Source organism: Streptococcus sp. P25B114, from assembly GCF_053010325.1.
Genome location: NZ_JBRKNW010000009.1, coordinates 1 through 56286, shown reverse-complemented (window position 1 = coordinate 56286; position 56286 = coordinate 1). Strand labels below are relative to the sequence as shown.

Below are 56286 nucleotides of genomic sequence, written 5' to 3'. Positions count from 1 at the left end.
TCAAACTTGCAAGGGCATGTTCCAAGCGCTCCTGAAGAATTGAATAGGCTACCTGAGGATTGTCCAAATCTTCAACACCTTCTGTCACAACAGCATCCAGTGATGTCAAGCGATTTGCCAATTGTTGAATACGAGAAACCTTGCTATCCGCCAAAACGTAGGTAGCTTGAAGAAGGTTAACCTCTTCTGTCAATTTGTCTGAATTGCTGCGGATATGCTCCAAATACTTGGGCAGGGTTTTGCTGATTTTAACTGTCTCTTTGTGAGCATCAATTTCCTTCTGGAATACATCATAGAGATGGTCAATGCGCTCTTGAATGTGGGTATTTTCAGCCTCAGCCACATCCAAATCAAATGACACGATGAGGGCTGAATTTTCACGAATAGCAACACGGATTTCCTGGAAAGTCGACTCAATGTCCGTCTCTGTGAACAGGTAATTCTGCTCAACCAACTTACGGTAACCAGACTCCAAATCTTCCAACTGCTCTGGGAAGTCTACATCCACTTTCTCCACCAAGGCAGGGATTCGATCCATGATTTGATTGAGGGCAATCATGTGCTCCTCTGTCTTGTTCAGAATTTCAGCTGCCTCAAGCGGGTCACCAGAAGAATTGAGCATAACGAATTCTGAAAATTCAACTTCGATATTCTTAACTTGCTTTTCAAGCTCTGGAAGTGTATCGCCGTACTTGCCTGAATTTTTCTGCAGAGTTGCCTGCAATTCTTCAAACATATCCAAGGCGTATTTGACACGACCAGTATTTTTCTCTTCTTGTTCGGAAAGCTCTGCCAAGCCTTGACGGATTGACGTGATATCTTCTTCAATTAGGTCAATCTGGCTCTCAATGCTGTCAATAGCATTCTTTGTGCTGACAAAGCGGAAAGCATTGTTAAACCCTTCTGCTTCAAAAATATGGTTCTCAATATCTGCAAATGAATTGAGGGAAAGGTCCACCCATTTTTGATTCCACTCGCGGAAGGAAATTTGACTCTGACCAATCAAGTGCAAGGTCTTTACCTGCTCCACTTCATCATTCACAGGCAGGTTAAATAGCTCTTCCTTACGATCCTCCAACTGGAGCAACTTCTGCTCGTTTCTCTTACGGATGATGAGGCAGGCTACATAGGCAACAATTAAAATGACAACAATCGCTACGATTAAATAGATTGTTCCTCTAGACATGTAGTTCTCCTTAGATAGTATAGTAATTTACTAGAATATATCGCCTTATTATACCATATATTGCTAGCTAGTGCACAATTTTTTTCAGTGAATATGTTCTAAATATCCAATGTTGAGTAAACCGCATTTTCCTCGATAAACTCGCGACGGGGTTCAACCTTGTCTCCCATCAACATATCAAAGATTTTATCTGCCTCAGCAGCATCATCTACTGAAACTTGTGCCATAAGACGATTTTCAGGATTCATGGTTGTTTCCCAGAGCTGGTGATCGTCCATTTCTCCCAAACCTTTGTACCGCTGAATGGTTGGCTTGGAACGTCCTGTACTATGTCTTTCTAAGGCTGCCTGGAGTTCTTGTTCTTGATTGGCTCCTGGTTGGATGTATTCCTTAATCTCACTTCCGACCTTGACACCATAGATTGGTGGCTGGGCAATATAGACGTAACCCGCTTCGACAATCGGACGCATGTAACGGTAAAAGAGGGTCAAGAGAAGGGTTCGGATATGAGCTCCGTCGACATCGGCATCGGTCATGATGACCAATTTTTGGTAGCGTGCTTTCTCAACATCAAAATCTGCCCCAAAACCAGTCCCCATAGCTGTAAAGAGACTACGGATTTCTTCGTTGGCCAGGATTTTATCCATGCTGGCCTTTTCCACGTTCAAAATCTTACCACGGATAGGCAGAATGGCCTGGAACTCACGGTCACGACCAGATTTAGCCGAACCACCAGCCGAATCCCCTTCGACGATAAAGAGCTCTGTCTTAGTCGCGTCATTTGACGAACAATCAGCCAATTTACCAGGCAGGTTGGAAATCTCCAAACCTGACTTCTTACGGGTGACTTCACGCGCCCGCTTGGCAGCAATACGAGCCTTGCTGGCCAGAATGCCTTTTTCTACAATTCGACGGGCAATTTGTGGATTTTCCAAAAGAAACTCCGCAAAGGCGTCTGAGAAGAGACGGTTGGTGATTTTAACAACTTCGCTGTTGCCCAGCTTGGTCTTGGTCTGACCTTCAAACTGCGGTCCAGGGTGCTTGACAGAGATAACGGCGGTCAGACCCTCACGAACATCCTCACCAGTCAGATTGTCCTCATTTTCCTTGAGGATTTTATTTTTCTTAGCATAGTCATTGATAACACGAGTCAGGGCCGTACGGAAACCTTGCTCATGGGTACCGCCTTCATGGGTATGGATATTGTTGGCAAAGCTGACCACATTTTCATGGTAGCTGGTCGTGTACTGCATGGCCACTTCGACGGTGATGTCATCCATCTCACCGTCTGTGTAAATCGGCGTCTCAAAGATGACATCCTTATTTTCATTGAGATATTCCACGTAAGAGGCAATACCGCCCTCATAGTGGTACTCCTTGGTCTGCTCCTGCCCCTCACGCTTATCGCTGATGGTCAACTGCAAACCACGGTTGAGGAAGGCCAATTCCTGGATACGTTTATTGAGCTTAGCAAAGTCAAACTCGGTCGTTTCCGTGAAGATTTCTGGGTCTGGAATAAAGTGAACGGTAGTACCATTGCGGTCTGTCTCACCAATGACCTTCAAATCATCTACCACTTCACCACGACGGTATTCTTGATAATATACCTGACCATTTTTATAGACATGGACATCCAGCTGGGTAGACAGGGCATTGACGACCGATGAACCTACACCGTGCAAACCACCTGACACCTTGTAGCCGCCACCGCCAAATTTACCACCGGCGTGGAGAACGGTAAAGACTGTCTCAACGGCCGGACGACCTGTTTTTTCCTGAATATCAACCGGGATACCACGGCCATTGTCAACAACCGTAATCGAATTATCTGGCTCAATAAAGACTTCAATCTTGCTGGCAAAGCCTGCCAGTGCCTCGTCAATCGAGTTGTCGACGATTTCCCAAACCAGGTGGTGGAGGCCTTCTTTAGAAGTAGACCCGATATACATACCCGGACGCATGCGAACAGCCTCCAGTCCCTCTAGGACCTGAATTTGACTGGCATCATATTCCTGGGCTTTTTCTTGTAAATCTTTGATTTCTTCTGTCATGTTCATCCCTTATTTTTCTAGTTATACTTAATGAAAATCAATCTAGCCTAGCTTCAACTGTTTGGGGAACAGTTGAAGGCTGGAAATAGAGCGAACTTGTTCGCCTCAAAAACGCCGAAGGTAGAACTCTGTCGTTCTCTCGTTTCAAGGAGACAGGCTGAAAACCTCCCCCGGAGCTTTTCACTCACCAAGGCACTTGACGACGGATATTTTTGATTTTCGAAGAGTATTAAAACATTCCAACGAATACCCTTCATTATACCATATTTTAGCGCCAATTCCTACTAAAAGCAGACGATTCCCCTGAGAAGCAGACCCTAACTCTCACCCCAACAATCAAGACACAGAACCCAAGAAAAAAGCCTCTAGACGGATGCTAAAGACTTCAATAGTTTATGCTATTCTTACAATTCTGTGATATCACCTGTGCGGAGATAGACCATCCACTCACAGATATTTTTCGCGTAATCCCCTACACGCTCCAGGTAGGTCAAGACTTGGAAGTAATCACGTCCGGCAATCAAAGCGTCCGGATTTTTCTTGATTTCTTCAGTGGTCAATTCCTGGATTGTCGCGTAGAAATTATTGATGATTTCATCACGAGCTGCCACTTCGTAGGCTATTTCGATTTCTGATGCATTCAAGTAGAGATCCAGAGCCGCTTCTACCAGATTACGGACTTCTTTACCCATCTTCTTGATTTCATCTTCAACAATCTGGATACGAACTTCACCCTTCATGCGGATAGTCGCCTTGGCGATAGAAACAGCATGGTCTCCCATACGCTCCAAGTCGCTGGTTGCTTTCAAGACAGTGATAACACGGCGCAAGTCTGTTGATACAGGCTGTTGCAAGGCAATGATTTCAAGTGACTTTTTCTCAAGTTTGACTTCAAATTCATTGATTTTGCTATCTGCCTCGATGACTTCCTTAGCCAATTCACGGTCATGAGTTGTAAAGGCACGGACTGCATTGTTGATTTGCGCCTGTACTTCGTTCCCCATGGCATAGAATTGATTATGCAATTTTCCTAATTCTTCTTCAAATTGTGCTCTTAACATATATATCTCTTTTCTATATCTAAATGAAGATTAACCGAATTTACCAGTAATATAGTCTTCGGTTTCCTTGCGAGCTGGATTCAAGAACATTTCCTTGGTCTTATTGTACTCAATCAAGTCGCCATCCAAGAAGAAACCAGTACGGTCTGAGATACGGGACGCCTGCTGCATAGAACGGGTAACCAGAACCATGGTGTACTTTTCTTTCAAGCCATAGAGCGTATCTTCGATCTTACCAGCCGAAATCGGGTCAAGGGCCGAGGTAGGCTCATCCATCAAAATAATCTTAGGACTGGTTGCCAATACACGGGCCACACAAACACGTTGCTGCTGACCACCTGACAAACCCAAGGCCGAGTCATGGAGACGATCCTTGACCTCATCCCAGATAGAAGCACCTTTGAGCGAACGTTCTACTGCCTCATCCAAGACGGCCTTATCCTTGATACCATTGATACGAAGACCATAGACAACATTCTCATAAATGGTCATTGGGAATGGGTTGGGTTGCTGAAAGACCATCCCGATTTCCTTGCGCAAGTCAACAGTATCTGTGCGTGGACTATAAATATTCTTGCCGTTGTAATCAATAGCTCCTGTCAAGGTTACTTCTGGGTTCAAATCGCCCATACGGTTGATAGACCGCAAAAGCGTTGATTTACCAGAACCTGAGGGACCAATCAAGGCTGTAATCTCATTTGGGTAGAAATCAATAGAGACGCTGTTCAAAGCCTTTTTCTTATTGTAGTAAACAGACAAATCTTTTACTTGTAAAATAGGTGTTGTCATGGTGTCTCCTTTCTATCCGAAGTGTCCTGAAACGTAGTCGCTGGTTGACTTGAGTTTGGCATTTTGGAAGACGTTTGATGTCTTATCATACTCAATCAAATCACCCAGGTAGAAGAAGGCTGTATAATCGCTGGCCCGGGCTGCTTGTTGCATGTTGTGAGTCACGATGATAATCGTATAATTCTTCTTGAGTTCAAACATGGTTTCTTCCAACTGCATCGTCGCAATTGGGTCCAGGGCTGAAGCTGGCTCATCCATAAGCAAAATCTGTGGTTTTACAGAGATAGCACGCGCGATACAGAGGCGTTGCTGCTGACCACCTGACAAGGTAAAGGCTGACTTGTGCAAATCGTCTTTGACCTGGTCCCAGAGGGCTGCTTGCTTGAGCGAGGTTTCCACGATTTCATCCAAGACTTGCTTGTCCTTGACACCTGCACGCTCATGGGCAAAGGTAATGTTTTTGTAGATGGACTTAGCAAATGGGTTGGGACGTTGGAAAACCATACCGATGTGCTTACGGATTTCGTAAACGTTCATGTTTGACTTGTTAATGTCAATTCCTTCATAGAGGATTTGGCCGGTTACCTTGGCAATATCAATGGTATCATTCATCCGATTGAGACTGCGAAGGTAAGTCGATTTCCCACAACCTGACGGACCAATCAAGGCTGTGATTTTATTTTTCTCGAACTGCATATCAATGCCCTTGATAGCTTCATTTTTACCGTAGTAAACATGTACATCCTTTGTCGAAAGGGCAATTTTTTCTTCTGGGAAGGTAATGATATGGCGTTCATTCCAGTTATATTCTGCCATTTTTTCTCCTTATAAGTCGACTGCTTATGCTGCAGAAGTCATTTTCGCATGAAGTTTCTTACCGATATAACGGGCAGAAAGGTTGAAAATCAAGATAAATACCAAGAGGATGGCTGCAGAACCTGCAGATACTTGTGTCGCATCAGGAATCGTTCCCTCACTGTTGACCTTCCAGATATGAACCGCTAGGGTTTCTGACTGACGGAAAATCGAAATCGGGCTGGTAACGCTGAGCGGGTTCCAGTTGGACCAATCAAGAGCCGGAGCTGATTGACCAGCGGTATAAATCAGAGCTGCTGCTTCACCGAAGATACGACCGGATGCAAGGACAATACCAGTAACAATACCTGGCAAAGCCTCAGGAATGACCACGTGTAGAACAGTTTCCCAGCGTGACAACCCAAGGGCCAAACCGGCCTCACGTTGTGTATGGTGAACGTGGCGCAGGCTATCCTCAACGTTACGGGTCATCTGTGGCAGGTTGAATACAGTCAGGGCCAAGGCACCTGAGATGATAGAGAAACCATATTCAAACTGGACAACGAAAATCAAGTAACCAAACAAACCAACGACTACCGATGGCAGAGAGGACAAGATTTCAATACAGGTACGGATAAAGTTGGTCAACGGACCTTTCTTAGCATATTCCGCTAGGTAGATACCAGCACCAGTTGACAGAGGAACTGAAATCAAAAGCGTTACAACCAAGAGGAAGAAGGAATTGTAGAGTTGGATACCAACACCACCACCTGCTTTATAGGAAGATGATTTGCTGGTCAAGAAATGCCAGTCTACATGAGGCAACCCTCTTAATAGGATAAAGAGGATAAGGGCTGTCAAAATAACGACGATAACTGTAGCGATAGAGTAAAGAATACCAGTCGCCAGTTTATCCATTTTCTTAGCGTGCATAGTTTTTCTTACCCTCTCTCGTAATAAATTTCATAATCATATTGAAGACCAAGCTCATCAAGAGCAAGACAAGGGCCAGTGACCAGAGGACGTTGTTCTGGACCGTTCCCATTACCGTGTTACCGATACCCATGGTCAAGACAGAGGTCAGGGTCGCAGCAGGTGTTGTCAAGGACGTTGGGATAACCGCTGAGTTACCCACCACCATCTGAATAGCCAAGGCCTCACCAAATGCACGGGCCATACCGAAGATAACAGCTGTGAAAATACCTGGTTTAGCTGCGTTCAGAATAACGCGCCAGATAGTCTGCCAACGCGTCGAACCCATGGCCAAACTTGCCTCACGGTAGTGACGAGGAACGGCCTTCAAGCTGTCCACTGTCATAAAGGTTACAGTTGGCAAAATCATGACGAAGAGTACGAATACACCTGACAAGATACCAAAACCTGTCCCGCCAAAGATGGAGCGGACAAAGGGTACCACCACCTGCAAACCGATGAAACCATAAACTACTGATGGAATACCGACTAGCAATTCGATAACTGGCTGGAGAATCTTAGCACCACGTTTTGGTGAAATCTCTGTCATAAAGACTGCTGCTCCGATAGCAATCGGCGTTGCAATCATTGCTGACAGGATGGTAACGATAAAGGAACCAGAAATCATTGGTAGGGCACCAAAAGTTTTGGATGCCGGTTCCCACTTGTCACCGAACAAGAAATCTACAATGCTAATGCCATCCACAAAGAAGGTCGAAAGTCCGCGTTGGGCCACGAAAATCAAAATCATGGCAACGATGAAGACAATCAAGCTCAAGCAAAGGAAGGTCAAAATTTGACCAAATTTCTCTAAACGAGAGTTCCTGGAAGGGGTTGACAATTCTTTTTCAAGTTGTTGATTTTTCATTTCTACTCCTTCTCTGTGACCACGCCATCAGCTGTCTTTTCAACCTTCATGGCATTCATCGAAATATAGCCCATGCTGACAACGATACCTTCTTGGACTTCTTCTGAATACATGTAGTCCAAGAATTCCTTGGTCAAACCTTCAGGCTCGCCCTTAGTGTACATGTGCTCGTAAGCCCAGATTGGCCAGTCGTTGGTCGCTACATTTTCAGCCGTCGGTTCAAACCCGTTCAATTTAATGGTATGAACTGACTCATCTAGATAGGCAAAGGCCAAATAAGAAATCGCTCCTGGCGTTTGGGCTACAATGGACTTAACCATCCCGTTTGAATCCTGTTCCTGACTTTGAATGGCTTTTTCACCTTGCATGATGATGCCGTCAAAGGTCGCACGAGAACCCGAACTTGCTGCACGGTTGATAATGGAAATTGGAAGGTCTTTACCACCTAGCTCCTTCCAGTTGGTAATCTCACCAGTGAAGATTTTACGCAAGTCCTCTGTCGAGATGTCGTCTACTGTCACCTCTTCGTTGACAATGACCGCTAGACCTGCAACTGCTACCTGATGGTCCACCAGCTGGCTGGCATCAATCCCATCTTTCTCCTCAGCAAATACGTCTGAGTTACCAATTTGGACAGCTCCTGACTGAACCTGTGACAAACCAGTACCCGAACCACCACCTTGGACATTGACAGACTTACCGATGTTGACAGAGCCAAATTCATCCGCTGCCGCCTCAACCAGGGGTTGGAGGGCTGTCGACCCTACTGCTGTAATGGATTCTCCACGATCAATCCATGACGAGCAAGCAGAAAGGGCCAAACTAGAAACTAAAAATAAAGCTGCAATACCTAGCTTATGCTTTTTTTTCATGTCGTTTTTTCCTTTACATTTTTCAGTGGAATCTCCTCTATTTTATGTATTTTTTACATAGAATTTACAAGATTTTTCCACCATTCCACTATAACATATAACCGTGCAAGTTGCAAAAATAATCTGCTTGCATCTCTTAAAAACGAAGGCCTTTGGGAAAGCTGTTTTTCAAGGTCCCATTGACAATTTTTGCAAATCCCAGACCATTTCCAACAACCGCTACCTGATACCAACCATTAGGCAAATCCTTGGACACTTCAAGAGGCTGACCAGCCACATAGGCGGTGAAATCATCCAAGCCAATATCCACTCGTTTTTTCACCTCATGGCTGTTCAGGGCAAGACCAAGGGCAAAACTTGGCTCAAAACGTTTCTTCTTGAAAATGCCCAGATGAAGACCATTTCGGGCAATCTTAACCTTGGATAAGTCTGGCAGACCGGCAGGCAAGAGATAGAGATTGTCGCCAAAGACCTGCAGGAGACCGTCCAACTGAACCCGCAACTGCTGTTCCGCAAACTCCTTCCAGAGCTGGCTTTGTTCCCGGTTGAGATTGGACTTGCCAGACTTGACTTTCTTGCTTCTTCCCTGACCGACATAGCGGAACTTGGCCACAAACTGCCCTTCCCCCTTGAAATGGTGCGGATACATACGAGCCGTCTCAGGATAGCCAATGCCCTCCACCATTCCATTTATTTTAGGAATATCCACCAACTCTAGATGAAATTCTTCTACTAACCAGGCTACAATTTCTTCGTTTTCCTCAGGCGACCAGGTGCAGGTTGAATAAATCAGTTGTCCCTGGGGAGCCAGCATCTCTATTGCAGACTCCAAGATTTCTCTCTGTAGAGCCGCACATTGGGCCGGGTAGTCTGCTGACCAGTACTGAATGGCATCCGAATCCTTGCGGAACATACCCTCACCTGAGCAGGGGGCATCCAGAACAATCATATCGAAATAGGAAGGGAAAACCTTTGCCAAACGGTCGGCCGATTCATTGGTCACGATAACATTTCTGGCACCAAACCGTTCAATATTTTCAGCTAAAATCTTGGAACGCTTGGTCGATATTTCGTTACTGACCAAGAGGCCAGTATTATCCAGATAGGAAAGCAGGTGGGTCGACTTGCCTCCTGGGGCTGCCGCCAAGTCCAGGACTTTCATCCCTTTTGCAGGCGCAGCTACTTGACCGACAATCTGAGCGGCCGGTTCCTGGGAATAGACCAGACCTGTCACGTGCTCAGGGGATTTTCCTGAAACTTTGCCATAGTAAGACCAGGGCATGTCCGGAATGGCATCCACAAATTCCATCTGGGCCTCTTTAAGCGGATTGGTACGAAACCCTGAAACAGCTGGCTGGTCAAAACTCTCAAAAAATGCTTGGGCTTCTGGTCCAAGCAATTCACTATATTTATCAATAAAATCTTGTGGTAAATTCATGATGTCAGATACCTTTTTACTTCTTCAACATTGGCGTCGGCCACCAAGAGAACATACTCCCGTCCCTGGTAAAGTGGCTGGTCATTTTCCAAACTCAGGAGACTGAACCCAAGGGCCTGACCAAGTATGGCTGCTGCCGCATAATCCCAGGGGTAAATATAGGAAGCGTAGGCCAGAAGACGACCCTTCAAAACCTGTAAAAAGCCAATCCCAGCACTTCCTACCGATCGCGTCCCCAGGGTTTGCTGGGCCAAATCCCGCAAACCATAGGCATTTTCTGCATAAATCTTGGCATTGAGCCCCAGCAAACTGTAGGCAAAATCCTTCTTCTGGGGAGCAGGCAAGAGTTGGTCATTGAGCTTGACAGGATAGTTAGCACCACCATGCAAAATCTCATCATTCATGAGATCGTAAATGACCGCAAAAATCCCTTTTCCTTCTTCAAAATAAGCCAGCATAATGGCAAAATCCGCCTTCTGCGCGATAAAATTCGTGGTCCCGTCAATAGGGTCGATGACCCAGACATGACCAGTATCAATGCTGGAAACATCGCCACCTTCTTCACCAAAGATATGGTCGTCAGAATAATGCGATAAAATAGCCTGACTGAGACGCTCCTGGATAGCCATATCCACATGGGTTACCAAGTCCTGGGGATTAGTCTTTGCAGTGATTTCCAACTGGTCGTCCAGATGTTCCAGGAGAAAGTCCCCGGCTTCCTTGACAATCGTCAGGGCAAACTGGTATTTAGCGTCCAAGTCTGACCACCCCCTTCTGCCTTTCTTTGGCAGCCTTGACTACACGGTAGCTAGAGTAGCCAGAAACATCCTCAAAATCACGGTCAATTTGCTTTTCTTGGGCCTTACTGGGAACCACTTCCTTGAAGGCACGGTAGGCTGTCAAAACCTGTCCTGCATCAGCTCCCTTTTCATAGGCCAGCTCCACCTGATTCAAAAAAGAAAGCACGGAGGAAATCTCCTCTGTGCTCCACGAAAAATCAAGTGGATATGAATAATTTTTGTTCATATCAATTTATCCTATTTCTGCTCGCAATGTAGCATTTTTTAATTCTTGTTTACGGTATTTTCTAGGAAGGAAGGCACGGATTTCATCTTCGTTAAACCCAATCTGCATCCGCTTTTCATCCAAGATAATGGGACGACGCAAGAGACTCGGATAGGTTTCTATCAATTCAATCAATTGACCAATGGACAGGTCATCGACATCCACATTCAACTTTTGAAAAACCTTAGAACGTGTCGAAATGAGGTCGTCCGTTCCATTTTCTGTCAAGGCTAAAATTTGCTTAAGCTCGACAGCAGTCAGCGGACTGGTCATAATATTGTGCTCAATAAAAGGGACTTCATGATTGGTCAACCATGTACGCGCCTTGCGACAACTAGTACAGCTCGGCGATAAAAACAAGGTAATCATCTGTTTCAGCTCCCTTCTACATTCCTAATCACTTATATTATATCGTAACTTTAGAACGTTTTCAAGGCTATTCCTGGATTTATTCCTCTTTCTTAATCAAAATGTCGATTTTTTTCTCCAGCTCCTGAATCTTCAGACCTTGTTCCTCGATTTTGGCAAGGAGAATATCCATCTTGGTCTCGCGCTCATTGTCGGTAAAAAAGCGGGTAATGGTCGAAGTCACCATACCGAAGGTGCAGATGCCAATCAACATCAGGAGGATGGCCATAATTTTTGAAATAGTATCCGTAGGAACAATATCCCCGTAACCAACCGTTGTCATGGTTACAATAGACCACCAGAGGGCATCAAAGAAGGACTTCTTCTCGATGATAGACAGGACCCCACTGGCCACTAGGACAGCTGATACATTGAGCATCAGAACCTTGGACAGGCTATTGGTGTGGAGGAGCTTATTGAGCGTGTCCCAGAAACGATTGGACAGAGCAAAAATGCGGGCAACCTTGACCAGGCGAAAAAGCCGCGCCAGCCGACCAATCTGCAGGAAACGAAAGACCGAATCGAAAGGAATAATGGCAATCAATTCCAAGATATGGTCCTGTATGTATTGCAGATTATCTTCTGCATAATAAAGCTGAACGAAATAGTCCACTACAAAAATGAACCATAGGCACCAATCCAAGGTCTGAAAGCCAGAATTATACACAAGGCTGGTATCCAGTAGTTCCAAGACAATCAAAAGAACGTAGGCCAGGGCCAGATAGGTCATGACCTTTTCATAAATAGGGTGTTGGACCCATTTTTTAATCATGCTGCCCCCAGTTGAGTGAATAGGCTTCATCACTCTTCATCTGCTCCATCAGAGCCTCAATGCCATCAAACTTAATCATGTCACGGATTTTTTCCAACCAGAAAATAGTCATGCTTTCTCCGTAGATAAAGTCTTCAAAGTCAAAAATATGGGCCTCAATCCGCAGTTCAGTCCCATCAAAGGTGACATTTTTCCCTACGCTGGTCATGGCTCGGTAACGTCGGCCACCGACCTCTACATCTGCTACATAAACACCGTCCGACGGTAGATGAACTCTGTCGTAAGGAGCCAAATTAGCGGTAGGATAGCCAATGGTTCGACCTCTAGCATCCCCGTGAACAACTAGGCCTTGAGTCGTAAAGGTGTGACCCAACAATTGATTAGCCAGGGTGACATTCCCTTCTTTAATAGCTTGGCGAATGCGGGTGGAAGAAATTTTTTCACCGCCCATGGTCACTGCCTCCACAACCTCAACCCGACCATCAAACAGTTCTGCCAAAGTCGTAACATCTGCTCTGCAATTGCCAAAATGATAGTCGAAACCTGCCACCAAGACCTGAGCCTTGAGCCCCTTGATATAGCGTTCTACAAATTGCTCCGGCTGATTGCTGGCAAATTCACTGGTAAAGGGCGTCAAAAATAGCCGGTCTACACCATGGTCTGCCAAGAGCTGGTAGCGTTGCTCCGGGCTGGTCAAATGAAGGAGTAAGTCCAGCGAAAAGCGGGCAAAAGCCAGCTTGGGTGACTCAGGAAAGGTCAAAACCGTCACGGTCAACCCCTCTTGATCCGCAATTTTTCTGGCCCGCTGCAAGAGTGCCTGGTGGCCCAGGTGAATCCCATCAAAATAACCCAAAACCAGCACCGTAGGCTCCTGCTGGTTCAAATCCCTGTAATCATTTATCTCTATAATTTCCATAACAGTTTATTTTATCATATTTTTGGACGAAATCTAGGCAAAAACCTTGCTTGGTTTGTAGAGGTCGTCTCGTTTTTCAAAAACAGCAATCAACTTATCCTCATATAAGCCAGCTACTCGGTCTGCACTGGCATCCAATTGGAGAAAACGGCCAAAGCCAGCATCTGCCACCTGCTCTTCATTCAAGGTCACAATCGGCAGATCACCAATGCCTTGCTCAATGGGGCGAAGGAAGGAGAAATCATCTCTAGCAACCAAGACCGCTATTTCCTCCAAGGTCAGGGCGTCATCCAGGCACATGCCTGCTGAACCAGTCCGCTCCAATTTGGACATGTGGCTGGCATAACCTAGCTTGGCACCCAGGTCCACAGACAGGGTCCGAACATAGGTTCCCTTGCCGCATTTGACACGGAACGTAAATCTGGCACAGCCGTCTGACAGCTGAATAGGGCTAGTGCGTTCAAAGCTGTAAATGTCCACCTGGCGTTGGGGACGCTCTACCTGCTCTCCTGCTCGTGCATATTCATAGAGTTTACGGCCATTGATCTTGACAGCTGAGTACATAGGCGGAATCTGGGTAATCCGACCGACAAAGCTAGCCATAGCCTCATCCACTGCCTGCTCTGCTATTTCCAAAACAGGCGTCGTCTCCAAAGTTTCCCCGGACGCATCTTCTGTCGTAGTCGAGTAGCCAATGGTAATCTCGCCCTCGTAGACCTTGCCCTCCTCCTGCATGAACTCAATCATGCGAGTAGCCTTGCCAACCGCAATGGGCAGAACACCTGTCACATCTGGGTCCAGGGTCCCGCCATGGCCAATTTTCTTTTCCTGTAGGATCTTGCGGAGCTTGAAAACCGCATCATGACTGGTCATGCCAGCCTCTTTTTTTAAATTGATAATTCCTGAAATCATAGATTTAATTATACCATAAAAGGACCGCTCTTGTGAGCAAGTCCTCGCTTACTTTCTAAGAAGCTGTATTTACAAGTAAATGTCATTTAGAAAATTTCCTTAGTTAAAGGTGTTGAACTGTAAATACAGGTTTATAAATTCCTGACTAGCCAATCATCCCTAGCAGATACTGCAAGAGGAGGGAGATGCAGGTAATGCTAATCCAGCAGCTGGCCCCTAGCAGAATGGCTCTTCCACCTGTCCTGAGCAGATGAAGCAGGTCTGTCTTGAGTCCAATCGCTGCCATGGCCATGGTGATGAAGAACTTAGACAAATCCTTGATGGGCGCAAAAATTGCTTGAGAATAGCCCAGACCAGTCCAAATCGTCGTAAAAAGACTGGCCCCAAGGAAAAAGAGGATAAAGGTCGGAAAGACCGTTTTGAGCGAGAAATCTGACTGGCTGGACCGAGCTTTTTTGGCTTGCAGAATGGCCAGAACAAGAGTAATCGGTATGATGGCCAGAGTTCGTGTCAATTTGACTGTTACACCTGTATCTAGGGTCTGACTTCCCAGCTGGTAAAGATTATCCCAGGTGCTTGCTGCCGCTGTGACAGAGGAGGTATCATTGATGGCAGTTCCTACAAACAAGCCAAATTCTTGACCCGATTGGGTGGAAAATCCCAGGATTTGTCCTAAACTGGGAAATAGCAGTGCTGCCAAGAGATTAAAGAAAAAAATCACCGAGATGGCTTGGGCAACCTCTTCATCCTTGGCCTTGATAACAGGCGCTGTCGCTGCAATGGCAGAACCCCCACAAATCGAAGAACCAACTCCGACCAGGATTGCAATCGGCGCTTCAATCGCAAAATACTTGTGCCCAAGATAGGCCACTAGCAGGGCTGTTGAAATTGTCGCAAGGATAATAGGCAAGGACTGCTTGCCAGTCTCCCAGATGACACCCAGATTGAGACCAAACCCTAGTAGAATAACCGCATATTGCAATATTTTTTTAGATGTAAAGGCCAATCCAGCATCCAAAACATAGCTATCCTTGATAAAAAATGCTAAGACCAGTCCTATTATCAAGGCAAAGACTGCTCCACCAACCAGCGGAAATTGACTTCCCAGCCACTGACTGGCCAAGGCAATAATGGCACAAACACCGATACCAGCTGCTTTTCTCCTAAATTCCATCCTAACCTCCCCCAAAGGAAACTTTTCAAACATTATACTCTTTTTCTGTAAAAAATGCCTGGAAGGGATGATAAACACCTCAGGCCCATTAGAAAAGACCCGCACAAGCAGGTCTTGAATTTTAGGGGGCAGTTAATCTAGAGCGGTAACTTGGTAGTCACCCTCAATATAGAAAGTCGATGTCAAGGTTTCTTGACCGTCGTTGACAAGGATTTCCACACAGTTGGTGTCAACCAAGACCAACAAGTCTGTTGCTTGGACAGTAACTGCTCGGCGAACCGTTGGCCACTCTTCTTCCCCAGTTTGCTGGATTTTGAGGTGACTACGGTCAATATAGACTTCTTGACTTTCCTTATCGTAACCAAATTGTAGGTAATCTTGGTCGCTTCCAAGTTTTAGTTCCAAACTGTCTTCCAGTCTAAGAGAGAGCTTGCTTGGACCTTGGATACTTTGTCCAATTTCAATATCGCTGAAGGCTTCCAAGACACTTGTTGGCAGAACTTGGCGCAATCCGTTTTCAGTCTTCTTGAGAATGCGTGGAAGGGTCATCTGACCGTACCACTTGTGGCCTAGGTCATTGGTCACCAATTTGCGACCCCAGGTATGCATCCAGGCTACCATGATACGTTCACCTTCAGAACCTTCGGTAGTCTGAGCTGCGTAGAAGTCATGTCCGTGGTCAATTTCCTTAAAGGAATCTGCCACAAAGACCTTCTTATCCCAGTCCACATGACCTGTCACAAAGATGTTGGAGTTGATATTGATAAAGTCATTTCCGTCTTTTTGGTAACGCATTGGAGAGATAATCAGGTACTCTTGACCGTCCACTTCAAAGTAGTCAGGACATTCCCATACAAAGCCTTGGTGGGCCTCACCTTTCAAGAAGATAGACTCAAATTTCCAATCGGTCAGGTTGGGAGAGCTTAGTAAGACGATACAGCCGACATTGTCCTTGTGCTTGGTTGCGACAACAGAGTAGTAGTGACCATCTTTCTCAAAAATCTTCGGATCGCGGAAGTCATTGGCAATGACTTCTTCTGGCAGTCCATCTGCTGTTGCGACTGGATTCTGCTCGATTTTTTCAAAGTGAATACCGTCAGTCGAGAAGGCCATGTTCTGAACTTGGCTAACTGTCCCGTCTTCATTGACGATGTGACCTGTGTACATGAGCCAGAGGACATCATCTTTGACAATAGCAGAGCCCGAGAAACAGCCGTCTTTATCGTAGGCTTTATCAGGAGCTAGGGCAACTGGAAGTTGTTCCCAGTTGACCAAGTCCTTACTTTTTGCATGACCCCAGTGCATCGGTCCCCAAACACTTTCGTAAGGGTTGAATTGGTAGAACAAATGGTATTCTCCACGGAAGTAGATAAATCCATTGGGGTCGTTCATCCAGCCTGTTTCTGGTATTAAATGGGCTTGCGGTTTGAAAAGCGGATTGACATTTCCTTTTTCTGTCTGAATAAATTGATTGGCTTTATCAACTGTTTTCACAGGCAGCCTCCTTTTGATTACTGATTTTCTTTATACTGATCGTAGTATTTTTGCTTGATAGCTAACCAGTCAGAAAGACCATAGCTTTCCAATTCTTTCAAGTAGCTATCCCACTCTTCTTCGATACCACCGTTTACAATCCATTCTGCACGTTTACGGTAGATGAAGTCGTTCATATCTGCTTCAACTTGGGCAATCTTGTCCAAATCCTCTTGTTCCATGAAGACACGAGGATAGATATCATCGTTGGTTACATAGTCAAGATAGGTTTCGTGCATCAAGTCCAAACGCCATTTCGCATCGTCTGGCATAGTTGTCACAGTTCCGTAGTATTCATCAAGAATAGCAAGCGGTCCACCAACTTCTGTCTTCTGACGCAATTCACCTGGAGCTGTACCGTTCAACGGCAAGTGTTTCAAGCTATCTGTCGCTGCATCGTATTCGAAGATGTTTTGTTGGGTTTCATCACCATAGGTACCCCAGTTGTTTTGAACAAACTGGATTAGTTTGTATTGGGCATCAATCCATTTAACAGTCAATTCCAAGTTTTTTTGAAACGTTTCATTTTTCTTGTAAAAATAAAACCAACTATTTATTGATGATTTTATTCTAACATTGTAACCGTTTTCTGTCAACTGCTTTTTTAAAAATTTTTTGTCGTTTTACCTTCAATATAGGAAATTGGCAGGGTGATTTGTTGGGGTTGTCCTTTTTTATCAATGATTTCAATCAAACAAGCCACTGCTTCTTGAGCCATTCTTTCTAACGGCTGACGAATGGTCGATAGGAACATCGGACGTTCTCGTGCGATTTGGATACCATCATAGCCAATGACTTGGACATCTTCTGGAATTCGTTTACCCAGTTTCTCCAAAACTTCTACCGTTTCCAAGGCTACAAAATCATTGATAGTGAAAATGGCGTCAACCTGTGGATTGTTAACCAAAAATTCTTCGACTTGGCCACCAAAATCATCATAAGGCTCTTCCAAGTCCAAGACCTGACAAGGAAAACCTGCTTCTAAAATCCGCTTTTCAAAATATAAGCGGCGCTTCTTGGTTTCATTGATGGTTTTATTGTGCCCACCGATGAAGGCAAAATGGCTACCACCTTTTTCAATCAAGATGTCTGCTGCTAGCTCCGCACCAGCTTGGTTGTCCGAGCTGACACAGGCAATGGCCTTGTTTTCATAGGTGCGGTCGATACTGACAAAGGGGATATTGGACGATAGATAATCGTCAATCGGGCTATAGGTGATGGCGATAATGCCGTCCACCTTATTTTGTTGCAGCATAGTCAGATAATCCAGTTCCCTTTTTGGACCAGAAATATTGCAAAGGAGCAATTTGTAATTTTTCTTACTCAGCTCCACTTCGACATGATAGGCAAATTCTCCAAAAAAGGGATGCCAAACAGTCGGAATAATCAAGGCAATGGTTTCGGTCTTGTTCTTCTTCATACCACGGGCATAGACATCCGGAATGTAATTCAATTCCTGAATGGCTGTCTGAACTTTTTCAAGGGTGCTTTCCTTGATACCAGACTCCTTGTTGATAACTCTTGATACAGTCCCAACGCTTACACCAGCAACCCGCGCAACATCTTTCATGGTGATTGATTTTTGTTCTTCCACAATCGGCTCCTTTCCAAAAGATTTTTTGAAACGTTTCAACATTTATTACTAGGATATCATTGACAGCGTTTTCTGTCAAGAAAAAAATAAAATAGACCAGCTGAGCCAGTCCATTGAGCTGACAAAGTCTAATTATTTCTTTTTCTTTCTTTTCCAATAATCAAATAAATCCAACAAACAATAAGGAATAAGATAAACAAAATAAGCTAGAAAGAACCATCTTGAATCAAGATTGCTAAAATACAAAACAAACAAAACTAGAAGAGATAATACTAAATAGAAATTCTTATTTTTAAATAGTTTGCTCATTGTTATTTACCCCTAAAGTCCGTGAAATGTTTATAGCCTTTTGTTTTAAATAGAGCCGTCCATTCCTTACGATTTATACATCCTCTTCATCGGGTGCTTGGCAATGACTTCTGGGTGATTGTCCAGTGCTGCCTGGCCTTTTTCGGTCAAGGCGTAGCCACGAACCTTGAAGTAAGGTGCCAATTGTTCCTCCGTCAAATGGTCTTTGAGGGCTTGATCAACTTCTGACGCCTTCATTTTCGACAAACCGGTCACACCTTCCGCCTTGAGAATATTTTTCTTGGCCGTTGAAGTAATGTGATCCAGCGACTCAAATGCTGTTTCGACGCGGGCATAGCCATCCGCAATCAGTTGTTCCATATGGGCAGGACCGTCAATCCCATAGCTGTACTCAAAATACTTGGAATAGGGCGTCGTCGTTTCAAAAGAACCTAGACTAATGCGCCAGAGCAAGATAATATCGCCCGGCAAAATTCCCTCTTCCAGACGGACCATATTGCGCTTGGGAACCGGCTTGGGTTCTAGCAACCATTGACCCAAATCGCGTTCATGAGAAATATAAGGTTTGACCTCATGGTCTTTATACATTTCCTCAATGCGTTTCTCAAATGACATGTTCTCTTCCTCACCAAACTTAAACTTCTACTCAATTATAGCCTATTTATGGGCATAGAACAAGAAGAAGAACTGCAGACTGTTAGGCACCAACCATAATCTACCAGCAGATACCAAATTGGTCCTCAAGGTTGGCATAGGCAGGAGCCCAGGGTGTTTCCTGGTATTCAGCAATAATCTTCCGTGCATCCCGGCTCAATTTCTCGTAAATACGTCTAGCATTATCCGCCGTATCCACCACAATAGAGGCCGAAACATTGTAGCCCTGTCGGTATTCAAAGGCAGGATTTTCATCCGAAATCATCAGTCGATGCTCTCCGACCACTAATTCAGCGCTCAAAAGCAAATGTTCGTGCTCCTTGGGACAAGGATGGACAAAGTCTGCCCATTTCTTCAGATTACAGACCTCATCCTGCAGGGCATCTTGGTAAAACTGGACCGCTTCCACCCCATTTCCATTCGTTACTAGATTGATTTCTAGCGCTTGTATCATTTTAACATCCTCACATTGATAAATAAGCATTCTGCAACTTCTTCATTATACAAAACGGCAATTTTTATTATACAATTTTTGTAGAAAATTTCAAAAACAAACGAATTTCAGATAATCAAAGTCAATTCATAAATATTGAAATAATCAACTTTTTATCGATATTTATTCAAAGATTAACTTAAAATCATTTGTAAATATTTAGTTATTTTTAATCAAATAAAATTCCTGCTAGCCAGAAGATGACTGCAGGACCTTGGTCTAATCTTGTCTTTTAAACTGGAGCAAGCGGCTGCCTTGGAAGGTCAATTCTCCCTGGTCACCTTCAGCAAGCAGGGCATATTCCTCAGGCTTGACACGAAACTCCCTGCGCTCCTTCTGCCATTCAAAGGTCACATAGTAATTGGTCCTAGCCATTTCATTGCCAAAGACATGAGTGCGCTTGGACACCAGCTTGGCCTGCCGAATTTCCACCGGAGACTGGTTATTGCGATGCCATTCCAAAAAATTTCGGACGATTTGATAGACAACAATCCCCAAAATAATGGTGGCAACTGCATAAATGAATAGCATAATTACATCCACACTTCCACCTGGACCTAAAAGATTGTCAAACATAGTAGATACTCCTTTTACATTTATAAGAATAGTATATCATATTTTGAATGGCCAGGAAATTGAATATTGACTAAAATCATGATAAAATGAAGCATAATTTTGAAATGAAAGTGATGACACAAATGAAAAAACTACTTTTTCTAGGCCTTGCTAGCAGCCTCCTACTGACAGCCTGCGCCAACTCAACAACGACACCAAGCAGCACTGAAGAGGCTAATTCAAGCTCTACCCTGCAAACAACTTCTGACTCAACAGCATCCAGCAAATTCAAAAAAGACCTGGCCTACGCTGTCAACAATCCTGACGCCGTTTTTCCACAGTTGAGCCCAGAGGTTGCTGACAATGAGGCCCTGGTCAAGATAAAAACAACCGAGGGAGACATCACCATCAAGCTCTTCCCTGAATTGGCCCCTATGACGGTGGAAAACTTCCTGACCCACGCCAAAGAAGGCTACTACGATGGTACGATTTTCCACAGGGTTATCAAGGACTTTATGATTCAAGGCGGAGATCCCCTGGGCAATGGTACCGGTGGCGAGTCCATTTGGGCTGGCAAGGGGACGACCAAGGATGCCGGCTATGGTTTCAAGGATGAAATTTCTGGCTTCCTCTACAATATCCGTGGCTCTCTTTCCATGGCCAATGCTGGCGCGGGGACAAACGGCAGCCAGTTCTTCATCAACCAAAACACAACCGATATGTCCGGTCAATTGGCTGGCGCAGGCTATCCTGAAAAAATCCTACAAGCCTACAAAAACGGGGGCAATCCAAACCTGGATACCAAGCACACCGTCTTTGGTCAAGTTACCGAAGGCATGGACGTTGTGGATAAAATCGCCGCTGTAGAAACCGGCGAAAACGACAAACCCAAAACAGATGTGAAAATCGAAAGCATCGAAATCCTGAAAGACTACACCTTCCCGACAGAATAGACCAAAACCCAGTCGACGACTGGGTTTTAATCTTTCTCCAAAAAGGCAATCAATGTCTTGGCAGAACGTTCGCCTGCCTGGATGATAAATTCATCAAAGGTAATATTAGCATCGCCTTGAGCCGTGTCGCTCATGGCACGAATGACCAAGAAAGGCTTGCTCAGATTGACTGCTGCCTGGGCAATGGCGGCTCCTTCCATTTCAACAGCAAGGACCTGTGGAAAATGTCCTTTGATGGCCGCAATCTTGTCAGCACCTGCAATAAAACTGTCTCCTGTTGCGATCAGACCCACATGGCTGTCGATTTCCTGCTCTGCCAAAACGGCTGTCACCTTCTCAAGCAAGGCCTGGTCAGCCGGGAAATACAGTTCCTGCCCTGACATTTGCCCATGTGCATAGCCGAAGGCTGTCAAATCCACGTCATGGTAAGCTAGCTTGTCAGCCACTACCACATCACCGATTGAAATGCCCTCTGCCACTGCACCAGCCGATCCTGTATTGACAATGGCATCAACCTCAAAGCGGTCCACCAAAATGGCCACCGACATGGCTGACATGACCTTACCGATGCCTGACTGGACCAAAACTACCTCATGCTGGCCAAGTTTGCCTTGATAATAGGTTCTGCCAAGCACTTCTGTCTCGACTGGCTCCTGCAAATAGTCCACCAAAACCTTGAGTTCCTGGGGCATGGCTGCGATAATTCCAAATTTCATAATCTCTCCTACCAAAAAATAACCGCTACGATAAACAGAAGAACAAGAATCACTACCCAAAACAAGATTGTATTGACCTTGCTGCGAAAGGCTTCGCGCTTATTGGTCTCAATCCGTCGGCTTTTAACAACCGAGGGTTGGACAGGGATGCGGATGGTCTGCCCTTCTACATAGCCCTCGTATCCTTCCTCGTCCAGATAGTCCTGAAAATCATCTGGTTCCAAATAGACTTCCTTATCCGGATTGTAATGGCCAAACTGACTGGTATCTTCCAGTTTCTGACCCTTCTTAAATCGTTTTAGTATTTCATCTGTCAACAGGGGCTTGCCCATGTTTAGACCTACTTTCTCATTAGTTGTGCATATTGAATAGCCATGATGGTCTTGGCGTCGCAAATGTCACCACTTGCCACCAAGTCCAGGGCCTGATCCAAGGTCACTTCATAGAGCTCGATGACCTCGTCCTCGTCCATGGGACGGGGATTTTCTACCTTGACCAGATTTTCAGCCAGATAAAGATAGATGCGCTCGTTACAAAAACCAATAGCAGAATAGAAGTCTGCCAAGAGGGTCAACTTGTCTGCCCGATAGCCGGTTTCCTCTTCCAATTCCCGCAGGGCTGCATCTTCTTGTGTAAATTCTTCACCCAGTTCCAGCTTGCCAGCGGGGATTTCATAAATAGCGCGTTCAATGGCCTTGCGATACTGCTTGACCAAGATAATCTTACCTTCCGTTGTCAGAGCTAGCACACAGACTGCTCCCTTGTGGAAAACCAGCTCACGCTTGCTGGTTCCGCCATTTGGCAGGGCAACATCATCGACAACGACGTCAAAAATTTTGCCCTTAAAAATCTCTGTCCGCTCAATAGTTTTTTCTTCAAAGTTCATGAAAAACTCCTACTTTTGACTAGGGTGGAAAGGAAAACGTTTGGCAGAGCCTTCCTTATTTTCCTGGCGACCGCGACCGATTCCAATCGAATCCGTCGGAACATCTTTGGTAATGGTTGAACCTGCTGCTAGGAGAGCATTATCGCCAACAGTTACCGGTGCAATGATGGTTGAGTTTGAGCCGACAAATACACCATCACCAATCACTGTCTGGTACTTGTGTTGCCCGTCGTAATTGGCTGTAATCGTACCAGCACCGACGTTGACATCTTTTCCGATGGTTGCATTACCGAGATAAGTCAGATGACCAATCTTGGACTGTTCACCGATTGTCGTAGCTTTAACTTCAACAAAGTTGCCGACGTGGGCATCTTTACCCAGAATGGACTGAGGACGGATATGGGCGAATGGCCCCACTGTCACGCCTGTTTCAATGACAGATTCTTCAATATCGGAGTTTGTAATAACCACATCCGCTGCAATCTTGGAATCACGAACTCGGGTGCCGTTGGTCAAAACTGTCCGCTCACCGATGGTCGTTGCGCCCTTGAGGACAACATTGGCCTCGATGACTGCCTCCGCACCGATTTCTACGTCAATGTCAATGTAAGTCGCATCTGGATTGATAAAGGTTACGCCGTTGATCATGTGTTTTTCATTGATCCGCTTGCGCATAACAGCTTCCGCCGTCGCAAGAGCAATACGGTCATTGACCCCCAAACTCTCATCAAAATCACGGAGGATATAGGCCCCGACCTTCTCACCAGCCTGACGGAAAATAGAAATAACGTCGGTCAAATAGTATTCCCCTTGGGCATTGTCCGTGTTGATATCCTTGAGAGCCTCGAAGAGACGCTTGTTGTCAAAGAGATAGGTACCTGTATTGATTTCCTTGACCTGTTGCTCGAAATCGCTGGCATCCTTTTGCTCAACGATTTTCAGTACTTCGCCGTCAGCGTTACGGATAATGCGACCGTAGCCAAAAGGATTGTCCGCCTGAGCTGTCAAAATCGTCGCCACGTTCTTATGACTGATGTGGAAGTTAATCAGATTTTTCAAGCTCTCACCCGTAATCAAAGGTGTGTCACCTGCGATAACCAAAGTCTGGCCCTCAAGACCTGCTAGAGCTGGCTCCGCCATCATGACTGCATGGCCTGTTCCCAACTGCTCTGATTGCAGGGCAAACTCAGACTGACCTTCAAGGACCGCTTGGACCAATTCTGCCTTGTGGCCCACAATCGTCACGGTCTTGGCAGGATTGACAGCATCCACAGCTCGCTTGACATGCTCCAACATGGTGATGCCTGCCACCTTATGGAGAACTTTTGGCAGGTCTGACTTCATGCGGGTTCCCTTGCCCGCCGCTAGGATAATTGCATAGTTATTGCTCATGATTTACTCTCTTTTCATAGATACTGCTACCATTATAGCAAATTTTGATTGTTTTGGAAAATGGCAGAGCAAAAATCAAGTCTGCATTGGATAAAGAAAAAGAGGTCGAAACCTCTTTAGAATTTATGGAGCCATTTTCTATAGGCCAGTTCGGATAACAAAGTGGCACTAAAAACTGCTAGGAACATAGTGAACCAATTATCTGGTAAATCGAGCAGTCCGAAAAACACACCAAAGACGGACAAAAATATAACTATCATCATCAATAATCGCTTCATCTGGTCATCCTCCTGGCCGACAATTAAAACAAGTGGACACCTCGAAAAATATCTGTCCGTTCTTTATCTGTCAAGCTTTTTAGTTCTTTCCATACAGGTTTTTCCTCGTCTGTGAAACGCAGTTCTGTTCCCGATAGACTAGCATTGGAAACAGCTTGAACCAAGCCCTGCAATCTTATTCCCAGAGCCATCCCCTCGCTCTGCACTACTTCAGCCCGAGTCTGGTCAAGGGTTGCAGTCAGCTGTTTTGCCGTTTCAGCACCGATTGACTCTGCCTTACCAGCCAGTATGGGTTTCAACTGGTCCAACAAACCAAGCACTTTTTCTTTGTCCATAAAGACCTCCTTGTGAATCTTTTATTTATATTTATTATATCAAATCAACAAAAAAATACAAGGAAATACAGAACGTAGACAAACTAAACTCTGGATAAATAAACTGAGTAGCTCTGCTATGAAAAAATAAAAATTAAGTTTATTTTGCGAGCGGAGTGAGCCCTAAGTCGGGACTTTCTGCTATGATGAAAACGCTAGAAACGTTGTCGTTTCTAGCGTTCGGAGTCATTGAGACCTTAGGCTCAATGACTAGGTATGGAATTCCGTAGGTAGCTCAAACAGTCTGGGAGACTGTTTGAGGAGTAAACCCAGAAACTAGAAAGTTTACTACCGTCCGACATCACCTCAGGAAAATCCGAAAAGAGACTTTGTCTACAAACTCGGAAATATTCTCTATTTTGGATAGACTAATTCAAATTCTTCGCAGACCACCAGCATATCTTCAGAGAAGGTCAGACCTGCCTCTTCCAGCCAAATGGTGAAGAGTTCCTCATGAACCTGACGCCAATAGGACAGACTACGATTACCCTCGCCTTCTTTAAAAGCATGTTCTTCCGTCACTTGCGAAAAAGGGGTAACATAAACCTTGGTCGTTTCGATAATGCAAACGGAATTACCTTGGCTATCAAGAATGATGTCGTAACCACCAATCTGTGGAATTTCTTCCCCTTCTAGTTCGTAAAGTGGGTAAGCAGAGCTGGTTGCCGTCTTGATTCCACGCGCCACTAGGTCTGCTAATTCATCTGGTACTGCACCAAAAGCCCAAGCCTCTGGCTCAGGGCCCGCCTGCGGATTGACGGTCAAATATTCTTGCCATAATTGTGTTGGAATCATCATTCCTCCTTACTTTCTAGCCAACTAGCTCTGGTCAGACGGGTCACATGCTCCGTCCGAACCTCACCAATCAGCGAACACTCAACATTCTCCAGCTTGTGATGATAGGTAAAACCACACTTCTCCTGGGCACGCCTGGATTGCTCATTGCCCTCAAAATAGCCACACCAGACAGTTTCTAATTTTAGGGTTTCAAAGGCATGGCAGAGCAGTTTTCGGATTGCCTCTGGAACCAAACCTTGTCCCCAATAATCACGTCCTAGCCAGTAGCCCAGCTCCGCTTCCTTATCCGAAGTCGTCAATTTACTAGCACCGCCAATCATTAAGCTAATAGCACCGACAGGCTTTCCAGTAATCTTATCTACAAGAGCATAGGTTTCTGGTTGGGTAAAGACCGTCTCGATAACGTTTCGACTTTCTTCTAAGGATTGGTGGGCTGGCCACCCTGCACGCAGTCCGATTTCAGGATGCGAGGCCAGAGCAAAGAGGTTCTCCGCATCATCCACCGTCCAAGGACGGAGCAATAAACGTGGTGTTTCTATCATAAAATTCTCCTATTTCAAAACTCTAACTGTTGATAATCTGCCCTCTACGCAGCAACCAGTTCATCCCAAACAAATCTCTACCTTCTCAAGACTGAGTTCAACGGCCAAGCTGCTTGTTTCCAAATTACCCGGCAGGAGCAAAATCATCCCTGTCTGGGTCATCCTGCCAATGATATTCTGCCTGTCGGGCAATCTGCTCAGCCAGTTCCTGACCAAATTGGTCCCGCACAAAACCGAGCGCCATATCCATGCCCGCGGAGACACCTGAAGAAGTGTAATACTTCCCTTCACGAACCCAGCGTGCCTGTCTCTTCCAGTTGACCGCTGGACCTTGACTGGTCACCCAGCCAAAAGCAAGTTTATTGCTGGTCGCCTCCTTAGTATCAAGCAGACCCACTTTTGCTAAGAGGACGCTGCCAGTACAAACAGACAAAACACATGATGCCTGCTAAGCCAGTTGTCCTAACCTGGTCAAGAAGGCTTCATTTTCAACCAAGGTACGGGTTCCCCGACCACCCGGTAGGAGCAAAACGTCAATAGGACTAGTCAAATCAAGAGGCTGAGTCAGTATTTCTACCCCCTAACGATTGCGGACTAGCCCACCAGCTAGAGACTGATAGGAAAAGTTAATAGCTGGAATACCAGCCAACAATTCCACCGGACCAAATAAATCCAAGGTTTCAAAATCTTCAAATACCAAGGCGATACATTTCATGACTGACCCTCTTCCTTTTTCTTCCATAAGAACAGACATATGACGCTGGCTACTGCCAAGCCGACGATTAGAAATTTGACTGGATGCGCCATTTGCCAAAAACTCTCACTGGTCTGACCATGTCGATTAGGCAGACCAATGGTGAGGAAGAAAGCCAAGAAAATCAACTGATACCAGAGCGCTGACCGAATAAAGGCCAACTTCTTTTTCAACTGCTGCTTTGGCACTTCAAACAGATAAAATGACATTAGATAGGCATTCAAAATGAGCAAATAAACCAAGGTACTGGGCCAGCCCCACCAAAATTTTGTAACTAGCAATAACACTATGGGAACAAGCAGGGTCTTGACCAAGCCTAGTAAAACATTTTTCATTATTTCAAACTCCAACCACCGTCAATGGCGATAATCTGTCCTTGCATAGAGGCTAGTTTTCCAGAGGCTAGCATAAATGTCAGCTCTGCGATTTCGCTGGGCTGACTCCAGCGTCCGATAGGGGTCTGGTCTGCCACCCAGTCCGCCAGGCCACCAGGTTCAAAGTCCTTCTTGGTCATGCCTGTCTGAACGGCACCTGGGGCAATACCAAACACTTGGATATGGTCCTTGGCGTAATCCAAGGCTAATTGCTTGGTGAAGCCTGCTAGAGCGTGCTTGGAAGCGGTGTAGGCTGAGCCTCCTCCACCTGCTAGACTGGAGGCAATAGAGCACATATTGATAATGATGCCAGACTGTCTGTCCACCATTTGCTGCAAATAGGGACGGGTCAGTCTAGTCACCGCAAAAAAATTGACCGCGAAGATGCAAGCTAATTCATCCTCCTCGATATCCAGGTGGGGACGGTAGTCGTCTAGTATACCTGCGGTGTTACAGAGGACATCGACTGACTGACACCATGAAAAGACAGGTGATAAATCGCCTGTCAGGTCCAGCTGTAGAAAGTGGAAATCGCCTACCAAATCAGGCTTGCTGGCCTGATCAATCCCGTAGACACGCCAGCCATTTTCCAAAAAAATCCCCGCCTGAGCTAGTCCGATACCGCTGGAAACGCCGGTGATGAGGGCTGTCTTAGTCATGGACTTCTATCCAGTCGGTCGCAAGGACGTCGCAGGGGGTCGGGCTCCACATGGAGAAGCCTTCACCCTCGCCGGTCACGTTGATGAGGAAGTAGGGCGTCGCCTCCAGCTTTTGCCCGTGGACCTCAATGGTGTCAAAGAGCTGGACGTAGTTCTCCGCCCCACCCCAACCTGTGCGGACGTACTTTTTCTTGGCCTTGAGGCCGGGTAAAATCTCTTCAAATGTCATGGTTTACTCCTTTATTGTCTATAAACGTTGATTTAATAAGGTTTCTAGCACCTTGTATTGAGTTAATTTTGTAATTTTTTCACCTTTTTGTGAAGTTACAGTAATTTGTATCTATCCGACCGTTGAAAATACAATCTTGTTGGTTTATCAGGAAAATAGAATGATCCAAAGACTTTTTGAGCCTTTGATAGGCTGGACAGATTTCTGGTATCTTTCCTTTCCCCTTTGGGATAGAGAGGGGGTGAAGTGATCTAATGGACTTATTTATCATCGTGTTTGTTGCACCTTTGCTGGTATCTATCCTAACAGCATTGTTTGAGTATTGGCTCAACTCACGCAACAAATAACCCTAGGGTGCTAGCTAGAACTAGCTAAGAGCCAAAAGAAAACCCCTGACATTGTGGAATCTGTCAGGGGCTTTTTGTGTTCCAATGGAACTTACTTATCATTAGCTAAAGTATAGCATCCCCTCATTCAATTGTCAAATGTTTTTAACCAACATGTCGATTGACTTCTAGTCTTTCTCCTCTGAAATATATCACCTCATCCTCCGAATATCTTAGTTAATTATTTTATAGTTCATCTCATTATACCAAAAAATTACTTGACCACTTTCGGTTTTCTCACCAGCAAGACCATAGAGCCAATCCAGAAAACCACCGCTGGCAGAATAACCAAGACCAGATTTAACCAAGTTGGCACCATCATAACCAGATTGAGAATTCCACCAGCAAGCATGAGTCCATAGGTTGGCATAAAGACATGGCTGACTAGCTTTTCCTTACGGTAACATAGCAGAGCGAGACCGATGAGGATGACTGGAATCAGGCTTGTCCAACCAGTCAAAGAGATGTCTGTACCATCCGGCAATAGGATGAAACGACCGGCCAAAATTGCTACATAGACCAGTGGAAAACCAATATAGGTCGCCCAAATTTTCAGTTTAGAAGTTTGGTAAATCAAATTCCGTAACAAGAGCATGATGCCAGCCGGCAGTAGAAAGGCCAGCAAACTATCACACACCAGTGCTAACCAATTAAATTGGACTGTGCCTGATCCTGCAAATTCCATGAGAAATCGACTGCCGACATTGACTAGCCAGACAAGCCCTGCCAGGCGTCCAACTTCCTTGACTCCGATCGGAGGCAAATAGTTCAACAAATCATCCGCCATTTGCTTGCTATCTTTGCCCAGAAAATCCTCCGCCGAAAGCCCGTCTTTTTGAGCTTCCAGAACATCTTGGTAAATGGATAAGAGCTGGGCAGTCACTACCTCTTCCTGCCTGTGAAAAACAGAGGCAATCATCATGTAGCCATTGATACGGCCCATGTATTCCTTGTTTTCCTTGGTCAGCTGGCTTTCAATCACTTCAATCTGCTTGCGGTATTCCATTTGTTTGCTCATCTTATTCTCCTTTCAATCGCTGAACCTTTTGGACCAATTCCGTCCACTGGCTCCAAAAATCTTCTAGATAAGCCTTTCCCTGGTCTGTCAAATAAAAATACTTCCTGTCGGGTCCGTCTGGCGAGGGCTTATTCTGACTAAGAATCAGGTCATTTTTTTCTAACTTCTGAAGGAGTGGATAAACCGTCCCTCCGACCATGTTTTCAAAGCCCTGATTTCTCAACTCCTGAACCATTTCATAACCATAAATCTCCTTCTGGCTGATAATTTGTAATACACAGCCATCCAGGACCCCCTTGAGCATCTGGGTTTCTTTCATAAGGCCTCCTCATCATCTGTAAAAAATCCAAACAGTAAGTCTGATACTAACATGATGCCTAAGATCAAAATAGAATCCAAGGCCCAGCCTGTTATAATTGCCGTCACAAGCGTGATACCTGCCACTTCCCAATTTTCCCGACTTTTCTTATCCAACTTCATACTGATTCCCTACCTAGTTTGTAATACATACTAGTCTGATAAAAATAAAAGCGATTTTCTTTATCTTCTATCACTAGTTTGTTTTACCTATTAGTTTTGTATCTATAGTCTAACACAAGGTGGCTAGTATGTAAAGCAAAATAGCGAAAACTATTCAAAAAATAAAAAACTTGGGTTGCCCCAAGTTTTAGGAAATAATCTGTTTATAAGATCGGGTTGTGATCGCATAAACCATCAAGTAAATTAAAAAATAACCGCCACAGATAGCCACTGTCACCTGCAACATAAGCCCTGCATTGACAACACCGATAGACAACAAGATAGACGAGAGCATCTTGTAGGCAAAGGCTAGATGAACAAAGGCGAGTAGGATAGGCAGGAAGAAAACTGTCAGCAATTGCTTGCGAACGGACTGTCTGGTCTGGTCCTCATCCAGACCAACCTTGGTCATGATGACAAAGCGATCCCTGTCTTCATAGCCTTCTGAAATCTGTTTGAAGTAAATCACCAGCACCACCGCCATCAAAAAGATGAGTGATAGCAAGAGGCCGATGAAGAAAAGTGAGCCTGCAAAACTGAAGAAACTACGCATCGCATAGGCACGGTAGGCGAGACTAACCGTGTTAGTACCATCTGGCAAAATATTGGAAGTCCACAGTTCGCTTTCAAAAGTACCGGATAAGAAGATCTCCTGGCTACTTACTTGTTCTTCTTCTGATAGACTGCTTTCAAAGCCCATATAATAGCGATTTTCAGCTTGATTTTCAAATATCGTCAAATCTTGAACCACAACGACTAAGTACTGACTGACATTGAAAGACATATGGTCAGGCAGATGACCCAAGGTCACATTTTTGGGCAAGACTTGGACAACTTCCATCTCCTTTTCATCAAAGGTGAGGGTTTGACCAGCTTGATACTGGACTCCCTTACTATAAATGGCTACTTGGTCGCTTGCCAGCTGGAGCGCTTCTCCAGTCATCTTTTCATAGCTAGCTTGATCAAGGAAAAAACCAACACCCAGGTCAGAGAAATCTACGCTAGCTACATCTTCAACCGTAAAAAATCTTACGTGCCGGTTTGTAACCTCAGTAAAAGAGGCTTGCTGGTAAGGATAGACCACCTTACTTTCAACAGGAATCTCCTTCTCTTCTAAGATAGCTTCCGCCCACTCCTCCACTTGTGTTTTTGAAGTGGTTGGCTGCATACCAACATCAATCGAATAGTCATTTGGATTTTGATTGGCGATATAATCTTTGCCACCGATGTAAATATTGAGTCCTCCAACCATGGTCACTAAGAACATACTGGAGAGGATGGTAATGGTCGCAAGACCCAGAGCATTTTTCCGCATGCGGAAAATCAAGTTGGATATAGAAATAAAATTCTCTGGCTTGTAGAAATAGGTCTGACGGTTCTTTAGCCAGTTTAAGAGACTGATGACACCTGATTGGAAAAGCAAATAAGTCCCAAAAATAACCAGAAGCGTCGCTCCGAAGAAACTTGGAATAGCTGTTAGCGGACTGGTCACTAGTTGGGCAATGGCGTAACCTGCCCCCAATAGGATAAGGGCTAAGAGGGTTTGTAGCCAGAGGAAGCCTGTTTTCTTGTCCCCTCGCTTCTTGCCCTGAACCAGCTTGAGTGAATCGGTCAAGCCCAGTTTCCCAATATTAAAGAGACTGACCAAGGCAAAAATCCCAAAGAGATAGATGACTACAGTTACCAAACTTTTCAACTGAAAGGTTGAAGCTAGGACAACAGGCATCTGCATGGCTTTCAGCAAGAGGGCATAGAAGAGTTTGTCCATAGCCAGACCCAAGAGTAAGCCTGACAGAATGGTGCTGGCTGAAAAGACCAGATTTTCCAAAAACGTCATCAAGAGAAGGTGTTTTTTTTCCAAGCCTAGAACGCTATAAACTCCAAACTCTTTTGACCGCTGCTTCATAACAAAACTATTGGCATAGAAGACCATGATGGCAACGGCCAACATGACCACAATCATACCAAAGCCCAGCACTTGAATCACCCCATTGGCCCCCTTGACCTGACCTAAATCAGGATGAAAGGCAAGCGAGGCAAAAATATAGGCAATGGCTGTGGATAAAATGGTCATCAGAGCATAGGGAAAATAAAGCCTGCGGTTCTTTTTGAGATTGGTTAAGCCCAATCGAAAGGTTAGTCCAAACATACTACTCACCTCGATTCGCCATGACTGTCAAGGTATCTGAAATCAGTTGGTACATTTCCTGGCTAGTTCGCTCACCACGGTAGATTTGATTGTAGAGGATACCATCCTTGATAAAGAGGACCCGTTTGGCGCGACTGGCTGCCGCTGTCGAGTGGGTTACCATCAAAATGGTTTGCCCCTCTTGGTTGATTTTTTCAAAGATATCGAGAAGGGTTGCCGTTGATTTGGAGTCGAGGGCTCCAGTCGGTTCATCCGCTAAGAGGATTTCTGGCCGGGTGATGATGGCACGCGCCACCGCAACCCGTTGCTGCTGACCACCCGAAATCTCGTAGGGCATCTTGTCCTGCAAGGTCGCAATTCCCAGACTGTTGAGGGTTTGAATCAAACGCTTATTCATCTGGTCAAGCGGAAAACGGGATAAAACCAGGGGCAAGAGAACATTGTCCTTGACAGAGAGGGTGTCCAAGAGGTTAAAGTCCTGAAAGACAAAGCCCAATTTCTCCCGGCGAAAGGCAGCGGATTCCTTGCTCTTAATCGTTTCTGTATTGACACCATTGAGCAGGACATGGCCACGGGTCGGCTTGTCCAGGGTCGCAAGAATATTGAGCAAGGTGGATTTTCCAGAACCTGACTCACCCATGATGGCCAGGTATTCGCCCTCCTCCACCGTAAAATGGATATCCTTGAGAGCCTCGACCTGCCCCGCCTTAAACCGAGAACTATAAATCTTTTGTACGTGTTGCACGTCTAGTAGAACCATGATACTTCTCCTTTGGAAACTGTATCCACAAGTGCGGTCACTGAGATAAGAGATAGTTTTTGCTAATTAAGGGCTATGAGGGGTAGCAAACTAGCCTTAAATCAGTTACCGAACTGTGAATACAAGTTCTTATTTTTATAATCCCATTTTACAGTTTCAACCCAAGGCCTGCCATAGCCCAAACTTTCATTTACCTTACAAAATTGTCACTTAATCCAAGGCCAGTTCTGTCTCTTTTATCCCAATCCGGACTTCAGTGCCTTGGCCTAACTTGGATTTGAGGGTAAGGGAATAGCCCAGCTCCGCAGCGATTTTCTTGGAGAGATAAAGCCCAAGGCCCGAAGACTGTTGGGTTCTACGACCGTTGAAACCTGAAAAACCACGCTCAAATATCCGCCGCAGGTCACTCTCCGCAATCCCCAGACCCGTATCTCTAATGACCAGGTCGTGACCGTCTAGGAAAATGGAAATGGTCCCATTCTCACAATATTTGAGGGCATTGGAGAGGACTTGTTCAATCAAGAGACCCAGCCAGCGTTTGTCTGTTTTTAGGACTCGCGATAGGTCTCCCAAATCCAGCTTGGTTCTGGCCTGGATAAAAAAGAGGGAATATTTTTTGACCAGGTTCTTGACCAGTTCTTCCAGGTCCACCCGCTCAATAACCAGATCGTCATGAAAGGATTGCAGGCGGAGAAAATTGAGGACCAGACCTGTGTATTGCTCGATTTTGAAGAGTTGGTTTTCCAGCTGGTAACGGATGTCTGGCTGGTCGATTTCCTTGGCCAGGAGCTGACTGGCAGCGATCGGGATCTTCATCTGGTGGGCCCAGAGGGTATAGTAGTCATCCAATTCAGTCTTGGCTTGAAGTTGCTGCTCCTGCAAGAGCTTGTTTTGGGCTTCTAGCTGCTGGACCTTTTCCTGCAAATACCGCTCTGCTGGGCTACCTGATGCCGCCTGCTGACCACGCCAGTATTTACCAAAGCGAGAAACATCCGCCAACAAGTCCCAGCCTAATGCCAAGAGCCAGACCAGGCTCAGGAGCAAGAGACCATAGGAGATGAGGGGGCGGTCCAGCTCAAAGAGGTAACTGAGGCCGTAGATGAAGAGGGCCAGGGCCGGGTAGGCCAGGAGATAGGGCAGGCGGTGGCGGATCCAGCTGGTCAGAAAGAGCCGATAATCTTCTCTAGTCATGAGCTTTCACCAGGCCGTAGCCGACCCCTTTCTTGGTAGCAATCAAGCCCGGTAGCCCCAGTTCATCCAACTTTTTCCGAAGGCGGGCCATGTTGACAGACAGGGTATTGTCATCTACGAAAATATCGCTATTCCAGAGCTGGCGCATGAGTTCCTCCCGGCTGACCACTTCCTGACCATGCTCGAAAAGAACCCGCAAAATCTGAAATTCGTTCTTGGTCAACTCCTCCACCTTCTGGTCGTACTGAACCTGCATGGTCTTGAGGTCAAGGGAAATCTCTCCAAACCAGAGCAGGCTCTGCTCACCAACAAAATCATAGGTCCGACGGAGCAGGCCTTGTATCTTGGCCAAGAGGACCGTCATCTCAAAGGGCTTGGTCACATAATCATCAGCCCCCATGTTAATGGCCATGACAATGTCCATGGGCTGGTCATGAGAGGACAAAAACATAATCGGAATGCGGGAGGTCTTGCGAATTTCCTGGCACCAATAGTAACCGTTGAAAAAGGGCAAACCGATATCCAGGAGAATCAAGTGTGGCTGAAAGCGGTCAATCTGGCTGAGAATATCCTGAAAGTCAGCCACTTCCTCCACCTCATAGCTCCAATTTCGTAAATTCTTGGCCACCAGCTGGCTGATGACCTTATCGTCTTCTATCAATAGAATCTTTTGCATAGGGACCTCCTTGGCTATACTATTATTATATCGTAAAATTGCTCCAGAAACCTTTCAAATTTGTCATTTTCCACAATATCCGCTATACTAAGACTACTATGGCAAACCTACTTGATTACCTAAAAGAAAGTCAATTCGATAGTTTTTATGATCGGCCGCTCAATAAGCTAGATATTTTGGCCCTGACCGAGCTAGCCTATCTGCCCTTCGACAGTCTAGTCCCAGCTGACTTTACTGAAAAAGGCGTCCGAATCGACCAATTAGCAGAAGATTTCGCAGCTAAATACCAGGATGAATTCCCACCTTTTTCTATGGTGACAAAGAGCCGACTAGCCATGTTTCAGTTGCTAGCCCAGGCCAAGCGCTTCAAGCATCTACGGGCCTTTGCCTATGTCGACCAATATGAATTGGACCTGCAGAAACAGTTTGCGGTCATCAGCTACCGCCTAGACCGGCAGACCATTGTCACCTGCTTCCGGGGGACAGATGATACCATTATCGGCTGGAAGGAAGATTTCCACATGACCTACATGGAGGAGATTCCTGCCCAAAAGTCCGCCAAGGAATACTTGGAAGGGCTGATAGAGAGCCAGCCAGGACTGTTTTATATCTCTGGTCACTCCAAGGGGGGCAACCTGGCACTCTATGCCAGCAGCAAGCTTGCGGCTGACTTGCAGGAACGGATTTTACAGGTCTATCCCTACGATGCTCCTGGACTCCATAAGAAACACCTGGAAAGTCCGAGCTACCTGATGCTTGCTGATCGGATCCACCCCATTATCCCGCAAAATTCTGTGGTCGGTATGATGCTGGAAACTCCTGACCATGTTCAAATCGTCCAGAGCAATACCATTGGTCTCCTCCAGCATATTAGCTTTTCCTGGGAAATTAACGGCAACGACTTCAAGCCTGCTCCAGCACTAACAGAGGATAGCTTGCAGGTTGACCAAACCCTCAAAACCTGGACAGCCAGCCTGACAGAGGAGGAATTACAGGAATTTTTCGACCTCTTCTTCGGGCTCATCATGGAGGCTGGTATTGAAAAACTAGCGGACTTGACCGTCAACCCCCTCCAAAAATTGCAGGAAATCGACCGACTGCGCAAGGAATTGCCAGATGAAAAGGCCCAGATGTTGGACAAATTGAGCCGCTTACTAATTGACACCCGCTATAAAATCTGGCTGGAAGGCATCTACCAAAACCTTCCTCATACCAATTTCAAATTGCCTCAGTTCTCCCTCCATTTTCCTAGTCCTGAATTGAAGGTTCCTGGTTTTAAAAACAACACAGAAAACTATGTGAACGATAGAAGGAAGGTCCAGCCGGACGATTTTCTCAGAGTACCCAACTTCAAATTCCCGGATTGGAACGACTGGTTGAGAGGACCAAGCGATAAGAAAGACAAAGAAAACTAGCCTGGAAAAGCTAGTTTTTTCTATTATATTTGATGTTCTAGTCGAGCATTTTATTTTTCAAGATGAGCAACTACTTCTTCAAACATAAGCTTGGTTGACTCAAGACCACCACCTGACAGGTACCAGAGGTCTGGTGTCAGCGTGATGATTTTCTTGTTCTTACCAGCATTGGTATCCTGGATGAGGGCGTTGTTGAGAATGTCCGAATTTTGCGTATCGTCGCCACCGATGGCCAGGGTGCGGTCAACAACAAAGATGATGTCTGGGTTGATCTGGCTGACACTCTCTAAGCTCAGGCTGGAACCGTGACTTCTGCCTTGATTTCCTTGGGTGTTTTCTTTCAGCTTGAGGTCAGTTGGTTGAAAGCCCAATGTCTTATAAATAAAGGAATAACGGCCGTCTGGAGCAATGCCTGCCATACTGCCTTCATTGAGCAGGACAGTTAGAGTGGTCAATTGAGTGTCCTTGTTTTTGTCTTGAGCCGTTTGAACAAGTGTGTCGATATCAGCCAGCTTGCTTTCAGCTTCTTTGACTACCTCGTCTCCGAAGAGTTTTGCCAATTCAGTAGCATTGGTCTTGACAGAGTTCAAATAATCAGAAGTAGAGTTCTCAAAGTATATAGCTGGCGCAATTTTCTCAAACTCTGCCTGCTGGTCCTGCGTACGACTGGACAGGATAATCAAATCCGGTTCCAACTCCGCAACCGTTTCAAGGTTGACTTCGCGCAGATTACCAACGTTTGTAATCTCTTTTTTATCCTTCAAGTCCTTCAAATAGGTTGGCAGGCTGTCTTTTGGCATCCCGACGATAGTGTCTTCCTTGCCAAGGGCACGCAGGCTGTCAGCCACACCGTAGTCCAAAACCACAATCTTTTGGGGATTACTTGGAACGGTTGTCTCACCCGTCGAGGTTTGAATAGTAATGTCCTGAGAGGTGCTGACCTGCTCCGCTGACGAACAAGCAGCTAGAGCAATGATGCTAAAGAGTGCTAAAAATGCGAGTGTGATGCGTTTCATAATTTTTCCTTTCTATTTATAGAGACAAATTTTCTTGCCGTCAATATCGGCGATGGTCAGCTCCATATCATAAAGGGAGCTGAGGATAGGCTCCGTCATGACCTCATGGGGTTGCCCCTGGGAATAGACCTTGCCATCTTTAAAGGCGACCATCTGGTCGACAAATTGGCTAGCCACATTGATGTCGTGAATGACAACCACCACCGTCTTGTGCAGGTCATCCACCAGACGACGGAGGGTTTTCATCATCAAAATCCCTTGCTTGATGTCCAGATTATTGAGTGGCTCGTCCAAGAGGATAATCTCCGTATCCTGAGCCAAAATCATGGCAATGTTGACCCGCTGCAACTGTCCCCCCGATAACTGGTCAATAGGACGATGGCGGAAATTCTCCAATTCCATATAGGAAATAGCCTGATTGATATGCTCATAGTCGACAGCTGTCAAGCGCCCCTTGCTGTAGGGATAGCGACCGAAGGAAATTAGCTCCTCGACCGTTAATTTGACTTGATAATCCACCTTTTGCTTGAGCATGGATAATTCCTTGGCTAATTCAACCGAGTCCCAACTTTCGATTTCCTGCCCCTTGATATAGAGCAGCCCCTGCTCCTTGGGCAAAAGTCGGCTAATCAGCGATAAAAGCGTTGATTTGCCTGCGCCATTTGGTCCGATGAAGGCGGTAAACTTAGCTTTTTCGATGTTAAGACCAATTTCGTCTAAGATTGGATTGGTCCCATATTTCTTGGAAATATTTTCCATTTTAATCATAGCTTATTACGCTCCTTGTACAAGAGATAAAAGAAGAAAATACCACCGATCAATTCAATGACCGTCCGAATGCTGATATTGAAGTTAAAGACTCTTTCGACCAAGGTTTGAGCCAGTAAAAGGCTAACAAAGCCGAGCAGAGAGCCAACTAAAAAGAGAGTTCGATGACGAAAATCATTGACCAGCTGATAGGTGAGATTGGCCAGAATGAAGCCCAAGAAAGACAAGGGACCTACCAAGGCTGTGGAGGCTGAAACTAACAGAGCAACCAACCAGAGAAGCTGTTGCTGCTCCTTTTCCACGTCCACGCCCAAGAGCCGAGCATTGTCTTTTCCCAGATAAAAGGTATCCAGTACCTTGCCCTTGCGGTAGAGCAAACCACAAATCAGAATGGCCAATCCCACCACCACAAGTAGGACGCCCTCATTGACATTCTGCAAGGAGGCAAAGAGTTTGGACTGCAGTTTGTCGTATTCATTGGGCTCCATCAAGACTTGTAGAAAGGTGGATGTGCTACGGAAAAAGGTTCCCAAGGTCATGCAAATGAGAAGAATAAGACCAATTCCCTTATTCAAAAGTGCCTTGATAGCTGGTTGCAAGAGCAAGAAAAATCCAGCCTGCAAGCCCAGCACCATGAAAAATTCGGTCAGGGAATTGGGTGCCAATCCCTGCGACCATTTCCAAAAGAAAAATAGGAAAAGAGACTGCATAAGGACGTAGAAACTTTCCAGTCCCAGCACAGACGGGGTCAGGAATCGATTGCCCGTCACCGCCTGAAAGCTGAAGGTGGAAAAACTAGCAATGACAGCCACCACCAGATAGACCAGCAATTTTTTCAAGCGTAGGTTCAGGATGTAAGAATTGGGCAGGCTACCATCTGGCAGGAGATAAAATAGCGTCCCCAAAACAGCGATGGCCGACAAAATGCCAATCAGAAGCAAGGTTGAGCGTTTGATACGGTTCATGCACGCGCTCCTTGCCAGATAATGAGGAGAAAGGCTAGGGTGCCGACCACTCCCAAAATCAAAGAAACTGAGACCTCGTAAGGCCAGATGACCAAACGTGCCAAGATGTCACAGACCAAGACCAAGAGGATGCCCCAGATGACCACCAAGCCTTTGACTTTCTTGAAATAATCGCCTGCGTACTGCCGAACCAGATTGGGAATGATAACGCCCAGAAACGGCAGAGCGCCGACCGTAATCATGGTCACAGCCGAGGTCAGAGACACCAAGGCTAGAGCCAAGGTCTCATAGGCTTGGTAAGGCAAACCCAAATTCCGACTGGCATCCTCACCCAGAGCCATGACCGAAAAGGCATCCGAATAGTACCAAATGGCAATCAAAACGAAAACCAACAAGAAGAGCCATTCGTACTGATTGCGCTGAATCATGGAAAAAGAACCCTGACTCCATGCGGTCATGGACTGAATGAGGTTAAACCGAAAGGCAATCATCTGGGCAAAAGAGCCGATAATACCACTGTAAATCAGCCCTACCAAGGGCAGAACCCACTTTTCCTTGAACTGCAAGCGCCGGATAACTTGGATGAAAACCGTTGTAAAGAGCAGGGCAGCAAGAAAGGCAAAACTCATTTTTTGAAAGAGAGTGGCCTTGGGAAAGGCAAATAAAGACAAGAGAATACCCAGCTGGGCTGCCTCTGTCGTCCCTGTTGTCGAGGGGGCTGCGTAGGGATTTTGTGACACGGTTTGCATGAGCAAGCCCGACAGGGAAATGGCCCCACTGGCTAAGATAATGGCAAGAGTTCTGGGAAGACGCGATTCCCAAAAGAGGATCCTAGACGTATCCTGTCCCTGAAAAAGCCCAAGCCAGGAAAAGCCGGCATGACTGCCAATGGATAAAGAAAGAATGATTAAACTAGCCGTCAGACCAGCTAGGAGAATTTTATTTTTCATGATACCTCATTTTTCAATAGTACAAGCTTAACAGAAAAGCAGGTAAATGTCAATCTTTGATTATAATTGTCAGATAATTCTAATTTAAAATAGAATCAGTCTCAACAGCATAAAAAAATCCCAAGCAAAATCAACTGCTTGAGACTCTAAATTATAAATATTCACCCTTAACATTAAAATAAGTTCCACGGATTTCACCAGCTAGTTTGGAGCGTTGGCGGGCAAACTTGAATTTGCCTTCAAATTCTTTGGGAATGTCAATCCCGTCTGACAATTTGAAACCGACCGCTCGTTTGCCACCTTCTTCTAGCGTATAGAGGACATTGACAGCCAGGCCATTGTCATAAAAGACAAAAGACCAGAGAACGCCGTCTACCTCAAGCTGGGCTACGTTAAGCGGGGTATATGGAAAGTTCATGTCCCGCTCTGCCAGGACCTTCTCGATGAAGGGCAGGATTTCAGGCTTCTCCTCTGGGCTATAGACCACGAACTCCTGCTTGTATTTGTTCCAGAAATAGCGGGCTTCGTTGGCACGTAGACCTGCCAGGACAGCTGCGACTGGACTAGTTTCCAAGCCTGTCGTTTCGACTTCTTTGAAATTTACTGTATAAGACATGATTTTCCTTTCAATAAAGAAAGCACCCGAAGGTGCTAGGTATTTATGCGTTAAACGCTTCTGTCAATTGTGGTACCACTTGTTTCTTACGGGAAACGGCACCTGCAAGGAAAGCGTGGTTGTTTTCCAACTTGAAGTTAAAGGCCGCTTCCACCTTATCCATGTTGCTACCAAGCGCAAGGATTTCAGAGTTTGAGTTCACAATGTCTGTAATCATCAAAACAAAGTCAGAGTAGCCATTTGCTGCTGATGCTGCTGTCATAGCTGCTTCGATTTCTGCTTGGCGTTCCAAGACTTCCGCAATATCCACTGTGTTGACTTGGGCTACACGCACGTCATTTCCGTTCAAACCGAAGGTTTTTGCGTCGATGTCGATCAATTCTTCTGCTGACTTACTGGCAAGATTGGTACCTGCTTTCAAGAGTGCCAAGCCGTATTCTTCCAAGTTTACACCAGCAATTTCCGCCAATTCAGCTGCTACTTGTGGATCTGTTGCGTGAGTAGTTGGAGATTTGAGCAAGAGGGTATCTGAAATCAAACCTGATAGAAGAAGTCCAGCTACTTCTTTTGGAGGCGTCACACCATTTTCTTTGAAGGCACGGTAAACGATTGAAGATGCTGAACCTACTGGTTCCAAACGCATGTACAATGGATTTGCCGTTTCAAAGTTGGCAACACGGTGATGGTCAATAACAGCCGCAACTTCCACATCCTTGATGTCTGCGATTGATTGTTGGAATTCATTGTGGTCCGTCAATATGACTTGGCCAACACCTTCTGCCTTAGCAGACTCAACCACGCGCGGTGCAGTAACACCAAAATAGTCAAGAGCAAAAGCTGTTTCTTCATTTGGCGTTCCAAGAGCAACTGCTTCCGCATCACGACCAAATACTTCACGCTCCAAGTGAGCCCAACCGTATGATGATGCAATGGCATCTGTATCAGGATTTTGGTGACCAAAAACTAAAAATTTAGACATGTCTACAACCTCATTTTTTCTAATAATCTCCTACATTTTACCATAAAAGCTGACGCTTGAAAACAAAAGAAACCAGGCTTTTCACGACCTAGTTTCTGCATTCATTGTATCGAAAAATTAATCACCTAAAAATCGTGTCCCCACCAAGTAATCAAAGGCATAGTCATTAACCTTGACGTTGAGGGCATCGTGCCCATAGTCTGGAAGGATTTTCATTTCTTTTTCAACTTCCAGGCGGTTATAGGCCGCAAACTGGGTCGAAGGTGGACAAACTCCGTCCTCTAGACCAGTCACCATGGCCACAGGGCATTTTACCAAATGAGCCAAGTTTTTAATGTCAATGTAGGACAGGGTCTGCAATACCTGCTCCTCCGTCTCATGGAAGGGATCCGAGTATTTGAAATAACGGAAGAGCTCATCATAGGCCTCGCTGTTATTACCCAATTCCAAGACTCGCTTGAAGTCCGATAGGAAAGGATAAATAGACAGGCATTTTGATAGGTCTGAATAGAGGCTGGCCGCTACCAGAGCCAGGGCCCCGCCTTGGGAGGCCCCATAACTCATCAGCTGGTGCTCATCCACAAAGTCAAAGCCAGCCACTAGCTTAATCAGCTGGTAGACATCCAGGTAAACATCCTTGTAGAAAAGATGGTCTGGTCCCTGCAACATGCCACGAATGACCTGCCCCTTGACTGTCAGGCCCTTAAATTGGCCCAAATCCTGGGAACAACCGGCCTGACCACGCACGTCCATGGCCACAACACCGTAGCCAGCTGCCGTAAACTTGAGCAATTCAGCCCAGTCAGGTGATTGGCCTTGGTAGCCGTGGAAATAGAAGAGAACAGGCACAGGCTGTTCAGCTTCCGGAAAAATAGTTTTGGCAAAGACCCGTGAACCGTTGGTACCTGTAAAATAGAGTTCATAACAAGTCACACCAAGCAAACCAGCTGGCTTTTCAAGCAAATCATAATCTGGCAGTTCTGGCAAAGCAGCTAGTTGTTGCTGCCAAAAACTATCAAAATCTTCTGGAAGTTCGTGACGACCACGATAGGTACGCATAGCCTCCAGGGACATGGTATCAATCATAGACTCACCCAACTTTCAAGCCCTGTTTTTGGGCAAAATGATAGAAGGCCCCTAGCATGCCAGCTGCATTTTCATGTTTAGCAAATGCAATCCTTGTTTTTTCAACCAAGCTTGGTAATAAATGACGTTTTATTGCTTCTTGAATCATGGGTTCCAGATATTCTTTCTGCCCCATTATTCCACCACCTAGGATGACAATCTCCGGATTGACTACATAAGTAATGGTTGCAATGCCCTTACCAAGATTGTCCACTAGTTGATGAATAGCCACTTGACACTTGCTGTTGCCATTTTTGGCTTCTTGAAAAATCCGATACCCATCCCATTCGGATGGATTATCCCCATGCAGGTCTGCCACATGCTGAACTAGAGCTGTCGTTGAAGCAATATCCTGAAAGGCCCCGTCAGACAAGGGGAGATAGCCTACTTCACAGGCTGCATTACTGGATCCGTGGTAGATTTCCTTGTCGATAAGGAGACAGCCACCAATGCCAGTGCCAATCGTCAGGCAAAGGCAAATTTGATTGTCTTGACCCGAACCCGAAATTCCTTCTGCTAGACCTGCACAGTTGACATCATTTTCTATTTCACAAGGCAGGCCAAATGTTGCCTCAATTTCAGCCTTAAATTTTGTCCCAGCGTAGTTAGGAATTTGCGGCCCAGAGTAGAAGATTTCCCCTTTAACATGGTCGACCATTCCTGCTGAAGAAATAGCTACACCTGAAATATCAGAATTGTCCTTGTATTTTCTTACCAAATCCTTAACTGTCGCAAGGATATGCGGCCCTCCCAGGTGAGCCTGGGTATCCATTTTATGTTGCTCTAGGAGCTGCCCTTCCTGGTCAACCAGGCCATACTTAATCTGGGTACCTCCTATATCTACTGCTAAATAGCGTGTCATAGGTCACCTCCATTAGCCGATAAAGACCGTCTTAGCCTGCACAATCATGTCTGCCGCCTCCTTGGCAATGGCCAAATCTGTATCTTTAAGAGAGGACAATGGTTCCCGAACTGATCCTATGTCCAGGCCTTCATTGATGCGGAGAACTTCCTTGATGACAGCGTACATGTGACCGTGACCGGAGCAGAGTTTCGTAATAATTCGGTTGATTTCAGCCTGGAGTTCACGGGCTTTTTCCAGTTCTTTCTTGGCAATCAAGTCATCTAGGGCCAGGAAGAGTTCCGGCATAGAACCATAGGTACCACCGATACCACCGCCAGCTCCCATGAGACGACCGCCCAAGAATTGCTCATCTGGACCATTGAAGACAATATAGTCTGGACCAGCAATGTTGATAAAGGTGTCAATGTCCTGCACTGGCATGGATGAATTTTTCACCCCGATGACACGAGGATTCTTCAGCATTTCCTTGTAGAGGCTTGGCGTCAAAGCCACACCAGCTAACTGCGGAATGTTGTAAATCATGAAGTCCGTATTTGGTGCGGCACTGCTGATCCCGTTCCAGTAGTCAGCGATGCCGTACTCTGGCAGGCGGAAATAAATCGGTGGAATAGCCGCAATGGCATCAACACCCAATTCTTCAGAGTGACGGGCCAATTCTTGACTGTCCTTGAGATTGTTGCAGGCCACATGGTTGATAATGGTCAATTTACCACGCGCCTCTTCCATAACTGCTTCAAGGACTAACTTACGATCCGCCACACTCTGATAAATGCATTCACCAGAAGAACCATTGACATACAGTCCTTTTACTCCTTTTTCAATAAAATAGCGGGTCAGTTCTTTGACACGTTGCGAATCAATTTCTCCATTTTCGCCGTAACAGGCATAAAATGCTGGGATAATTCCTTTGTATTTTTCTAAATGAGACATAAGATTCCTTTCAAATTTATCAGTTTTTCAGGATTTCAAGATTTCAGGATTTATAGTAAAGAAGGAAGAGATAGACCAGGCCCGCGTAGCCGAAAGTAGCCAGCAATGAGAGGACGACCAAAAAGGTCAGACCATTGAAGAAAGCTACAAAGACTAGGACCAGAAGTACCACGACAATAGCCAAGGTCAACCAAAGGTTTCGAGCCGACTGCATCAGGGCAGTCAGGCCCAGCTGAACCAAGGGCAATTCTACTTGACTGGCCACTTGATAGAGGTAGGGAATCATCAACTGACTAAAGATGAGGGTCGCAAAGCAGACCAGGCGCAGAATTTGTATGGGCAGCGAGGTCACACCCGAAGTCAAGAATAAGTTCAGGATGCAGACTCCCACCAAGAGACCTTCCAGCAGACCCAAGGTCAAGCCCTGTTTCCAATACCGCTTCACCATGACAGGATAGGTCGCAAGAACAGCTACTTTTCCTTCCTTTCTAAGGATGTCCAAACTGGCAAAGAGAGCTAGGCGGGCAATTCCAAAGGTCAAGACAGGCAAACTGGTCACCACAAAGCAAATATTCAGAAGGAAAATGGTGAAGACCTTTTCCACCGATTGCCAAAATGGGTGATTGACATCGAATAAAGATTGTAATAGCTGACCACCTGTCTTTTTCATGGAAATCTCCTATTCTATCAAAATTTTGTACACAAGTTTGCGGACCTGTTCTCCTTCACCCGCTTTTTGGTTGGGCAAATGAGACTCTCCTGGCAGGAAAAAGGCAAAGTACTCATCATTGATGGTCAAATCAAGCTGACTGGATGCCATCACAAAGCCAACATCTGACTGGGCTTGATAAGGTTCTAAGTCCTCCAGACCGTCATATCCGTAGGAAATCATTTCTTGACCAGCTAGAAGAAAATGCAGATCTGCATAATTTCTATGGTATTCAAAACGCTGCCCTGGCTCCACTAGCTGATTGTCCTGAACAAAGCAGAAAACCTTGTCCCCAGCCAGCTCGTACCTGCCAGGATCTTGTGTCTTGAAGTCACCACTCAAAATACTATCGATGGCCAGATCCAGATGCGGATCCAGTCCCTTATATGTTGCAATATTTTCAATCAGATCGTAAATCATATACAACCTCTAATCTATATTTGCTTTAATACTCTGCGAAAATCAAAATCATCCGTTGTTAAGAGCCTTGGTGAGTGAAAAGCTACGGTGGAGGTTTTCACTCGTCAAACCAAATCGACCAAGTCTCGTACTATTTCCCACGAAGACTGAACAACCAACCCAACGGGATTTGGCAATGTAAATTTCTTTTAGCCTAGCTGAAACAGTCTTCATCAACACTCCAACGGGATGCTCCAAGAAAATGGCTTGGCATCTAGGCAAGGAAGTCAAAGGTATAACTAAAGTTTACCGAGACGACATAACGACGAGACAAAGCCATTTTCGACGAGCATCAGCCTTTCACAGCACCCATGGTAATCCCCTGTGTAAATGATTTCTGGAAGACAAGGAAGACGGTTACGATCGGTACGGCCGCCATGGCAGCACCCGCCATGATGAGACCGTAGTTGGTCGCCATCTCGGCCTGCATGGTCGCAACCCCCAGGGAAATGGTCAGGTTCTGACGAGAGGTCAACATAACCAATTGCATGAAGTAGTCGTTCCAAGAATTGATAAAGGTAAAGATTGCCAGGGCCGCAAAGCCAGGTTTTACGATTGGGAAGGCCACATTCCAAAAGGTAGATAGCTCGCCACAACCGTCAATCTTAGCTGATTCCAAAAGCTCGGTCGGGATATTTTCTGAGAATTGCTTCATGAGGAAGACACCGAATGGCCAGCCAACCAGTGGCAAAATAACCGCTGCAAGCGTATCGTGGATACCCATGAAATTAACAATCCGTACCAGCGGCACCAAGACTACCTGCTTAGGCAGGGCCATGGCCGCGATGAAGATAGAGAAAAGAATTTTCTGACCGTAGAAGCGTTTCTTGGCCAGAACATAGCCTGCCAAGGATGAGGTCGCACAGACCAAAATCATGGTAGCTAAGGAAATAAAGACTGAGTTCCACAACCATTGCAGGGCTGGGTTTTGCACAGTCAACTTGACAAAGTTTTCCAGGGTTGGCTCAGTTGGCCACCACTGGGGCGGAATGACAATGGTATGGGGTTGAGACTTGAAGGCCCCTGTCATAATCCAGTAGAAAGGAAAGATAAAGAGGACAGTCAAGGTCAACAAAATCACTGAAGATAGGATTGAAAATGGGGTAATGGTTTTCTTTTTCATCTTGACCTCCTTTCTAATATTCCACATCATTTCCAAGAACCTTGAATTGGATAAAGGAAATGATAGCAATCAAGACTGCAAGGAAGACACCCATGGTATTGGCATAGCCATACTCAGAAAGCTTGAAGGCTTTTTCGTAGAGATAGTACATGAGGGTCGATGTTGAATAGTTTGGTCCACCAGATGTCAAGAGCTGGATAAGCGCGAAAATCTGGAAGGAGTTAATGGTTGTAATAACTGTAATGTAAAGGGTTGTAGGCAAGAGGCTAGGCCACTTGATTTGCCAGAAAACCTGGGTTTCATTGGCACCATCTACCCGTGCTGCTTCTACCAAGGAATTATCAATATTTCCCAGAGCAGCGATATAGAGGATAATGGGCTGACCGACAGATGTAGTCAGGAGAATGATGACAATTGCCCAGAGGGCCCACTGTTTGTCCCCAAGCCAAGAGATATTTTGTTCAATAATACCACCTGATTTCAAAACAAAGTTAAGAATACCCGACAGAGGATCGTAAATCCATTTCCAGACAACCGTTACGGCTACCGAACCAGTAACCACCGGTAGGAAGAAGACTGCTCGATAGAAGGAACGAGCGATGACATTTTTCTGGTAGGTATTGGCCGCTACAAAGAGCGAGAAAAAAATCACGACTGGCACTGATCCCACAACGATAACCAAGGTGTTAATCAAGGATTTGATGAAGATAGGATCGTTGAACATCCGCACATAGTTATCTAAGCCGACAAAGGTAAAGTCCGTCATGGTGTAGTTGAAGAAACTAGTCACAAATCCCATGACCATAGGTGCCAAGACAAAGACGGTAAAGAATACCAAAACTGGGGCCAAGAACGTGTAAGAAACAATGGTTTCCCGCATTCGTATTTTGTTGATTTGCAATGCAAACACCTCAATTCTTTCAAATTAGAAAGCAAGAGCTCCCTTTCTAGACCTCGATAGAAATGGGATTAGAAAAGGAGCCAACTTTCAAATATTATTTAATGGTTGCGTTCGCTTTTTCAGTGAAGTCTTTCAAAGCTGTTTCCGCGTCTTGTTCGCCATTTGATACTGCTTGCAACATTGGGAACCAAAGTGTTCTCATTTCAGCAAAACCGTCAATGGTGTTGTAGTATGGAGAGTAGTATTGAGTCCACTCGTCAATCATTGCCATGCGTTCATCATCATAGAGTGCTCCAAAGGATGTACGAACTGGGAAGGCACCTGTACGAACAACGTTCTTAGGTCCCCACTCAGCATCATCTGCGATGAATTGAAGGAATTTCTTAGATGCTGCTACACGCGCTTCGTCGCCATTGTTGAAGACTGCAAAGCCGTTTACAAGGTATTCAAGGTCTGGTTTACCATCTTCTGATGGGAAGAGAACTTCAAGCACTTCTACGCCTGATGCTTCCAACAATTGTTGTTGGATACCATTTTGAGATGGTGCCCAAAGGATGGTGTAAGATGTTTGACCATTTGCAAAGTTTTGGATATCGTCACCACCAGCATATTGAGAACCGTTCATCATGTAGCCATCTTTGATCCAGCCAGCTGCCTTATCAAGGGCTTTAATCATTTGTTCTGAGTCAGTTGTGTACTTGGTTACTTCAGGGTCTGTGATGCTTCCGCTGTAAAGGTTCGCAAGGAAGGCACGAGTACCTTGGTCACCACCTTGACCATTCGAGAAGAGGGAACCTGGGTTGTAGCCTTTGTCTTTCAAAGCCTTGATGACTTTTTCAAAGTCATCTGTTGTCCAGCCATCTTTGACAAGATCAAGAACACCAGCATCTTTCAACATCGCTTTGTTAAAGGCCATGTAGAATGGAGCAGAGCTGATTGGATACATGTAGGCTGTATCACCAGCTTTAGACGCTTGGATGATGTTATCGTTGTTGACATCCTTAACAAAATCATCTGTAAAGAGGTCGTTCAAATCAGCCAATTTACCATTTTTTCCGTAGGTAATGATACGACCTGGTGCGTCAAAGAGCACATCTGGCGCAGTGCCCGCTTCAATAGCTGTCGTGATTTTTTCAGGTCCAGATGTGAAGTCGATGGTTTCCAATTTCACATCGATATCCGGGTTTGCTTCCTCAAAAGCAGCAATAATTTTTTGCTCATAGGTACCCACACCATCTTCTGTTTTTTCTTGCGTGAAGACTGGGAAGGCCCACCAAGTGATTTCTGTCTTGTCAGAGCTGCCTGACTCTGCTGCAGATGATGCGGTAGTGTCACTTGCCTTATTGGCACAAGCTGCAAGTGACAAAATAGCTGCACCTGCTAACAATGAATGCATGATTTTTTTCATCATTCTACTCCTTTTATTTTTTTAATTTTCCCCTGTGGGGAGTTTGATGACAATTTAAGCCTGCAAAGCCTTGATAAAACGCTCTGCGATTTCTTTTGGTCGAGTAATAGCCCCACCAACTACAATTCCTGCCACACCAAGGTCGTGAATCGTTTTAACCTGGTCCGGATAATGGATTTTGCCTTCAGCAATGACATCTATGCCCGCCTTAACCAATCGATCTACTAGCTCGATATCTGGTCCTTCTCCCTGACGGCTATAAGAAGTATAGCCTGAGAGAGTGGTGCCGACAAAGTCAATACCTGCCTCGTAGGCCGTCAGACCTTCTTCATAGGTGGAAACATCTGCCATGAAGAGCTGGTCTGGGTATTTTTCCTTGATTTGCTTGATAAACTCGACGATAGTCAAACCGTCGTACCGCTCCCGCTTGGTACAATCTAGTGCAATGACCTCAATGTCCAGGGCTGCCAGCTCATCGACCTCCTTCATGGTCGCTGTGATAAAAGGCTCCTGTGGTGGGTAATCCCGCTTGATAATACCGATAATAGGTAGGTTGGTCACTTCTTTAATTTCTTTAATATCTCGAACACTGTTGGCCCGAATACCAACAGCTCCTGCTTCCTGGGCTGCCTTAACCATGAGGGGCATTATCCCGCCTTCTTCCCTATACAGAGGCTCACCTGGTAGGGCTTGGCAAGAAATGATGATTCCTGGTTTTATTAGTTCAATCAAGGCCTCCTTACTCAATTTAGCCATGAATTCTCCTTTCAATGACGGATCCGAGTTAGCGCTTACATTGTTATTATAACGCCTCGGATACAATAATTCAATATATTGCCATATAATAGGTTTCAGTTTCAAAAATTGTAAAATCTAACATATTCCTAAAACTACTTTCAGAAGTCAGAAAATTTCAAAAGTAAAAACCAGCCGAAGCTGGTCGATTGTCCTTGCTATTCTTCTCTGCCCAAAATCTGATTGATTTCTTGGCTATAAAGAATAGCCCGTCCGCCATAGATGGCTTGAATACCATCTTTCACATCCAGAACTGCTGTTGCTCCAATCGCTTTCAGGACATCCTTGTCAACCATTTGACTGTCCTTCAAGGATACTCTGAGGCGAGTCGCACAGGCTGTCACGTGTTCTATATTGGTTTCGCCACCCAAGGCATCAATGATTGAAGTGGCACTATCATAGAGGGTTGAGCCGTTTTTCAATACCTTATCAGAATTTGCAGAGCTATCACCCGTTTCCATACCAGGCACTAGAACATGGAACTTGGTCACTAGGAATTTGAAAACAACATAATACATAGCTGCCCAGGCCAAACCGACTGGAAGCACCAAGAGCCAGTTGGTTTTGTCATTGCCTTGGAAAACACCAAAGATAAGATAGTCAATCAAACCACCAGAGAAGGAATTCCCGATACGAATTTGTAGCAAGTCAGCTACCAAGAAAGAGACACCATCTAGGAAGGCATGGACGACGTACAGCCATGGAGCAACAAATAGGAAGGAGAATTCAATTGGTTCTGTAATCCCTGTCAACAAGGACGTAAGGGCACTACTTGAATAGAAACTGCCAACTTTTTTACGATTTTCCTTTGGAATAGCATGGTACATGGCCAAACAAGAAGCCGGCAAACCAAAAATCATAGTCGCAAAACGACCGGCAAAGAAACGAGTCCCGTATGTAAATAATCCAGTATGGTTGGGATCAGCCAATTGTGCAAAGAAAATATTCTGAGCACCTTGAATCGTTTCACCGGCAACTACTTCACTTCCACCCAGTGAAGTATACCAGAACATCGGATAGATAGTATGGTGTAAACCAAAAGCTCCGGTTAACCGTAAGCCAAATCCATAAAGGAACGTTCCTAGACTTCCCATTTCTGATATTGTTTCACCGAATGTCACCAAAAGCCCCTGAATCGGTGGCCAAATCAAATAGAAAATCCCACCAAAGGCAATGGCTGCAAAAGACGACACTATTGGAATAAAGCGCGAACCTCCAAAGAAACCTAGGAAGGCTGGTAACTCAATTTTCCTATATTTATTGTGGAGATTTGCTACTGTGATACCAATAGCCAAAGCACCGACCACTCCTGTGTCAATACTAGCACCTTCTTCTGCAAATAACTGTAGAAAACCACTAATCGTAGCTGTATACACCAAGTAGGACACCGCAGCTGATAAACCAGCTGTTCCCTTGTCGGCATCTGCAAGACCAACTGCCACTCCGACCGCAAAAATAAGGGCCAAATTAGCAAAGACAGCACTACCAGCTGTACTCATAATGGTGAAAGTTGCCTGTAACCAAGCCTGGTCTAATACAGGAAATTGAGAAACCGCATTGCTGTTGGACAAGGCACCCCCGATACCAAGGAGCAAACCAGCAACCGGTAAGATAGATATGGGCAGCATGAAAGCCTGCCCCAACTGAGAAAACTTCTTGAAGTTCATCAGAAACTCCTTTCTAAAGCATGGAGCGACATCATCGCTCTTTTATAAAATGTTAACGTTTACAAAAAATATTATAAGCATAGTTTTTAGGAATTTCAACCATCTGAACTTGTTTAGAAAGTAGTTTTAAGATTGTAGATAAATTTTATAAATTGTGAAATTACTTTCGATTAGCTCCAAAATAAAAAACCAGCCTAAGCTAGTTTCCCATCTCTATAATAGCTGTTTCTAAGTCAAGCCATTCGGTCACAACCTTATCCGGTTCCACACTTGTCTCCGGCTGCTGCCGTTTTCTGTGGTTGAACCAGATGGCCTGCCAGCCAGCTGATTTGGCACCGATGATATCATTTTCAAATGAATCACCGACATAACAGATTTCTTGACCCGCCATTCCCAGGCGCTCTTCCATCAGCTTGAAAATAGCTGGATTGGGCTTGGTCATCCCAACCTGCCCCGAGATAACCATCTTCTCCTGCTCTATCCAATCTTGTAGGCCCAAGGTTCGGATTTTCCGCAATTGATGCCGATGGGGACCGTTGGTAATGATGCCAAGAGTAATACCCCGCTGCTTGCAAGCCTCAAAAATAGCTGGATAAATCGGACTGAGTTCCAATTGCCCTTGATAATAGTCGTAGTCGATTTGAATGGTCAAGGCCAGCCCATCGGACACCTGGTAACCAAAATCAGCTAAGGCCGCCTTCATCCGATAAACATGACTGTCCTTGAGGCTGATCTTGCCAGTCGCAGCCGCTTCAAAAACCTGATCCGCATAGTGGCGAAAGGCCAGATACAGGTGAACCAATTGCTCCTCAGGCACCGACAAATGTCGTTTCAAGGCCCGTTCAAAGGGCTGAATCTGGTCATATAAGGTATCGTCTAAGTCAAATACAAGTGCCTTTATTGCCATTGCTCACCTCTTATAAACCGAAGAGATTTTTCATCCGCAGATAGCTCTGCTCTTCTCCGACAAAATACACCAGATCATTTTTCTCCAAAGTCTGGTAGGGACTAGGAGAAATCAAGAGCTCTTCATTGCGCTCAATACCGACAATAATGGCTCCTGTGTGGTGCCAGATACGTGCATCCGCCAACTGCTTGCCCAGCAACTCACAGTCAGCTGTCAACTTTAAACCGTAGGGCTCCAAAGGGTATTTCTTTTGCACGCGCTTGGTCTGATCCAAGTAGACAGAAACCAAGCCACGCAATTCCTTGAGCATATTTTCCTGCTGGTCCATCTTCTCCAAAATCCGGTCTTTTTGCGAATTTAGGGAGCTGGTCATTTCAAAATTATCAATGAAATCGTGGGCCTTTTCCTTGGACAGGACGATGGCTCCACTACCATGCTTGACCGACACGATATGGAGATCGGCCAGAATATTTAAGGCCTTACGAGTGGTCTCCGGCGAGACCCCAAACATACTAGCCAGGGTCGAACGAGATTTGATTCGCTCGCCTACCTCGTATTCTCCAGAGACGATTCGCTGCGCCACTCCGACCGCAATCTGCTGGTACTTAGACGCTTTCACAATTTTTCGATTCGGCATAAATCTTCCTTCTTTCCATAGACAAAAGGAGCGGTACCGTATCACCTTCCATGATCCCGAAACTCACTCCTTTAATTGGTCCTAGGCAAGAATCATGCCCTGAACCCTATTTAATTGATGAACTGATTAGACTGAGTCTACTCTACGCGAGATGATTGGATTTGTTCCTTCACTTGTCCTGTTTTTTCTGAGACAAATTCACCAGCCTTGTTTGCTTGAGAAGCGATAGCCTGACCTGTAGCTTGACCTGCTTCAGTTACACGATCTTGCAAGGTAACAGATGCCGCTTCAAACTCTTCACGCGTTTGTACGTCTACAACTTCTACGTTCACTTCTACTACTTGCAAGTGAGTCATAGCCGCAACTTCTTTGCTGATGACAGCTTTCATTTGTTCAACGATAGCTGGAATATCTTTACCATATTCTACCACAATCTTCAGGTCTGTTGCAACTTGTTTGGTACCAACTTCGACGTTGATGCCTTCTCTCACATTGTCACTATTGACCAGCTTGTTCTTGAAATCCGTCAAGAAACCACCGCTGACTGACAAAAGACCTGGAACAGTTTTCAAGGCATAGCCAATCATTTTTTCAATCACTTGGTCTGCGTATTCTACAGTACCTTTTACAGCTTCAACTTGTGTGTTTTTCGTTTCTTTCATTTCCTAATCTCTCTTTCTATAGATAAAACTTATTTTTTCAAACCTTCAACAGCGCCTTTAACGGCATCTTTAGCGTCAGCAATAGCAGCCTTAGCCTTACCAGCCAATTGCTCTACCTTACCTTCTGCTTCTACTTCCTTGTTGCCCGTTGCCTTACCGACAAGGTTTTTAGCACCACCAACAAGTTCTTCTGCTTTTGCATTTACTTTTTCTTCTGACATAGGATTTCCTCTTTCTTTTATTTCTTAAATGACACGGGGTTCTCTAGCAGTCAATTCTTCAATACCTCTTGAAGTTTTCTTGACCTGACTACCTGTAAAATCTGCTACTGATTGGGTTGCATCTGAAACACGGTCCTGCAAGCTAACAGAATCAGCTTCAAATTGAGCCCGCGTCTTGATGTCAGATACTTCAACGTTGATTTCAACAACTTCCAAGTCCGTCATACGCTTGACTTCTGACTCAACAACTGTCTGGATAGCCTTATAGATAGTCGGCAAATGTTTTTGGTATTCAGCTACAATCGACAAATCGACTGCAACCTGTTTTTTCCCAACTTCTACATTTACACCTGAACGGACATTTTCAGTGTTGACCAATTTATCCTTCAAGTTAGCTAAAAATCCGCCATCCACAGCCAATAAGCCGTCTACTGATTCCAAAGCTAAGCCAACAATTTTTTCAATGACCTTGTCCGCATAGGTCAATTCACCATTTATTACCTGTGTATTTTGTTCTGTCATAATGACCTCCGAAAATATAAAATTCTATTTAAACTTAATAGCGCTTATTGAAATAGTTTTCCAAGAGACCTGTCTCCTGGAGGCCGAAGCCTACACCTACTCCGATTGCAACCAAAACTAAGACTAAGAGAGTTTTGAAAAATCCAAGACTCAGAAATAAGATAGATAATACAAGACCGACGGCACCTCCCACTAGAGGAAGAGTCCATTTATTGACTGTTTTCATGTACACCTCTATTCTACGCGAGAAGGACGCGACTGTTTACTGCTTGCAACATCTTTGACAAGAACAGTAAAGTTGATAGGCTGCTCCATTCCAAAGAATTGACGCAAACCATGTTGAATGCTTTTCTCCAAAAGACTAGTCTGCTCACCAAGGGAGCCAGCTTTAGCAAAATCACCCGCAAGCTTGACTTTAAGACGCTTCTTATAGGGAATAACTGTTGCACTTGCAGATTTCATATAGCCAGATTCTTCTGCTAGGATCGCTACATAGGACTCGATAGCAGATTTTTTCATTAGAAGACTGCCACCATTTTCCTGGATGAGGTTAATCTCTGCATAGCGCTTAGGGTAGAAAAGGACTACCAGGAGCAGGACCGCAGTCAGAATTGCCAGTCCTATCAAGCCCCAAAATGCAAGGGGATTGAGAAAGGGAGCGACAACCTGATGGACAGGCCATTGAGGAATCCATGCTACTAGCTCCGCTGGAAGATGGCCCCCTCCTGCAAACTTCAAAGAAGTCAGCAAGAGGAAGAGCAAGACCAGCAATAAGAGGCTAGCAGTCAGTATTTTTTTTACTTTAGACATCGAGGCCTCTTTCTAGTTTCATTAACCCTTACGGCCAAAGAAGAAGGATACAACTGCTACAACGATAACCGCACCAAGGATAGATGGGAACAAGGCCATACCTGCAAGGCTCGGACCGCCGTGACCAAACAAACTTTGACCAACAGATGATCCGACTAGACCAGCGATAATGTTCGCGATCCAACCCATTGAACCACCCTTTTTCGTAATCGCACCAGCGATAGCTCCAATAAATCCACCAACAATAAGTGACCAAATCATATAAATTCTCCTTTTAGATAAAAATAGTAAAAATCGATTTTTGGGTTATAAAGATGAATAACAGCAACGTTACTTGATAAGTGACAACTTTTATTTATCTTTATGTTGTCAGTATATCATCAATTTGGAGACTTGGCAAGTCTTTTTTCTTATTTTTTCAAAAAAAGTTGAAAAAATTCTTTAAAATGCCTATTTTATGCGATTTTTAGGTGCTATTTTTTTGATATTTCTTTTCAGGAGGAGCCAGTTTCTAACCTAAAATGTCAGATAATGAGGAGAATAAGAGGAAAAAATAACACGATTTTTCGATTTTTACTTCAAAAGAAACTGCATTGACTAGCTTTTTTAATTTATAAGTTGTCACTTTTTCTGAACAAAAACATACTAAGATTAGTAGTGAGGAAATCTCCGACGGGAGAAAGTACTCACTACTTTTTCTTTATGATAAAGTAGAGGTGTCTTGTTAAGTCGTAGGGCTTTTTGACGCTAGACGTCGCAACAAAA

General features: G+C 45.2%; 67 protein-coding genes and 1 pseudogene (1 of these 68 only partly in view). 3 read left to right on the top strand and 65 right to left on the bottom strand.

Translation table 11 applies throughout. The annotated features are described in order from the left end of the window. From ezrA to ACVC7T_RS05820, 22 genes and pseudogenes are all read right to left on the bottom strand, one after another. Positions 1–1186, bottom strand: the 5' portion of a protein-coding gene (gene ezrA / locus ACVC7T_RS05925; protein ID WP_105110972.1) for a septation ring formation regulator EzrA. It extends 539 nt beyond the left edge of the window; only the first 1186 of its 1725 coding nucleotides appear in the window; it begins with the start codon at positions 1184–1186; its stop codon lies off the left edge, out of view. 98 nt (positions 1187–1284) lie between these two features. Further along, the gene (gene gyrB, locus ACVC7T_RS05920; protein WP_105110973.1) at positions 1285–3237 is read right to left on the bottom strand and encodes a DNA topoisomerase (ATP-hydrolyzing) subunit B; all 1953 of its coding nucleotides are present in this window, start codon (positions 3235–3237) and stop codon (positions 1285–1287) included. 404 nt (positions 3238–3641) lie between these two features. Then, positions 3642–4298, bottom strand: coding sequence for a phosphate signaling complex protein PhoU (phoU, locus tag ACVC7T_RS05915; RefSeq protein ID WP_105123238.1), 657 nt, complete (start codon positions 4296–4298; stop codon positions 3642–3644). 30 nt (positions 4299–4328) lie between these two features. After that, on the bottom strand, positions 4329–5087 hold the full coding sequence (gene pstB, locus ACVC7T_RS05910; RefSeq protein WP_447262624.1) for a phosphate ABC transporter ATP-binding protein PstB: 759 nt from the start codon (positions 5085–5087) through the stop codon (positions 4329–4331). A gap of 12 nt (positions 5088–5099) precedes the next feature. After that, positions 5100–5903, bottom strand: coding sequence for a phosphate ABC transporter ATP-binding protein PstB (gene pstB / locus ACVC7T_RS05905; RefSeq protein WP_105110976.1), 804 nt, complete (start codon positions 5901–5903; stop codon positions 5100–5102). Positions 5904–5927: 24 nt separating this feature from the next. Beyond that, positions 5928–6815, bottom strand: coding sequence for a phosphate ABC transporter permease PstA (gene pstA / locus ACVC7T_RS05900; protein ID WP_105123236.1), 888 nt, complete (start codon positions 6813–6815; stop codon positions 5928–5930). Further along, positions 6805–7722, bottom strand: a complete 918-nt coding sequence (pstC, locus tag ACVC7T_RS05895) for a phosphate ABC transporter permease subunit PstC (protein WP_447262623.1) — start codon at positions 7720–7722, stop codon at positions 6805–6807. The genes pstA and pstC overlap by 11 nt, the downstream gene beginning before the upstream one ends. Before the next feature lie 2 nt (positions 7723–7724). After that, entirely contained in the window at positions 7725–8594 is an 870-nt protein-coding gene (locus tag ACVC7T_RS05890; protein ID WP_447262622.1) for a phosphate ABC transporter substrate-binding protein PstS family protein, read from the bottom strand. 136 nt (positions 8595–8730) lie between these two features. Next, positions 8731–10032 carry an RsmF rRNA methyltransferase first C-terminal domain-containing protein gene (locus ACVC7T_RS05885; RefSeq protein WP_394731865.1) on the bottom strand — a complete coding sequence of 434 codons (1302 nt, stop codon included), beginning with the start codon at positions 10030–10032 and terminating at the stop codon, positions 8731–8733. Then, a complete protein-coding gene (locus ACVC7T_RS05880; protein ID WP_172062062.1) occupies positions 10029–10790 on the bottom strand; it encodes an inositol monophosphatase family protein in 762 nt (253 codons plus the stop codon). Before ACVC7T_RS05880 ends, ACVC7T_RS05885 begins: the two co-directional genes overlap by 4 nt. After that, positions 10780–11058 carry a UPF0223 family protein gene (locus ACVC7T_RS05875; protein WP_447262621.1) on the bottom strand — a complete coding sequence of 93 codons (279 nt, stop codon included), beginning with the start codon at positions 11056–11058 and terminating at the stop codon, positions 10780–10782. The genes ACVC7T_RS05880 and ACVC7T_RS05875 overlap by 11 nt, the downstream gene beginning before the upstream one ends. A 6-nt stretch (positions 11059–11064) precedes the next feature. After that, complete coding sequence (locus ACVC7T_RS05870; RefSeq protein ID WP_105110983.1) at positions 11065–11466, bottom strand: Spx/MgsR family RNA polymerase-binding regulatory protein; 402 nt, start codon at positions 11464–11466, stop codon at positions 11065–11067. A gap of 79 nt (positions 11467–11545) precedes the next feature. After that, positions 11546–12277, bottom strand: coding sequence for a potassium channel family protein (locus ACVC7T_RS05865; RefSeq protein ID WP_105110984.1), 732 nt, complete (start codon positions 12275–12277; stop codon positions 11546–11548). Beyond that, positions 12270–13193 carry a bifunctional riboflavin kinase/FAD synthetase gene (locus tag ACVC7T_RS05860; RefSeq protein WP_447262620.1) on the bottom strand — a complete coding sequence of 308 codons (924 nt, stop codon included), beginning with the start codon at positions 13191–13193 and terminating at the stop codon, positions 12270–12272. The genes ACVC7T_RS05865 and ACVC7T_RS05860 overlap by 8 nt, the downstream gene beginning before the upstream one ends. A gap of 33 nt (positions 13194–13226) precedes the next feature. Then, on the bottom strand, positions 13227–14102 hold the full coding sequence (truB, locus tag ACVC7T_RS05855; protein ID WP_394719006.1) for a tRNA pseudouridine(55) synthase TruB: 876 nt from the start codon (positions 14100–14102) through the stop codon (positions 13227–13229). Positions 14103–14250: 148 nt separating this feature from the next. Beyond that, on the bottom strand, positions 14251–15279 hold the full coding sequence (locus tag ACVC7T_RS05850; RefSeq protein WP_105111005.1) for a YeiH family protein: 1029 nt from the start codon (positions 15277–15279) through the stop codon (positions 14251–14253). A 132-nt stretch (positions 15280–15411) separates the two neighbouring features. After that, the gene (locus ACVC7T_RS05845; protein ID WP_447262619.1) at positions 15412–16773 is read right to left on the bottom strand and encodes a glycoside hydrolase family 32 protein; all 1362 of its coding nucleotides are present in this window, start codon (positions 16771–16773) and stop codon (positions 15412–15414) included. A gap of 17 nt (positions 16774–16790) precedes the next feature. Further along, a pseudogene (locus tag ACVC7T_RS05840) lies at positions 16791–17324 on the bottom strand (ABC transporter substrate-binding protein); the annotation flags it as partial. Between the two features lie 92 nt (positions 17325–17416). Continuing rightward, on the bottom strand, positions 17417–18409 hold the full coding sequence (locus ACVC7T_RS05835) for a LacI family DNA-binding transcriptional regulator (RefSeq protein WP_447262639.1): 993 nt from the start codon (positions 18407–18409) through the stop codon (positions 17417–17419). A 372-nt stretch (positions 18410–18781) separates the two neighbouring features. Continuing rightward, positions 18782–19330: a hypothetical protein gene (locus tag ACVC7T_RS05830; RefSeq protein WP_447262618.1), complete on the bottom strand. Its 549-nt coding sequence runs from the start codon at positions 19328–19330 to the stop codon at positions 18782–18784. A 100-nt stretch (positions 19331–19430) separates the two neighbouring features. Further along, on the bottom strand, positions 19431–19823 hold the full coding sequence (locus ACVC7T_RS05825; protein WP_447262617.1) for a VOC family protein: 393 nt from the start codon (positions 19821–19823) through the stop codon (positions 19431–19433). Positions 19824–20081: 258 nt separating this feature from the next. Continuing rightward, positions 20082–20438 (bottom strand): DUF2500 domain-containing protein, encoded by a 357-nt coding sequence (locus ACVC7T_RS05820; protein ID WP_105110993.1) that lies wholly within the window; start codon positions 20436–20438, stop codon positions 20082–20084. Positions 20439–20560: 122 nt separating this feature from the next. On the opposite strand from ACVC7T_RS05820, the gene ACVC7T_RS05815 reads away from it, so the two are divergent. Further along, positions 20561–21370 (top strand): peptidylprolyl isomerase, encoded by an 810-nt coding sequence (locus tag ACVC7T_RS05815; protein WP_447262638.1) that lies wholly within the window; start codon positions 20561–20563, stop codon positions 21368–21370. 26 nt (positions 21371–21396) lie between these two features. Here ACVC7T_RS05815 and ACVC7T_RS05810 read toward each other — a convergent pair whose 3' ends face one another. The 12 genes from ACVC7T_RS05810 to ACVC7T_RS05755 all read right to left on the bottom strand — a co-directional run bounded on the left by ACVC7T_RS05810 (position 21397) and on the right by ACVC7T_RS05755 (position 28372). Continuing rightward, on the bottom strand, positions 21397–22086 hold the full coding sequence (locus ACVC7T_RS05810) for a 5'-methylthioadenosine/adenosylhomocysteine nucleosidase (RefSeq protein ID WP_447262616.1): 690 nt from the start codon (positions 22084–22086) through the stop codon (positions 21397–21399). Between the two features lie 8 nt (positions 22087–22094). Continuing rightward, positions 22095–22418, bottom strand: coding sequence for a cell wall synthase accessory phosphoprotein MacP (gene macP, locus ACVC7T_RS05805; RefSeq protein WP_105123220.1), 324 nt, complete (start codon positions 22416–22418; stop codon positions 22095–22097). Positions 22419–22426: 8 nt separating this feature from the next. Beyond that, positions 22427–22972, bottom strand: a complete 546-nt coding sequence (locus ACVC7T_RS05800) for an NUDIX domain-containing protein (protein WP_172021569.1) — start codon at positions 22970–22972, stop codon at positions 22427–22429. Between the two features lie 9 nt (positions 22973–22981). After that, the gene (glmU, locus tag ACVC7T_RS05795) at positions 22982–24364 is read right to left on the bottom strand and encodes a bifunctional UDP-N-acetylglucosamine diphosphorylase/glucosamine-1-phosphate N-acetyltransferase GlmU (protein WP_172010054.1); all 1383 of its coding nucleotides are present in this window, start codon (positions 24362–24364) and stop codon (positions 22982–22984) included. A gap of 301 nt (positions 24365–24665) precedes the next feature. Then, a complete protein-coding gene (locus ACVC7T_RS05790; protein ID WP_447262615.1) occupies positions 24666–24977 on the bottom strand; it encodes a hypothetical protein in 312 nt (103 codons plus the stop codon). 393 nt (positions 24978–25370) lie between these two features. After that, positions 25371–25811, bottom strand: coding sequence for an ASCH domain-containing protein (locus tag ACVC7T_RS05785; RefSeq protein WP_447262637.1), 441 nt, complete (start codon positions 25809–25811; stop codon positions 25371–25373). Further along, complete coding sequence (locus ACVC7T_RS05780; protein WP_105123215.1) at positions 25811–26356, bottom strand: GNAT family N-acetyltransferase; 546 nt, start codon at positions 26354–26356, stop codon at positions 25811–25813. Before ACVC7T_RS05780 ends, ACVC7T_RS05785 begins: the two co-directional genes overlap by 1 nt. Before the next feature lie 124 nt (positions 26357–26480). After that, positions 26481–26789, bottom strand: coding sequence for a DJ-1/PfpI family protein (locus ACVC7T_RS05775; protein WP_330836918.1), 309 nt, complete (start codon positions 26787–26789; stop codon positions 26481–26483). A 147-nt stretch (positions 26790–26936) separates the two neighbouring features. Then, positions 26937–27071, bottom strand: coding sequence for a hypothetical protein (locus tag ACVC7T_RS05770; RefSeq protein ID WP_447262614.1), 135 nt, complete (start codon positions 27069–27071; stop codon positions 26937–26939). Beyond that, positions 27068–27445 (bottom strand): hypothetical protein, encoded by a 378-nt coding sequence (locus ACVC7T_RS05765; protein ID WP_447262613.1) that lies wholly within the window; start codon positions 27443–27445, stop codon positions 27068–27070. Before ACVC7T_RS05765 ends, ACVC7T_RS05770 begins: the two co-directional genes overlap by 4 nt. Further along, complete coding sequence (locus ACVC7T_RS05760) at positions 27445–28143, bottom strand: 3-oxoacyl-ACP reductase (RefSeq protein WP_447262612.1); 699 nt, start codon at positions 28141–28143, stop codon at positions 27445–27447. Before ACVC7T_RS05760 ends, ACVC7T_RS05765 begins: the two co-directional genes overlap by 1 nt. Next, on the bottom strand, positions 28136–28372 hold the full coding sequence (locus ACVC7T_RS05755; RefSeq protein ID WP_394735463.1) for a DUF2829 domain-containing protein: 237 nt from the start codon (positions 28370–28372) through the stop codon (positions 28136–28138). The genes ACVC7T_RS05760 and ACVC7T_RS05755 overlap by 8 nt, the downstream gene beginning before the upstream one ends. Positions 28373–28626: 254 nt before the next feature. Here ACVC7T_RS05755 and ACVC7T_RS05750 point away from each other — a divergent pair, with 254 nt between their 5' ends. Next, positions 28627–28719, top strand: a complete 93-nt coding sequence (locus tag ACVC7T_RS05750) for a type I toxin-antitoxin system Fst family toxin (protein ID WP_153047860.1) — start codon at positions 28627–28629, stop codon at positions 28717–28719. Between the two features lie 253 nt (positions 28720–28972). Here ACVC7T_RS05750 and ACVC7T_RS05745 read toward each other — a convergent pair whose 3' ends face one another. The 7 genes from ACVC7T_RS05745 to ACVC7T_RS05715 all read right to left on the bottom strand — a co-directional run bounded on the left by ACVC7T_RS05745 (position 28973) and on the right by ACVC7T_RS05715 (position 35071). Continuing rightward, positions 28973–29776 (bottom strand): hypothetical protein, encoded by an 804-nt coding sequence (locus ACVC7T_RS05745; RefSeq protein WP_447262611.1) that lies wholly within the window; start codon positions 29774–29776, stop codon positions 28973–28975. Position 29777: 1 nt separating this feature from the next. Then, positions 29778–30095 carry a PadR family transcriptional regulator gene (locus ACVC7T_RS05740; RefSeq protein ID WP_172009195.1) on the bottom strand — a complete coding sequence of 106 codons (318 nt, stop codon included), beginning with the start codon at positions 30093–30095 and terminating at the stop codon, positions 29778–29780. Beyond that, positions 30092–30256: a hypothetical protein gene (locus ACVC7T_RS05735; RefSeq protein ID WP_447262610.1), complete on the bottom strand. Its 165-nt coding sequence runs from the start codon at positions 30254–30256 to the stop codon at positions 30092–30094. The genes ACVC7T_RS05740 and ACVC7T_RS05735 overlap by 4 nt, the downstream gene beginning before the upstream one ends. 187 nt (positions 30257–30443) lie before the next feature. Further along, entirely contained in the window at positions 30444–32444 is a 2001-nt protein-coding gene (locus ACVC7T_RS05730) for an FtsX-like permease family protein (RefSeq protein WP_447262609.1), read from the bottom strand. 1 nt (position 32445) lies between these two features. Next, positions 32446–33204, bottom strand: a complete 759-nt coding sequence (locus tag ACVC7T_RS05725) for an ABC transporter ATP-binding protein (RefSeq protein ID WP_105123207.1) — start codon at positions 33202–33204, stop codon at positions 32446–32448. A 210-nt stretch (positions 33205–33414) separates the two neighbouring features. Then, positions 33415–34395 (bottom strand): sensor histidine kinase, encoded by a 981-nt coding sequence (locus ACVC7T_RS05720; protein ID WP_447262608.1) that lies wholly within the window; start codon positions 34393–34395, stop codon positions 33415–33417. After that, positions 34388–35071, bottom strand: a complete 684-nt coding sequence (locus ACVC7T_RS05715) for a response regulator transcription factor (protein WP_105123205.1) — start codon at positions 35069–35071, stop codon at positions 34388–34390. The genes ACVC7T_RS05720 and ACVC7T_RS05715 overlap by 8 nt, the downstream gene beginning before the upstream one ends. Before the next feature lie 98 nt (positions 35072–35169). Here ACVC7T_RS05715 and ACVC7T_RS05710 point away from each other — a divergent pair, with 98 nt between their 5' ends. Then, the gene (locus ACVC7T_RS05710; RefSeq protein WP_105160683.1) at positions 35170–36486 is read left to right on the top strand and encodes a DUF2974 domain-containing protein; all 1317 of its coding nucleotides are present in this window, start codon (positions 35170–35172) and stop codon (positions 36484–36486) included. 50 nt (positions 36487–36536) lie between these two features. On the opposite strand, the gene ACVC7T_RS05705 is transcribed toward ACVC7T_RS05710, so the two are convergent. The 24 genes from ACVC7T_RS05705 to ACVC7T_RS05590 form a co-directional block, all read right to left on the bottom strand. Continuing rightward, complete coding sequence (locus tag ACVC7T_RS05705) at positions 36537–37502, bottom strand: siderophore ABC transporter substrate-binding protein (RefSeq protein ID WP_105160639.1); 966 nt, start codon at positions 37500–37502, stop codon at positions 36537–36539. Between the two features lie 12 nt (positions 37503–37514). Then, on the bottom strand, positions 37515–38267 hold the full coding sequence (locus ACVC7T_RS05700) for an iron ABC transporter ATP-binding protein (RefSeq protein WP_394731883.1): 753 nt from the start codon (positions 38265–38267) through the stop codon (positions 37515–37517). Beyond that, on the bottom strand, positions 38267–39235 hold the full coding sequence (locus tag ACVC7T_RS05695) for an iron chelate uptake ABC transporter family permease subunit (RefSeq protein ID WP_105160637.1): 969 nt from the start codon (positions 39233–39235) through the stop codon (positions 38267–38269). Before ACVC7T_RS05695 ends, ACVC7T_RS05700 begins: the two co-directional genes overlap by 1 nt. Next, positions 39232–40185: an ABC transporter permease gene (locus ACVC7T_RS05690; RefSeq protein WP_105160636.1), complete on the bottom strand. Its 954-nt coding sequence runs from the start codon at positions 40183–40185 to the stop codon at positions 39232–39234. The genes ACVC7T_RS05695 and ACVC7T_RS05690 overlap by 4 nt, the downstream gene beginning before the upstream one ends. 151 nt (positions 40186–40336) lie before the next feature. Beyond that, complete coding sequence (locus ACVC7T_RS05685) at positions 40337–40801, bottom strand: phage tail protein (protein WP_447262607.1); 465 nt, start codon at positions 40799–40801, stop codon at positions 40337–40339. 43 nt (positions 40802–40844) lie between these two features. Further along, positions 40845–41780, bottom strand: a complete 936-nt coding sequence (locus tag ACVC7T_RS05680; protein ID WP_105118692.1) for a manganese-dependent inorganic pyrophosphatase — start codon at positions 41778–41780, stop codon at positions 40845–40847. Positions 41781–41897: 117 nt separating this feature from the next. Beyond that, the gene (locus ACVC7T_RS05675; protein ID WP_105160682.1) at positions 41898–42866 is read right to left on the bottom strand and encodes an acetylxylan esterase; all 969 of its coding nucleotides are present in this window, start codon (positions 42864–42866) and stop codon (positions 41898–41900) included. A 4-nt stretch (positions 42867–42870) separates the two neighbouring features. Beyond that, positions 42871–43767: an ROK family protein gene (locus tag ACVC7T_RS05670; RefSeq protein WP_447262606.1), complete on the bottom strand. Its 897-nt coding sequence runs from the start codon at positions 43765–43767 to the stop codon at positions 42871–42873. A 12-nt stretch (positions 43768–43779) separates the two neighbouring features. Continuing rightward, on the bottom strand, positions 43780–44700 hold the full coding sequence (locus ACVC7T_RS05665; protein WP_447262605.1) for a dihydrodipicolinate synthase family protein: 921 nt from the start codon (positions 44698–44700) through the stop codon (positions 43780–43782). Positions 44701–44743: 43 nt separating this feature from the next. Then, a complete protein-coding gene (locus ACVC7T_RS05660) occupies positions 44744–45370 on the bottom strand; it encodes a DUF624 domain-containing protein (RefSeq protein ID WP_257104222.1) in 627 nt (208 codons plus the stop codon). Between the two features lie 9 nt (positions 45371–45379). Then, positions 45380–45829 carry a YhcH/YjgK/YiaL family protein gene (locus ACVC7T_RS05655; protein WP_105123193.1) on the bottom strand — a complete coding sequence of 150 codons (450 nt, stop codon included), beginning with the start codon at positions 45827–45829 and terminating at the stop codon, positions 45380–45382. A gap of 331 nt (positions 45830–46160) precedes the next feature. Then, on the bottom strand, positions 46161–46991 hold the full coding sequence (locus ACVC7T_RS05650) for a carbohydrate ABC transporter permease (RefSeq protein WP_105110344.1): 831 nt from the start codon (positions 46989–46991) through the stop codon (positions 46161–46163). 13 nt (positions 46992–47004) lie between these two features. Beyond that, positions 47005–47892: a carbohydrate ABC transporter permease gene (locus ACVC7T_RS05645; protein ID WP_161943016.1), complete on the bottom strand. Its 888-nt coding sequence runs from the start codon at positions 47890–47892 to the stop codon at positions 47005–47007. A 94-nt stretch (positions 47893–47986) separates the two neighbouring features. After that, positions 47987–49300 (bottom strand): ABC transporter substrate-binding protein, encoded by a 1314-nt coding sequence (locus tag ACVC7T_RS05640; protein WP_105160630.1) that lies wholly within the window; start codon positions 49298–49300, stop codon positions 47987–47989. 54 nt (positions 49301–49354) lie between these two features. Beyond that, a complete protein-coding gene (locus ACVC7T_RS05635; protein ID WP_447262604.1) occupies positions 49355–50056 on the bottom strand; it encodes an N-acetylmannosamine-6-phosphate 2-epimerase in 702 nt (233 codons plus the stop codon). 197 nt (positions 50057–50253) lie between these two features. Then, positions 50254–51762, bottom strand: coding sequence for a PTS transporter subunit EIIC (locus ACVC7T_RS05630; protein WP_394735475.1), 1509 nt, complete (start codon positions 51760–51762; stop codon positions 50254–50256). A 199-nt stretch (positions 51763–51961) separates the two neighbouring features. Further along, on the bottom strand, positions 51962–52663 hold the full coding sequence (locus ACVC7T_RS05625; protein WP_172096162.1) for an HAD family hydrolase: 702 nt from the start codon (positions 52661–52663) through the stop codon (positions 51962–51964). A 16-nt stretch (positions 52664–52679) separates the two neighbouring features. Further along, complete coding sequence (locus ACVC7T_RS05620) at positions 52680–53306, bottom strand: TrkA C-terminal domain-containing protein (protein ID WP_105160627.1); 627 nt, start codon at positions 53304–53306, stop codon at positions 52680–52682. Between the two features lie 137 nt (positions 53307–53443). After that, a complete protein-coding gene (locus tag ACVC7T_RS05615; RefSeq protein ID WP_105110349.1) occupies positions 53444–53968 on the bottom strand; it encodes an Asp23/Gls24 family envelope stress response protein in 525 nt (174 codons plus the stop codon). A 29-nt stretch (positions 53969–53997) separates the two neighbouring features. Beyond that, the gene (locus ACVC7T_RS05610; RefSeq protein WP_105101041.1) at positions 53998–54189 is read right to left on the bottom strand and encodes a CsbD family protein; all 192 of its coding nucleotides are present in this window, start codon (positions 54187–54189) and stop codon (positions 53998–54000) included. Between the two features lie 24 nt (positions 54190–54213). Beyond that, the gene (locus tag ACVC7T_RS05605; protein WP_257104220.1) at positions 54214–54711 is read right to left on the bottom strand and encodes an Asp23/Gls24 family envelope stress response protein; all 498 of its coding nucleotides are present in this window, start codon (positions 54709–54711) and stop codon (positions 54214–54216) included. Between the two features lie 34 nt (positions 54712–54745). Beyond that, entirely contained in the window at positions 54746–54937 is a 192-nt protein-coding gene (locus ACVC7T_RS05600; protein ID WP_105110351.1) for a DUF2273 domain-containing protein, read from the bottom strand. 8 nt (positions 54938–54945) lie between these two features. After that, positions 54946–55521, bottom strand: coding sequence for an alkaline shock response membrane anchor protein AmaP (gene amaP, locus ACVC7T_RS05595; protein WP_105110352.1), 576 nt, complete (start codon positions 55519–55521; stop codon positions 54946–54948). 21 nt (positions 55522–55542) lie between these two features. Then, positions 55543–55782 (bottom strand): GlsB/YeaQ/YmgE family stress response membrane protein, encoded by a 240-nt coding sequence (locus ACVC7T_RS05590; RefSeq protein ID WP_105110353.1) that lies wholly within the window; start codon positions 55780–55782, stop codon positions 55543–55545. Positions 55783–56286 lie beyond the last annotated feature (504 nt).

Coding starts and splice junctions, on each gene's coding strand:
- gyrB (WP_105110973.1), bottom strand. CDS start 3,237: ATGACAGAAGAAATCAAAGATTTACAAGAAAAAGCCCAGGAATATGAT.
- phoU (WP_105123238.1), bottom strand. CDS start 4,298: ATGTTAAGAGCACAATTTGAAGAAGAATTAGGAAAATTGCATAATCAA.
- pstB (WP_447262624.1), bottom strand. CDS start 5,087: ATGACAACACCTATTTTACAAGTAAAAGATTTGTCTGTTTACTACAAT.
- pstB (WP_105110976.1), bottom strand. CDS start 5,903: ATGGCAGAATATAACTGGAATGAACGCCATATCATTACCTTCCCAGAA.
- pstA (WP_105123236.1), bottom strand. CDS start 6,815: ATGCACGCTAAGAAAATGGATAAACTGGCGACTGGTATTCTTTACTCT.
- pstC (WP_447262623.1), bottom strand. CDS start 7,722: ATGAAAAATCAACAACTTGAAAAAGAATTGTCAACCCCTTCCAGGAAC.
- ACVC7T_RS05890 (WP_447262622.1), bottom strand. CDS start 8,594: ATGAAAAAAAAGCATAAGCTAGGTATTGCAGCTTTATTTTTAGTTTCT.
- ACVC7T_RS05885 (WP_394731865.1), bottom strand. CDS start 10,032: ATGAATTTACCACAAGATTTTATTGATAAATATAGTGAATTGCTTGGA.
- ACVC7T_RS05875 (WP_447262621.1), bottom strand. CDS start 11,058: ATGAACAAAAATTATTCATATCCACTTGATTTTTCGTGGAGCACAGAG.
- ACVC7T_RS05870 (WP_105110983.1), bottom strand. CDS start 11,466: ATGATTACCTTGTTTTTATCGCCGAGCTGTACTAGTTGTCGCAAGGCG.
- ACVC7T_RS05865 (WP_105110984.1), bottom strand. CDS start 12,277: ATGATTAAAAAATGGGTCCAACACCCTATTTATGAAAAGGTCATGACC.
- ACVC7T_RS05860 (WP_447262620.1), bottom strand. CDS start 13,193: ATGGAAATTATAGAGATAAATGATTACAGGGATTTGAACCAGCAGGAG.
- ACVC7T_RS05850 (WP_105111005.1), bottom strand. CDS start 15,279: ATGGAATTTAGGAGAAAAGCAGCTGGTATCGGTGTTTGTGCCATTATT.
- ACVC7T_RS05830 (WP_447262618.1), bottom strand. CDS start 19,330: ATGTCATTTGAGAAACGCATTGAGGAAATGTATAAAGACCATGAGGTC.
- ACVC7T_RS05825 (WP_447262617.1), bottom strand. CDS start 19,823: ATGATACAAGCGCTAGAAATCAATCTAGTAACGAATGGAAATGGGGTG.
- ACVC7T_RS05820 (WP_105110993.1), bottom strand. CDS start 20,438: ATGTTTGACAATCTTTTAGGTCCAGGTGGAAGTGTGGATGTAATTATG.
- ACVC7T_RS05815 (WP_447262638.1), top strand. CDS start 20,561: ATGAAAAAACTACTTTTTCTAGGCCTTGCTAGCAGCCTCCTACTGACA.
- ACVC7T_RS05810 (WP_447262616.1), bottom strand. CDS start 22,086: ATGAAATTTGGAATTATCGCAGCCATGCCCCAGGAACTCAAGGTTTTG.
- macP (WP_105123220.1), bottom strand. CDS start 22,418: ATGGGCAAGCCCCTGTTGACAGATGAAATACTAAAACGATTTAAGAAG.
- ACVC7T_RS05800 (WP_172021569.1), bottom strand. CDS start 22,972: ATGAACTTTGAAGAAAAAACTATTGAGCGGACAGAGATTTTTAAGGGC.
- glmU (WP_172010054.1), bottom strand. CDS start 24,364: ATGAGCAATAACTATGCAATTATCCTAGCGGCGGGCAAGGGAACCCGC.
- ACVC7T_RS05790 (WP_447262615.1), bottom strand. CDS start 24,977: ATGGACAAAGAAAAAGTGCTTGGTTTGTTGGACCAGTTGAAACCCATA.
- ACVC7T_RS05785 (WP_447262637.1), bottom strand. CDS start 25,811: ATGATTCCAACACAATTATGGCAAGAATATTTGACCGTCAATCCGCAG.
- ACVC7T_RS05780 (WP_105123215.1), bottom strand. CDS start 26,356: ATGATAGAAACACCACGTTTATTGCTCCGTCCTTGGACGGTGGATGAT.
- ACVC7T_RS05770 (WP_447262614.1), bottom strand. CDS start 27,071: ATGAAATGTATCGCCTTGGTATTTGAAGATTTTGAAACCTTGGATTTA.
- ACVC7T_RS05765 (WP_447262613.1), bottom strand. CDS start 27,445: ATGAAAAATGTTTTACTAGGCTTGGTCAAGACCCTGCTTGTTCCCATA.
- ACVC7T_RS05760 (WP_447262612.1), bottom strand. CDS start 28,143: ATGACTAAGACAGCCCTCATCACCGGCGTTTCCAGCGGTATCGGACTA.
- ACVC7T_RS05755 (WP_394735463.1), bottom strand. CDS start 28,372: ATGACATTTGAAGAGATTTTACCCGGCCTCAAGGCCAAGAAAAAGTAC.
- ACVC7T_RS05750 (WP_153047860.1), top strand. CDS start 28,627: ATGGACTTATTTATCATCGTGTTTGTTGCACCTTTGCTGGTATCTATC.
- ACVC7T_RS05745 (WP_447262611.1), bottom strand. CDS start 29,776: ATGAGCAAACAAATGGAATACCGCAAGCAGATTGAAGTGATTGAAAGC.
- ACVC7T_RS05740 (WP_172009195.1), bottom strand. CDS start 30,095: ATGAAAGAAACCCAGATGCTCAAGGGGGTCCTGGATGGCTGTGTATTA.
- ACVC7T_RS05735 (WP_447262610.1), bottom strand. CDS start 30,256: ATGAAGTTGGATAAGAAAAGTCGGGAAAATTGGGAAGTGGCAGGTATC.
- ACVC7T_RS05730 (WP_447262609.1), bottom strand. CDS start 32,444: ATGTTTGGACTAACCTTTCGATTGGGCTTAACCAATCTCAAAAAGAAC.
- ACVC7T_RS05725 (WP_105123207.1), bottom strand. CDS start 33,204: ATGGTTCTACTAGACGTGCAACACGTACAAAAGATTTATAGTTCTCGG.
- ACVC7T_RS05720 (WP_447262608.1), bottom strand. CDS start 34,395: ATGACTAGAGAAGATTATCGGCTCTTTCTGACCAGCTGGATCCGCCAC.
- ACVC7T_RS05715 (WP_105123205.1), bottom strand. CDS start 35,071: ATGCAAAAGATTCTATTGATAGAAGACGATAAGGTCATCAGCCAGCTG.
- ACVC7T_RS05710 (WP_105160683.1), top strand. CDS start 35,170: ATGGCAAACCTACTTGATTACCTAAAAGAAAGTCAATTCGATAGTTTT.
- ACVC7T_RS05705 (WP_105160639.1), bottom strand. CDS start 37,502: ATGAAACGCATCACACTCGCATTTTTAGCACTCTTTAGCATCATTGCT.
- ACVC7T_RS05695 (WP_105160637.1), bottom strand. CDS start 39,235: ATGAACCGTATCAAACGCTCAACCTTGCTTCTGATTGGCATTTTGTCG.
- ACVC7T_RS05690 (WP_105160636.1), bottom strand. CDS start 40,185: ATGAAAAATAAAATTCTCCTAGCTGGTCTGACGGCTAGTTTAATCATT.
- ACVC7T_RS05685 (WP_447262607.1), bottom strand. CDS start 40,801: ATGTCTTATACAGTAAATTTCAAAGAAGTCGAAACGACAGGCTTGGAA.
- ACVC7T_RS05680 (WP_105118692.1), bottom strand. CDS start 41,780: ATGTCTAAATTTTTAGTTTTTGGTCACCAAAATCCTGATACAGATGCC.
- ACVC7T_RS05675 (WP_105160682.1), bottom strand. CDS start 42,866: ATGATTGATACCATGTCCCTGGAGGCTATGCGTACCTATCGTGGTCGT.
- ACVC7T_RS05670 (WP_447262606.1), bottom strand. CDS start 43,767: ATGACACGCTATTTAGCAGTAGATATAGGAGGTACCCAGATTAAGTAT.
- ACVC7T_RS05665 (WP_447262605.1), bottom strand. CDS start 44,700: ATGTCTCATTTAGAAAAATACAAAGGAATTATCCCAGCATTTTATGCC.
- ACVC7T_RS05660 (WP_257104222.1), bottom strand. CDS start 45,370: ATGAAAAAGACAGGTGGTCAGCTATTACAATCTTTATTCGATGTCAAT.
- ACVC7T_RS05655 (WP_105123193.1), bottom strand. CDS start 45,829: ATGATTTACGATCTGATTGAAAATATTGCAACATATAAGGGACTGGAT.
- ACVC7T_RS05650 (WP_105110344.1), bottom strand. CDS start 46,991: ATGAAAAAGAAAACCATTACCCCATTTTCAATCCTATCTTCAGTGATT.
- ACVC7T_RS05640 (WP_105160630.1), bottom strand. CDS start 49,300: ATGAAAAAAATCATGCATTCATTGTTAGCAGGTGCAGCTATTTTGTCA.
- ACVC7T_RS05635 (WP_447262604.1), bottom strand. CDS start 50,056: ATGGCTAAATTGAGTAAGGAGGCCTTGATTGAACTAATAAAACCAGGA.
- ACVC7T_RS05630 (WP_394735475.1), bottom strand. CDS start 51,762: ATGAACTTCAAGAAGTTTTCTCAGTTGGGGCAGGCTTTCATGCTGCCC.
- ACVC7T_RS05620 (WP_105160627.1), bottom strand. CDS start 53,306: ATGCCGAATCGAAAAATTGTGAAAGCGTCTAAGTACCAGCAGATTGCG.
- ACVC7T_RS05615 (WP_105110349.1), bottom strand. CDS start 53,968: ATGAAAGAAACGAAAAACACACAAGTTGAAGCTGTAAAAGGTACTGTA.
- ACVC7T_RS05610 (WP_105101041.1), bottom strand. CDS start 54,189: ATGTCAGAAGAAAAAGTAAATGCAAAAGCAGAAGAACTTGTTGGTGGT.
- ACVC7T_RS05605 (WP_257104220.1), bottom strand. CDS start 54,711: ATGACAGAACAAAATACACAGGTAATAAATGGTGAATTGACCTATGCG.
- ACVC7T_RS05600 (WP_105110351.1), bottom strand. CDS start 54,937: ATGAAAACAGTCAATAAATGGACTCTTCCTCTAGTGGGAGGTGCCGTC.
- amaP (WP_105110352.1), bottom strand. CDS start 55,521: ATGTCTAAAGTAAAAAAAATACTGACTGCTAGCCTCTTATTGCTGGTC.
- ACVC7T_RS05590 (WP_105110353.1), bottom strand. CDS start 55,782: ATGATTTGGTCACTTATTGTTGGTGGATTTATTGGAGCTATCGCTGGT.